Source organism: Winogradskyella damuponensis (assembly GCF_039538385.1).
Classification (GTDB): Bacteria; Bacteroidota; Bacteroidia; order Flavobacteriales; family Flavobacteriaceae; genus Winogradskyella; species Winogradskyella damuponensis.
Genome location: NZ_BAABCB010000028.1, coordinates 115343 through 173013 on the forward strand (window position 1 = coordinate 115343; position 57671 = coordinate 173013).

Genomic DNA, 57671 nt, shown 5'->3' on the forward strand with positions numbered 1-57671 from the left:
TTTTAGTTGGAAACGTTTTATGAGCTGGTGTAGAGTTTAAATAAAATTTTGCCGGATTTGTAGCATCCTCACTACTAAATCTAACATCTTTATTTTCTCTACCTATGTATAATGCTTCTTTATAATCTAAATGATAAGCTACACCATTGACAGAAACAGTGCCTTTGCCACCAACATTTATAATTCCTAATTCGCGTCGTTCTAAAAAATAATCTGCTTTTAAGGGCTCTATGGATTCTAATTTTAATTCATTTTTCACTGGAACAGCTCCTCCAGTAATAAATCTATCATAATGCGAATAAACCAAATTAATAACATCATCTTCCATAACGTTACTAATCAAAAATTCATCTCTTAATCTATTCGTATCGTAATTTTTCACGTCTTGTGGTGATGCCGCATATCGTGTTTGATAGTGAGTTGTCATTGCCAAATATATTTAAGTTAATTTTTGTAAAAGTAATAAAAATATTCAAAATACAATCGATTGTATTTTGAATATCATATATTTGTTACATAATGTTCCTTGATTATAAGTGTAAAAAACGTAATCTAATAGGTACTAAATAATATTCAAATGCAAAACAATAAGGTTACCATACACGATATTGCTAAGGCCTTAAATATCGATAGTTCTACAGTATCTAGAGCTTTAAACGATAGCCCAAGAGTGATACAAAAAACTAAGGATATTGTTTTAGCTAAGGCTGCAGAAATGGGTTACCAACGCAACCATTTAGCCTCTAGTTTAAGAAAAAGCAAAACAAATACCATTGGAGTTATAGTACCAAGAATTTCGCGTCATTTCTTTTCATCTGTAATTAGTGGTATTGAAGAGACCGCATATGAAGCTGGCTACACGGTTATTATTTGTCAATCTTTAGAGCAATTCAATCGTGAAAAAAAAATTATAAACACGCTTATGGGTCAACGTGTTGACGGTGTGCTCATGTCCATTTCAATGGAAACTAAAGACTATAAGCATTTAGAAGTCTTAAAAAAGCAAGGTATTCAACTCGTTTTTTTTGATAGACATTGTGACATTCCTAATTATTCTAATGTATTAATTGACGATTTTAATGGTGGTTTTGAGGCGACAGAACATCTCATTTTAAAAGGATGTAAACATATTGCTCATTTTTCTGGTCCGCAAAACCTAGAAATTTATAAAAACAGATTTAAAGGTTATAAGCATGCCCTTTCAAAACATGGTCTACCCTTTGAAGAAGCACTTGTATTTCCATCAAAATTAATGGAAGAAGATGGTAGGAAAAATTCCGAAAAATTATTAGCCCTACCAAATCCCGTAGATGGTATATTTTCTGCAAACGACGTGGCTGCTATTGGAGCCATTAAATATTTAACTGACAACGGTGTTAAAATCCCTGAGGATATTGCAATTGTTGGCTTTAGTAATGAACCTATTTCAACAGTTATTAATCCTGCTTTAACCACAATTAATCAGCCGGGAATTGAAATAGGTAAAGCTGCTACAGCATTACTTTTGAAGCATATAACAAAAGAAAATGGTGCATTAGACGCACAAACCATCATAATGGATTCTAATTTAATAGAACGTCAATCGTCAAAAAAGTGAAAGCTTAATTTAAAATGATTTCAATGAAAACAATTGTTCCAATATTTATTTCATTTCTATTATTAATGACCTTTACGTCTTGTGAAACGTTACAAAACGAAAAAACAATCAAATTAGCTCACGGATTAGACACAAATCATCCTGTACACAAGGCCATGATACGTATGGGTGAAGAGCTTGACAAAAATTCTAAAGGAAAACTAAAATTAGAAATATATCCTAACCAGCAATTAGGTTCTGAGCGTCAATGCTTAGAGCTGCTTCAAATAGGAAGTTTAGATATGACCAAAGTATCTGCTGCAGTTATGGAAAATTTTTCGCCAGATATGAAAGTGTTTGGTCTACCATTCATTTTCAAAGATCGTGAACATACGTTTAATGTTTTAGATGGTACTATTGGAAAAGAATTGTTGGATGGGGGACAAAAATATTGGCTAAAAGGTTTAGGATATTATGATGCCGGAAGTCGCAGTTTTTACACTAAAGAAAAAACTGTTGAAACACCAAAAGATTTAGAAGGCTTAAAAATCAGAGTCATGGAAAGCGTTACAGCCATGCACATGGTTACAAGTCTTGGAGGCTCTCCTACTCCAATATCATCAGGAGAATTATATACCGCTTTACAGCAAGGTGTTGTAGATGGTGCAGAAAACAATCCTCCTACATTTTATCTTTCAAGACATTATGAAGTTTGCAAGTATTTTTCTTTGGACGAGCACACTACGATTCCAGATGTATTAATTATTAGTACACATTTGTGGGAAACTTTGAGTGCTCAAGAAAAAGAATGGTTGCAATCAGCTGTAGATGTTTCCATAGAGTATCAACGAAAATTATGGGCAAAAGCAGAATTAGAAGCATTGAAAGCCGTTAAAAAAGCTGGAGTTACCGTTGTTAAACCAGACAAAACGATGTTTAAAAATAAGGTAGAATCTATTTATGAATCTTATAAAAATGATGCACAGATGTATAGCCTCATTAAACGAATTCAAGAAAGCCAAGAATTATGAAGTTAAGAAAAAAAGTGGATAAGGTATTGGGCACTGCACTCGCCATAATTATGGGAGTGATGGTTATAAACGTATTGTGGCAAGTATTTACAAGATTTGTCATGGGCACACCAAGTTCATTTACAGATGAATTAGCACGATACCTCATGATTTGGGTCGGTGTTTTAGGAGCTGCTTATATTTCTGGAAAGCGATTGCATGTTGCCATAGATTTGCTGCCATCACGACTGAATAAAAAAGGACAAACAAAATTAAAGATAGTTGTCAATTGGATTATTATTGTTTTTTGCCTTGCAGCACTTGTAATTGGTGGACTACGTTTAGTATATATCACCTTTACTTTAAAACAGTCTTCGCCTGCATTACAAATTCCATTAGCTGTGGTTTATGCGATAATTCCTATTAGTGGCATCTTGATTATTTATTACAAACTTTCTGATATTATAAACAAACAATTATAATGGAATATTTACCTATACTCATTTTAGTATTTAGTTTTATTGGGTTATTACTACTAAGTGTGCCTGTGGGATGGAGTATTGCCATTTCATCATTATTAACGATGATGACAAGTATAGCCATGCTTCCTGCGTTGACCACTGTGTCCCAACGCATGGCGACTGGTTTAGATAGTTTTGCCTTGTTAGCAATACCTTTTTTTGTGCTTTCAGGCCAACTTATGAATAAAGGTGGTATTGCACATCGCTTAATAGATTTTGCTAAAACACTTGTCGGTGCGCTTCCCGGTGGATTAGCGTTAATCAATGTCATTGCTGCCATGTTAATGGGAGCCATAGCTGGATCTGCAATGGCATCTGCATCAGCTATGGGAAGTATTTTAGGACCCGAAATGGAAAAGGAAGGCTATTCAAAAGAATTTGGAGCAGCCGTAAACATTACATCTTCAACTACAGGATTAATAATTCCACCAAGCAATGTGCTCATTGTGTATTCATTGGCAAGTGGAGGTGTGTCCATCGCTGCCTTGTTTTTAGCAGGCTATATTCCTGGGATTTTAACAGGATTATTTCTTATGATTGTTGCCTCTTTTTGGGCAAAAAAGAAAGGCTATAATGTAGGTAAGAAGAGTTCTTTAAAAGACGTTGGACGTACATTCTTTAGAGCTTTTCCTAGTTTAATGTTACTTGTTGTAGTGATTGGAGGTATTGTAGCCGGTATTTTTACAGCTACAGAAGCATCTGCTATCGCTGTTCTTTATACGTTAATCTTAGGCTTTTGGTATAAGGAAATCACGCTTAACGATTTACCAGAAATCTCATTAGAAGCCTGCGGCACCACCGCGATTGTAATGCTTTTGATTGGTGCATCTACGAGTATGTCTTGGGTAATGTCTTACGAGAATATTCCCAATGATATTAGTACAGCTTTATTAGGAGCAAGCAATAATCCCATAGTTATATTACTAATTATTAATTTGATATTATTGGTTGTCGGTATATTTATGGATATGACACCTGCTGTACTCATTTTTACTCCAATATTTTTACCTATCGTAGAAAAGCTTGGCATGGATCCCGTACATTTTGGGATCGTTATGATTCTAAATTTATGTATAGGCCTATGTACTCCACCTGTAGGATCGGTTTTATTTGTAGGAGTTGGTGTTGCAAATACAACCATAGAGAAAGTTGTTAAGCCACTTTTACCACTTTTTGCAGCCATGATCATTTCCTTACTATTGGTGACCTATTTTTCAGGATTAAGCTTGTGGTTGCCAAGTTTATTTGGGTATTAAAATGTTGCTTTGGCAGTATCTTTCCGGTTTTAGAAGTATAGTCAAGCTATCACTTAGTATCCTATTAAAGAAAAAAATGGATTATAACAGCATTATAAAACAGCAATCACTCTTATTATCATTTAATGAAACAAAAAAAGCCTTACATCTCTGTAAGGCTTGATTTTACTAGTGGTCCCACTTGGGCTCGAACCAAGGACCACCTGATTATGAGTCAGGTGCTCTAACCAACTGAGCTATGGGACCCATTAACATTGCTGTTAATTTGTACTCTTATTTAAAAGAGTCTGCAATATTACTACATATTTTAAAACTGTCAAAGAATTTTTAACCCTTTATATCTTGACATAGCTCAATTAAAACTCCATTCGTCGATTTTGGATGTAAAAAAGCAATCAACTTATTGTCGGCTCCTTGCTTTGGTTTTTTATGAATCATGGTAAAACCTTCTGCCGTTAAGCGTTGTATTTCCGCTTCAATATCATCAACGGCAAAGGCAATATGATGCATGCCTTCTCCCTTTTTTTCAATGAATTTGGCTATTGGACTCGCTTCATTAGTAGCCTGAAGCAATTCAATTTTATTAGGGCCGCATTTAAAAAAGGAGGTTTTTACACCTTCACTTTCTACATCTTCAATCTTATAATGGTCTTCACCAAATAAGGCTTTAAAAAGCGTATTAGATTTTTCTATATCCTTTACAGCAATGCCTATATGTTCTATTTTTTTCATCTAAAAATTTGATTCAGTTTCCGCAAAAGCAGAAATCTCATTAATAATTTACACTCAAAAATAAGATAATCCTTAAATAACCTCTACTTTTGCAGATGATTAGTTATAATAATCATCATGGAAGAATTTACACAAAGACAAAAAAAAATAGGAGGCATCCTACAGCAGGACTTAGCAGAAGTATTACAAAAAGCAGCTACTGATGGCGGTTTACGTGGTGTTATCATCTCTGTTAGTAAAGTAAATGTAACTACAGATCTGTCTATGGCTAAGGTATATCTTAGTATTTTTCCGAATAAGGAAGCAGAAGCATTATTAGAAGGGATTAAGTCTAATAAACCACTTATTAGACACGAATTATCTCAGCGTACACGTCATCAATTAAGACGTATGCCACAATTAGAATTTTTTATAGACGATTCTTTAGAATATATTGATGGCATTGAACGTTCTCTAAAAGGAGAAGATAACCCATTAGAAAATCCAGATTTACTAGGTAAGCGTAAAAAATCTTAAGTGAATTTCCCTTTATATATAGCAAAACGATATCTGTTTTCTAAAAGCAGTAATAATGCTATTAATATAATGACTTTAATTGCTTCTGGTGGAGTTATTGTTGCTTCAGCAGCACTTTTTATTGTACTCTCAGTTTTTTCAGGATTAAAAGATTTTAGTCTTAAATTCTCTTCTTTCGTAGATCCAGATTTAAAATTAATACCCTCTGAAGGTAAATCTTTTATATGGACAGAAAATGATAAAGCAACCCTTTTAAAAATTGAAGGCGTCGCCAATTATTCTGAAATTATAGAAGAACGTATTATTATTAGATCCGAAAATAAAAATCTTATTGCGACCCTAAAAGGGGTAGATAAAAACTACCTAAATGTTACCAACATTGAAGCAATGGTAACTAAAGGTAAATGGCTTACACCTGAAAGTAATGATGTGGTTTCTGGCTCGGGAATCTCTGACAATTTATCTTTTGGTGTTTTTGATTTCTTAAAACCATTGTCTTTATATGTACCAAAAGTAGGAAAGGGACAAGCTAGCTCTATAAAAGGGTATTACAATTCTGTTTTTGTAAATAATGTTGGCTTATTTACAATTAACGAAGAGTTAAGTAATAATTATATATTTTCAAATATTGAACTCGCTAAGCAATTGTTGAGTTATAACGAAGGACAATTGAGTGCTTTAGAACTTAAATTAAAACTTGATGCCGATGAAGATGCTATTAGAGATCAACTTGAAGCATCCTATGGAAATAAGTTTAACATTAAAAATAGAGCAGAACTCAATGATGCATTATTTAAAATGTTGAATACTGAAAACCTTGCGATCTACCTCATCTTCACTTTAGTAATTATCATTTCACTATTCAATGTTATTGGTGCTATTATTATGATGGTTTTAGATAAAAAGAAATCAATTAATACCTTATTTTATTTAGGAACAGAAACCAAAGCCATAAAATCCATTTTCTTTTTACAAGGCAGTTTAATGACAATTGTAAGCGGTATAATTGGTATAGTGATAGGATTAGCTGTTGTATTTATTCAGCAATCTTTTGAATTAATAATGCTTACTCCAGATTTAGCCTACCCTGTTAAGTTTAACTTTTTTAATGTGTTAATTGTCTTTGCAACGATTTTTGCTTTAGGAATTATAGCCTCTAGAATTGCGTCACAACGTATCACTCCTAGTTTAATTAAAAGTTAGGTAAAACTCGTATATAAAAGACAAAAAAACACAGAGTAATAATTACGGCTACTTTTTTAAAGTTAGCTTTTCGTTAGTAGCACTTCTACTCTACTCAAACTGATAATCTGGGAAAGCAGCTAACACTTCATCAAAGGCTGCAAATACAGCTGCAGAATCATCACTAGTTACCATTTTCATTCGGTATTCTTTAAAATGTGGAATGCCTTTAAAGTAATTGGTATAATGCCGTCTCGTTTCAAAAACACCTAGAGTTTCACCTTTCCAATCTATTGCCATTTGAAGATGTCTTCTGGCTGCATCAACACGTTCGGCCAAAGAAATTGGTGCTAAATGTTCTCCCGTTTCAAAAAAGTGTTTTACCTGTTTAAAAAACCAAGGATTTCCAATAGTTGCTCGTCCTATCATTGCTCCATCTAAACCATAAGAATCTCTCATTTCCATTGCTTTTTCAGGAGAGGTAATATCTCCATTTCCAAACACAGGAATATGCATTCTAGGGTTATTCTTAACTTCAGCAATAGGTTTCCAATCGGCTTCACCTTTATACATTTGCGCTCTAGTTCTACCGTGTATTGCAATAGCTTTACAACCTACATCTTGCAAACGCTCTGCTACCTCAACAATTTTTATAGAGTCATGATCCCAACCTAATCTGGTTTTTACAGTAACTGGTAAATTGGTGCGTTTTACCATTTCGGCGGTCAGTTGTTCCATTAAGCAGATATCCTTTAAAATACCAGCTCCTGCACCTTTTGAGACTACCTTTTTAACCGGACAACCAAAATTAATGTCAATAATATCTGGATTCGATTTTTCGACAATATCAATAGTCTGTAACATGCTTTCCATATTGGCTCCAAAAATTTGAATACCAACAGGACGTTCCTTTTCATAGATATCTAATTTCATAACGCTTTTTGCTGCATTACGAATTAATCCTTCACTAGACACAAACTCGGTATACACCACATCTGCTCCTTGTTCTTTACAAAGTGCCCTAAACGGTGGATCGCTTACATCTTCCATAGGTGCTAAAAGCAATGGAAAATCTGGTAATTCTATGTCGCCTATTTTAACCAAGAGTTCTAATTTTGGTGCAAAATTAAGGTTTTTATTCATTAGTTTCTTAAAATGTATATTTACACCAAAATCTTAATATGAAAAAGAGCCTGCTTTTACCTTTTATAGCTTTTATATTACTTTCAAGCTGTAGTGTTATAGACGAGTTAACTAAATTTGATTTAGATTATCAAACTAATTTTTCTGTTGCTTCAACAACATTAATAAACACTCCTTTTAATCTTTTTACTCCAGATATTACAACGGATTCTGAATCTTCATTTGAAATTAACAACACACATAAAGACTTAATTGAAAGTATTAAACTAAAGCGAATAAAACTTACAATTAATTCTCCAGACGATAGTAATTTTAATTTTTTGAAGGAAATTCATGTATATATTGAGGCAGAAGATATTGATGAAGTTGAAATTGCAAATATCTATGATTTAGAAAACACAAATTCAAGCACTCTAGAATTGGATATTCTAGGCGAAGAATTAAAAGCATACATTAAAAAAGATAATTTTACTCTGCGTGTTAGAACTGTTACAGATGAAACCATTAACGAAACACACGATATTACAATAGACACAACATTTAGAGTAGATGCCGAAATATTAGGTGTTTAATACTTTATGATTTTAGAACGATCTAACGTTTTATAAGACAAAAAAAGCCTTTACAAATTGTAAAGGCTTTTTTTATTATTTTATGATGTAACTTAATCGAATGTCATAGGTAATTTAAACTGTCCTTCAGTGATTTCTATAACATCAGTTGGATTTTCTGTATTATATAATTTTAAAGAGAAGTTTCCTTCTAGCAACTGACTTATTTCTATGGTTTGTGCACCAAAGGTTACGTTAGTATTTGTAGAGCTTGTAATTTCAAAATTACTTCCGCTTTGATCTCCACCTAAGGTTGAGTACCATTCTTCTACTGTAGAATCTGGAGAATAAGACACACTTACATCTCCTGTAGAACCATTTACTACATTATCGCTTATAGCATAATCATAAGAACTTACAGGAAAAGCATCGTTGAACGTTTGTGCTGCAGAATCTTCTGATCCACATAAATACATACGAATGAAATCAAAACTCATATTTGGTCTTGCTTCATTATCAAAATTAGGATAAACACCTATAGCGTAATTTAACCCACCATTATCTGGATAGTAAGCACAAGTTGTTGTAATTGAGTTTCCAGAGAACAACAATGAGTAATCTAATGTTGTTGCCGTTTCTTTTTGTCCGTATACAAATGGTTCACCATTTATCTTTCCAGAAATAAAATATAAATAATCATCATTATTTACATCTGATTCTGAACTCGAATCGTCACTGCTACAAGCAGAAAACATAATAGTAGCTAATAAAAGTGTTAAAATTGATAGTTTTTTCAAAGTAGAATTGTTTTTAGGTTGGGAGTAAAAGTACGCTATCTTTATTAAAAACCTAATTTATACTAAATTAACTAATATTATACTCTCCTTTACTTTTGTATATAATTTACAATTCTATCAATGCTGTATATATGGCATGGTTAGAGTTATTAGTAAAACAAATACTTCGTAGGCCTCCTAAAACTGTACCTTAGTATCAATTGTTTCCTCTCCACGTTTTACCGTAATAGCAGCTTCATCTCCATTATCAAAAACAGATAAAGCACGCATATAACTCATCATATCAGTAATAGTACTATCTCCTAGTTTAAGAACGACATCACCTTTTTGTAAACCAGCAGCAAATGCAGGTGTATCCTCTCGAGTACCATCTATTCGCATCCCTTTGCCGTCGTATAGGTAATCTGGTACAACTCCTAAACCTACTTTAAAACGCGGTGTTTCTTCACTTTCATTCTTTGTTTTTCGGAACGCCAATTCTCCGTTATCATCTAAATCTGCTATAATATTGTAGATATAATCAGAAATTAAATTCATGCCTTCATAATTCAATTTTTCGGCATCATCACCTGGTTTGTGATAATCTTCATGTTGTCCTGTAAAGAAATGTAATACAGGAATATCAATTAAATAGAAAGACGTATGATCACTAGGACCTACTCCACTTTCGTTTTCAACCAATTTAAATTTATCATTATTAGATTTTAATGTTTGTTTAAACATAGGAGACGTTCCTGTACCGTAAACAGCCAAAGTACTATCGGCTTTCATTCTGCCAACCATGTCCATATTTATCATGTAATTGATAGATGCTGCATCAATAGTTGGGTTTTTGGAAAAATAATTAGAGCCTAATAATCCCATTTCTTCACCCGAAAATGCTAGAAACAAGTAGTTGTTTTTATCTTTAATTTTAGACTGGTCATTTTTTACTTTTAATCTACTCGCTAAATTTAGCATCACTGCTACTCCACTCGCATTATCATCTGCTCCATTATGTACGGCTTTATCTTCACCTCGATATAAAGAGCCTTCTCCTCCAAAACCTAGGTGGTCGTAATGCGCACCAATAACCACTGTTGTTTTCGCATTGTTATCTATAAAGCCAACGACGTTGTGGCCCGTTATTGTACTGTCTGCATTTTTTGTAAATTCTACTTCGCTATGTGGATCTGTTTTAGGCTTAAAAGAAAACGATTGTAAAAAACCATCTGTTCCTTTTGGTTGCACTCCAATTTCTTTAAAACGCTTAATAAGATATTCTGATGCTAAAACTTCTCCTTCTGTGCCTGTTTGACGACCTTCTAATTTATCGTCAGCTAAAAATGTAACATCGTCTTTAATATTATTTTCAGCAACCTTAGGTTCGTTTTTACAGGATATAAATCCCGCTAATGCTAATAAAATTAGTGCTTTTTTCATTTCGAAATATCGTTTTAATTTTCTTTAAAAATGTGTTTTATCATAAAATACAGGATTTATTAATCCGCAATATTTCGTGCTTTATTTCATCTTTAAATCTTACTTTTGCACAAAATTAGGCATTAAAAGTCACTTATTATAATTCTTTATTATGAACAGAATCGTCACAATTTTAATTCTACTCCTTACTCTTTCTTCTTGTAAAAATGAGACCAATACAACAACCGAAGCGACTTCTGGTGCTACTAAAACATACGATTCTTTAATCTATCCTGAAGAAACCCATTTTAAGTCTTTAAGACAGGTGACTTATGGTGGAGATAATGCTGAAGCGTATTGGAGTTTTGACGATAAACAACTCGTGTTTCAATCTAATAATACCAAATGGGGAGTTGAATGTGACCAAATGTTTATCATGGATGCCAACCAAACATTTACAGATAGTATTGCTCCTCCTATGGTAAGTACAGGAAAAGGAAGAACTACTTGTTCTTATTTTATGCCAGATAACAAACATATTATTTATGCTTCTACGCATCTTGGAGATGAAGCATGTCCTGAAACTCCACTAAGAAAAAATGGAAAATACATTTGGCCTATTTACGATAGCTACGATATTTTTGTAGCCGACTTAGAAGGTAATATTGTAAAACAATTAACTAACGAAGTAGGTTACGATGCAGAACCAACCGTGTCTCCAAAAGGTGATAAGATTGTGTTTACGTCTACACGAAGTGGCGATTTAGAATTATATACCATGAATATTGATGGTAGCGATGTAAAACAAATTACTAACGAATTAGGTTACGATGGTGGAGCCTTCTTTTCTCCAGATGGTACAAAATTAATCTTCCGTTCTTCGCGTCCTAAAACGGAAGAAGAAATTAAAAACTATAAAGATTTATTGGCTGAAGGTTTAGTTGAACCAACCGATATGGAATTGTATATCTGTAATGCAGATGGCTCTGATTTACGCCAATTAACAGATTTAGGTAACGCCAATTGGAGTCCGTTTTTTCACCCTTCTGGTGAGAAAGTATTGTTCTCTTCTAATTTTGAATCTGAACGTGGATTTCCTTTCAATTTGTATTTAATTGATATTGATGGCAAGAATTTAAAGCGTGTTACACACAGTGAAACCTTTGATGCGTTTCCAGTATTTTCTAATGATGGGAAATACTTAGTCTTTTCTTCTAATAGAAATAATGGAGGTGGTAGAGACACCAACTTGTTTATTGCAGAATGGCAAGATTAATTTAAATCTTTAAGTCGCTTACGTTCGTCTAGTTCTTCTTGATCTGGATCTGGTTCATTGGTCTTTAATTTTGTATTTCCAAAATTATAACGGAAACCTAATTTAATATACCTATTATCATAATCTACAAAGCTAGAGTTTAATTGGTTGAGATAATCTGTTGACGTTTCTTGGTCTTGTAGATTGAAAAAATCTTCTACAGACAATGAGATAACTCCCCTTTTCTTTAAAATAGATTTTGAAACACTTAACTCAGAAACTAAACGATCTTCAACAGATTGAAATTGTTGCAAGTTTTTACCCACCCAAGTAAAGGTTAAACTCGCATTTAAACTCTGGTCTTTTAAAAAAGAGAAACTATTGTGTAAAATACTGTAGTTAGACCATTGATCTTGTTTTACAAAATCTTCTCCAAAATTTGCTTCTTCAGAAATATTATAAAAAGAGGTTACAAAATAGAGGTTCCAAGTACTGGTTGGATAATAGTCAAAAACAAAATCAAATCCATATTCTACTTTTTTATCTAGGTTTATGGGAGTAAAAGCAATTTCATTGGTTTGGTTATTTTGACGAGGTAGCTCTACAATATCACCATCGTAATTCATATAATAAGCTTCAACAGTAAAATGCTCTAAAAAATTAGTCCCTATTTTATAATGATCTCTATAGGTTGGTACTAAATTAGGATTACCCAATACAACGGTATTCTCGTTTAAGAAAAATGTAAACGGGTTTAAATCTGTATAACTTGGTCTTGTTATACTGCGTTTGTACGTTGCATATACACTAGTTTCTTCTAAAATTTGATGAGATAAACTTACGTTAGGAAACCAATCTAAATAATCTTGCGTATTGGTTTCTCCCAATGTAAGCGACTCGCCTTCAATATAACTTTGTTCTACTCTAAGACCAAGACTTAATTCCCATTTATTCCAAGATTTAATATAATTGGAATAGGCAGCAAACACTTTTTCATCATATATAAAGGCATCTGTATTATTAACATCTATGACTTCTGAATTTCCAACTATATCCAATTTTGTAATGTCGCTGTCTGTATTTACATTAGAGTATTTTACTCCAGCATCAAAACTAGAAGTCTCATTAATTGGTAAACTATAATCTATTTTTCCTGTTACAATATTGGTGTTTTGATTGGCTATTGAATTAAACTCCGAAGTACCTTCAAATATATTATTAACATCAAACTTATTAGTGAGTACATTTTGGTCGCGCTCATAATCGTAAATGGTATAATGCGCATTAAATGTTAAGTAAGCACTATTTTCAAAAGCGTGGCTAAAGATTACATCTGTACCAATGTTATACTTATTATCTCTAGATAAATTATCTGAGGTAAAGCGTTTTTTATAAACAAAGTCTTCGTCTGTAATATTAGTCTTATTTCTTATTTGATATTTAAAATACGGTGTATATAAACCTGTACTCGTAAGACTCAAGGTGTTTTTATCGTCTATGTAATAATCGAAATTAAGGTTAAGGTTATGTGTTTGAGACCATGTGTTTCTATTAATATTAGATGTCCAGATTTCTTCAATTTCATTTAAATTATCTAAAAAATTAACCGTATCATCTTGATTTCTATTGATTTTGTTTTGAGAATAACTATAGTTTAAATTAAGATTGATTTTGTTGTTTTTAAAATAATGACTCGTTCCTGCGTTATACCGTGGAAAAACACCTTGTGTATAATTTGCTAACACACTTCCTCTATAGCCTGTTGCCAAGTTTTTACTCATTATAATATTAATTACAGAACCAGAATCTGCATCGTAACTTGCTGGCGGATTTGTAATAACCTCAACTGACTTTATACTATTTGCTGGTGCACTTTCAAGCAACTGTATTAACTCTTCAGAAGTCAATTGTACTTTACGGTTGTTTATATAAACTGTTGCAGGAGAACTTTTAATATTAATACTACCTTCAGATACAATTATTCCTGGCGTACTTTTTAAAACACCAAGCGTAGAACCTTCACTTAATGCGGTGTTTTCGACATTAAAAATTAAGCGGTCTGGTTTGCGTGTAATCGTTGGTTTTTTAGCAATTATGGTAACTTCATCTAAATTTTCGGGAATTTCGATAAGTTGAATTTTCTTTAAATCTAAATGGCCTCTTAAAATGATTCGTTGTGTAAAATCTTCAAAACCAATAAAGCTAATTTTAATGACATATGTGTCTGAAACAAGGTTTTCAATCTTAAAATGTCCAATATCGTCAGTTGATGTTCCTTTTAAAAAAGTGCTGCCATCTTCAGCTAAAACAATCATATTTGCTAGGGCAATAGGATTACTATTTAAATCCATAACCTGTCCCGAAATTGAAAAATCTTGTGCATAAGCCATAAAACATAGCGTATAAAGAAATACACTTAAATAATAACGTAGGCGAACAATCATGAAATAGGTTTATCTTGCAATATATAAATTGTTTTTCACTTTTGATTGCGGTTTTTCCGCAATAGAGCAACCTTTTCTCTTATTTTACAACTGTTTTTATTCTGGTTTTTGATGTCACAAAGCGCAAGAAATCGATTATATTTCTTCAGTAAAATCTTAATTTTTTAAACTTAAAAAGTATAAAATTCAGCTTCACTTCAGTAATCACTTCGCTAGCCCATAGAATTTATTTAATTTGAAAACTTACAAAATTCAAATGAAAAAATTCATGTACTTTTGCCAATTAGTTATTGCCTTAGAAAAGAGACATGAAAAACATTCGTAATTTTTGCATTATTGCACATATTGACCACGGAAAAAGTACACTAGCAGATCGCTTACTTGATGTTACAGGTTCTGTAACCGCTCGAGAACAACAAGCCCAACTTTTAGATAGTATGGACTTGGAGCGCGAACGCGGTATTACTATCAAATCACACGCCATACAAATGGATTACGTGTATGAAGGAGAAAAATATGTACTCAATCTTATTGATACTCCTGGCCATGTAGATTTTTCTTACGAAGTTTCTAGATCTATTGCTGCATGTGAAGGTGCTTTGTTAATTGTAGATGCTGCGCAAAGCATACAAGCACAAACTATTTCTAATTTATATTTGGCTTTAGAGAATGATTTAGAAATTATTCCAGTCTTAAATAAAGTAGATTTACCAAGTGCAAATCCTGAAGAAGTTACTGATGATATTGTTGATCTTTTAGGTTGTGATCCGGAAGAAGTTATTCATGCTAGTGGAAAAACAGGTTTTGGTGTCGAAAATATTTTAAAAGCAATTATAGAACGTATTCCTGCTCCAAAAGGCAATGTAGATGAACCGCTTCAAGCCTTAATTTTTGATTCCGTTTACAACACATTTAGAGGTATTGAAACCTATTTTAGAGTGTTTAATGGTGAAATTAAAAAAGGACAAAAAATTAAATTCGTTGCCACAGATAAAGAATATTATGCAGATGAAGTTGGTACTTTAAAATTAAACCAAGTCCCAAAACAAAGTGTAAAAGCGGGCGATGTTGGCTATTTAATTACAGGAATAAAAACCGCAAAAGAAGTAAAAGTTGGTGATACTATTACGGATTTTAATAATCCAACAACCAATATTATTGAAGGTTTTGAAGACGTAAAACCAATGGTTTTTGCAGGTATATATCCTGTAGATACAGAAGATTACGAAGAGTTGAGAAACTCTATGGAAAAACTACAGCTTAATGATGCTTCCTTAGTGTTTCAACCAGAAAGTTCTGCTGCTTTAGGTTTTGGTTTCCGTTGTGGATTTTTAGGCATGTTACACATGGAAATTATACAAGAACGTTTAGAGCGTGAATTTGATATGACTGTAATTACTACAGTTCCTAACGTATCTTATCATGCCTATACAAACAAAAATCCTGATGAGGCTTTTATTGTTAACAATCCTAGTGACTTACCAGAACCAACAACTGTAAATCGTGTTGAAGAACCTTTTATTAAGGCAACAATTATTACTAAATCTGATTTTGTAGGTAACGTAATGAGCTTGTGTATTGAAAAACGTGGTATGATTATTAACCAAACGTACTTAACTACAGAACGTGTTGAGTTAATTTTTGAAATGCCATTAGCAGAGATTGTTTTCGATTTTTATGATCGTTTAAAAACTGTTTCTAAAGGTTATGCTTCTTTTGATTACCATCCAATTGGTATGAAAGTTTCTAAATTAGTAAGATTAGACGTCTTATTAAATGCACAACCTGTTGATGCCCTTTCGGCTTTGATACATGCAGATAACGCGCATAACATTGGTAAAAAGATGTGTGAAAAGTTAAAAGAATTAATACCAAGACAACAATTTGATATTCCTATACAAGCTGCTATTGGTGCAAAGATTATTGCTAGAGAAACAGTAAAAGCATTGCGTAAAGATGTTACCGCAAAATGTTATGGTGGTGATATTTCTCGTAAACGTAAGCTGTTAGAAAAGCAGAAAAAAGGTAAGAAACGTATGAGACAAGTAGGTAATGTAGAAATACCTCAACAAGCATTTATGGCTGTTTTAAAGCTGAATGATTAAAAATAAAAAGCCGTAATGACATGTCATTACGGCTTTTTATATATTATTAACTGATTAAGAATTAATCACAAGTAGTAATAAGTTCTAATCCTGCAATAAATTCATCAAAAGCTGTTTCAGTGTCTTCACCTTGAACAAAAGCGTTTCCGTTTTCGCCTTCACAAACTTCCATAGCAGGAACTGACTGTCCTAAAATTTCGTAACCATCACAAGTTACACATCCATTATCGTCATTTCCTCCATTATCATCATCACTAGAACATGATGTGAATCCGATAGCAGCAATTACAGCAAAAGATAAAATAAATTTTTTCATAATTAAGATTTGATTTTTGTTAAAAATTTTAACAAATATGCACTATTTAAAACATAAACAAAAGTAATTGACAAGTATTTTCAGACCTTCTATGATTGCAATTCCCTATATACTATAAAGTTACACCTACTAAAGCCGTGAAAAACAACTATATAAAGGCTTTATCGCGGTTTAAAAAATTCAAAAAAAATGTTAAAAAACGAATATAATTTTAATAAATACGACCTATCACAGATGAAAATACAAAATAGATTCTGCCTAAACAACCAATACAGCTGGTATACTAAAATATCTAAATCGCTTATAAAAACGCTATTAGCAGGCTATCTTAATTTATCTATAAGAGCCTTAATTAAGCTTCTTCATTAGCCACTTTTTCTACATCAAAGGGTTTTCCCAGATACACCAACTTAAAATCTTGGCCTATTTCTGGCACTTCCATATTATGAACTGAAATAATATGAAGTTCTCCTTCGTCATCTTTTAAAAACAACGGAATCATATATTTATCCTTACTCGCCATTTCCATAAGGCTTACATAATGTTCCTTATTATCTATTTCTATTTCTTGAATAGCTGGATATTTACGAGTTACCTCAGTTAAATTAATATAATCATCTGTTGGAGAAAACAAACCTTCTTTTGGACTATTCTCTGGACTATTCATTTCGTCAGATGTCACCAACCTATACGATCCATTTTCTCCAAATTCTTTACCAAATTTTTCAATCACATAGGCATTTATATCTGAATTTCCAGTCATTGCCATAATGTAACCAACGTCATTTAATTCAATATTATCCGAAAGCGTATCAGAGTATATATTAGTATTTAAAGCTTCTAGACCTAATTCGTGAGCCTTATCTATATTATTTTGATTGCTATCAATCAATACCACATGTCTTCCGTTAGATTCTAAATAATGCCCTAGTAATCGTGATAATTTTGAAGCTCCAACAATTAAAATACCATTAGATTTTGTTAAGAACACACCAACTAATCGTGCAAATAAACGCGCAGTTGTGGCATTTAATAAAACCGTTCCTAAAACAATCATAAATACTAAAGGTGTAATATATTCTGCACCCTCAACACCTTGTCTCATTAATTTACTTCCAAAAAGTGACGCAATACCTGCGGCAACTATACCACGTGGTCCTACCCAACTTATAAACAGTTTTTCATTAAGATTAAGTTTAGAACCCTGAGTACTTACAAAAACAGCTAAAGGTCTAATTATAAAGACAACAGCAGCAAAAAGAATCGCCGTTTTCCATGTATAAAGCAACAATAAATCATCAATATCAATATTTGCAGCTAAGAGGATAAATAATATAGAAATTAATAATACACTTAGTGATTCTTTAAAATAAAGTAATTCTTTTAAGTTTTCTAACTTACTATTTCCTAACACCATTCCCATAACTACAACAGCTAATAAACCAGACTCGTGTGCAAATAATTCAGATTCTACAAAAACAAGTAATACAGTTGAAAGCGATACGACATTTAACAAATAATGAGGAATCAATTTTTTATTAATTGCAAAAGCCAAGGCATGGGCAAACGTAAAACCAAATGTGGTACCAAATAAAACAATTTTACCAAACTCCATTAAAGCTGTTTTAGTAAAACCACTATCACCACCAACGCTTATAAATTCAAATACCAAAACGGCTACTAAGGCTCCAATAGGATCTATAAGAATACCTTCCCACTTTAAAACGGTAGATACATCTTTTTTAAGAGGAATATTACGTAAAATAGGTGTAATTACTGTTGGTCCTGTAACTATAATAAGGCCTGCAAATAGGAAAGATAAATCCCAACTTAGATTAAAAGTATAACGCGCTACTATACCAGCACCAAAAAACGTAATGGCAGAACCAACGGTAATTAATTTAGTAATTACAGGGCCTACATTCTTTATTTCGGCGCGTTTTAAGGTTAAACCTCCTTCAAATAAAATAATACTTATAGCAAGTGATACAAAATAATAAAGACTATCACCAGGAAATAAACCTTTGGTACCATTCCAAATGGGTTCTATCCATTTAGAACCATCTTCACTTAAAAATTCAGCAGCAATTGGTCCTACTAAAAGTCCGATTAAAATTAAGGGTAAAATTGCTGGTATTTTAAATTTCCAAGCAACCCATTGGGCTAATATTCCAAGAATTATTATTCCGGCTAGTTCTAACATTTATTCTCTTTTTGTGTGAAAATACAAATTCTATTTTTATAGAAAGCTTATCATGAAATTATGAAAGGATTCTATACGAGAATTATTGGTCGTTATCTTCTTGTTTTTCTTCCGATTTATAATACACACGTTTCAAACTCTTTTTTAATAACGTAAACCTATAAACACCTATAATAAAAAAGACCACACTAAATATTATAGCCGTGAGTGCTAAGTATTTAAAATTGGCAAATTCTTTTAATTGATAAAGTGCAATAGCACCCAATAACAAGTATAATGAAGAACGAATATAAGATAAAAGTGTACGCTCATTAGCTAAACGTGTGCGTTCAATAGCTAAATAATCTCGTAGAATAACTTTTTGGTCTGGTTCAAAATCGCGTCCAAATCGTAAAAGTTTAATATTCTTAATTTTTAAAGGTGATTTTGATGTGCGTTTCATTAAAACTTCTTTTTCTCAATCTAAATGTAATTATTTTTTAGAACAGCCAAAAGCCACATTCTTCTTATTTGTTAAATATCCTCTAATTTATTAAGACTAACAACAATTAGTTTTAAAGCTTTTAGTAATTTGCAAGACTATATAAAAATTTCGCAAATGCAATTATATCCAATTCAATCCGGAAATTTTAAACTCGATGGAGGAGCCATGTTTGGTGTTGTACCAAAATCCTTATGGCAACGTACCAATCCCGCTGATAATAACAATATGATAGATATTGCTGCACGTTGCTTGTTAATTGAAGATGGCAATCGCCTTATTTTAATAGATACAGGAATGGGCAACAAACAGAGTGATAAATTCTACGGTTATTATTTTCTTTATGGAGATGATAGTATAGATAAATCATTAGCTGCTCATGGATTTCATCGTGATGATATTACTGATGTTTTTATGACCCACCTTCATTTTGATCATTGTGGAGGCAGTATTCAATGGAATAAGGACCGAACAGGTTATGAACCCGCTTTTAAAAATGCGCACTTTTGGAGTAATGCAGACCATTGGAAATGGGCAACAGAACCTAACAGACGTGAAGTTGCTTCGTTTTTAAAAGAAAACATTTTACCAATGGAACAAAGTGGTCAATTAAAATTTACATCTGTCCCAGACAATCCTATTTTAAAAAATTCCGAATTAGGCTTTGATATTTTCTTTGCCAATGGACATACCGATAAACAAATGATTCCGATGATTAACTACAAAGGAAAAACCATTTGTTTTATGGCAGATTTATTGCCAACAGTAGGTCATTTACCATTACCTTTTGTAATGGGTTATGATACCAGACCTTTATTAACTCTTGACGAAAAAGAATTGTTTTTAAATATGGCTGCAGACAACAACTTCTACTTGTTTTTAGAACACGATGCACATAACGAAATTATAACCGTAAAACATACTGAAAAAGGAGTAAGACTAAACGAAACTTTTACAACAAACACACTATTTAACTAAAACACACATGCAATAAGCACCTCATAAACATTACCACCTAAAGGAATGTTTATGAATTGTAAATGGTATGTGACAAATCAATAACAATAAACAAGAACACATGAAATTTAATTACAGATTAATAGCCTATTTAGGATTTTCCGCAACACTTTTTTTAGGATGTGGTAGTACAGGAGAAATTCTTTCTACACCAATCGAAAACATAGACACCTCACCTTTAAAAGTTACAGCATTAACTGATGCAGAGAAAAAAAATTGGGGACACCTAGACCTTGTAAAAGATACTATTCCTGGTATGAGTGTTGACAAAGCTTACGCTGAAATCATTAAAAATAAAAAAGGAAAAAAAGTTATCGTTGCTGTTATAGATTCAGGTATTGATATTGATCACGAAGATTTAAGAAACGTACTTTGGACCAATGAAGATGAAATACCAAATAATGGAAAAGACGATGATAATAATGGCTATATAGATGATGTACACGGTTGGAATTTCTTAGGAGATGCTTACGATGAACAATTAGAATATGTACGTATTTTAGCCTCTGGAGATACTTCAAACCCAAGTTACGAAGCAGCAAAAGCTAAATATGAAGAAGATTACCAATTGTGGTTAGGACGTAAAACACAATACGATCAATTTGCACAAGCTATAAATGGTGCTGACGAAACTTTAACTAAGCACTTAGGGAAAAGTGATTACACAATTGATGAAATTAATGCTATTAAAACAGAAGATCAAGCACTGTCTCAAGCGATTCAAATTGCAAATCAAATGAACAGTAATGGATTATCATTAGCTGAAGCAAAAAAAGAAATTAATAACGGTTTAGAAAGTATTAACGAACGTTTAAACTTTAATTTAAATAAAAACTTTTCGGGTCGTACAACAGGAGATGATATCAATGATTTTTCTGAAATAGGTTACGGAAACGGAAACGTAAAACCGGTAAAAAAATCAGAATCTCATGGTACTCACGTTGCTGGTATTATTGCTGCAGAACGCAACAATGGAAAAGGAGCTAATGGAGTAGCAAATAATGTAGAAATTATGTCTCTTAGAGCTGTACCTAATGGAGATGAATACGACAAAGATGTAGCTTTAGCTATACGATATGCTGTAGATAATGGCGCAAAAGTAATTAATGGTAGTTTTGGAAAGTCGTTTTCTCCACATGCAGATAAAGTGAGAGAAGCTATAAAATACGCATCAGATAATGATGTCATATTTGTACATGCAGCTGGTAACTCTAGTGAAAATGTAGACGTAGCACCTAATTTTCCAGATGATAATGTTGATTTTGTTGAAATATCAAATACTTATATTAGAGTTGGCTCTTTAACATCTAAATACGGATCTAAAATCGTTTCTGGTTTCTCTAATTATGGAAAAAAGAATGTAGATGTTTTTGCTCCTGGTTCTGACATTTATTCTACAACTCCAGAAAATGAATATGAGCCAAATAGTGGAACATCAATGGCATCTCCTGCGGTTGCTGGCGTTGCTGCTTTAGTACGTTCTTACTATCCAAAATTATCTGCTGCACAAGTTAAACAAGTGATTTTAGAGTCTGGATTACCATTAACAACTAAAGTCGTTGTGGGTGGAGATGCTTCTAACGTTAAGTCTTTTTCAGATATATCAAAATCTGGCAGAATAGTTAATGCTTACAATGCATTAATTATGGCTTCTAAATTAAAATAAACATGAAGAATTTTTTATTAAGCTTTTTTGTTATTGCATTAGTCTTTTCTTGTGGCGCCACAGGAAAAACAGTGCAAGATTCTAATCCAATAAAAGCTTCTACAAATAGCTATTGGCAACAACATGTAGATTATACTATGGAAATTGACATGAATGTCAATAACTATCAGTATAAAGGTAAGCAAAAGCTAGTGTACACTAATAACTCGCCAGATGTATTAAATCACGTGTATTACCATTTATATTTTAATGCCTTTCAACCTGGTAGTGAAATGGATGTTCGCTCACGTACTATTAACGATCCAGATCCTAGAGTTGGTGATCGTATTAGTAAACTTCAACCTAATGAAATTGGATATATAAAAGTCAATTCATTATTACAAAACGGAAAAGCTATTTCTTACGAAACTGTTGGTACTGTTTTAGAAGTAAAGTTAAATCAGCCTATTCAACCAGGAGAAAAAGTGACGTTTGATATGGATTTTGATGCCCAAGTCCCAGTTCAAATTCGTCGTTCTGGTAGAAATAATAAAGAAGGTGTTGCCTTATCCATGTCACAATGGTATCCTAAGTTAGCAGAATATGATGATGAAGGTTGGCATGCCGATCCTTACATAGGAAGAGAATTTCATGGTGTTTGGGGAGACTTTGATGTAAAGTTAACTATTGATGCAGCTTATGTCGTTGGTGGTACAGGGTATTTACAAGGTGAACCAACTTTAAAATCTGGAAAGAAAACCCATCATTTTAAAGCGCCAAAAGTGCATGATTTTACTTGGGCTGCAGATCCAGATTATATTCACGATACGTTACAAATGCCAAATGGGCCATTGCTTCATTTTTACTATAAGAAAACATTAGATCAAAATTATTTAGACAACTGGAAAAAGTTACAATCTGATACTGCTTTATTAATGGATTTCTTTAACGAAAACATTGGAGACTATCCTTACGATCAATATTCTGTAATCCAAGGTGGAGATGGAGGTATGGAATATGCTATGTGTACATTAATTACAGGCGAACGTAAATATGGAAGCTTATTAGGTGTAACAGCACACGAGTTAGCTCACAAATGGTTTCAATTTTTATTAGCTAGCAACGAATCTAAACACGAGTGGATGGATGAAGGTTTTACAAGTTATATTTCTAATTTAGCTATGAATTCTCTTAGTGAAAATAAGAAGTCTAATCCGCTTTCTGGATCTTACAGAGGGTATTTAGCTTTAGCAAATTCTGGAGTTGAACAACCTTTAACAACACACTCTGATCGTTATGCATTAAATGGAGTTTATGGTGCGGCAGCTTATAGTAAAGGTGCTGTATTTTTAGCACAATTAGGCTATGTTATAGGAGAAGACAACTTAGATAAAACCATCAAAAAGTATTTTGAAGATTTTAAGTTTAAACACCCTAAACCATTTGATATTATAAGAACAGCCGAACGCATCACAGATTTAGAACTGGATTGGTATTTTATAGATTTTGCTCAAACTACAAATACAATAGATTATGGAGTAAAAGCTGTAGAAGGAAAAACAATCACTTTAGAGCGTATTGGTCTTATGCCAATGCCTATAGATCTTTCTGTAACTTATACAGATGGTTCAACAGAAGAATTTTATATTCCGCTACAAATGATGCGTGGAGAAAAGCCTACCTCAGCAACTATTATTAAAGATTGGGCCTGGGCAATACCAACCTATTCATTTGAAGCTAAAAAAGCCGTAAAATCGGTTGAGATTGATGCTTCTCAGATGATGGCAGATGTTAATCGTAAGAATAACACAATTACCAAGGAGTAACTTAAGTACTTTAGTGTAATAAACTAAAATATACATTATAAAAAAAGCGCAACTTTCGTTGCGCTTTTTCTTTATAAATGTAAGTTAGTGTACTTATTTTTTTATCACTTTATAAATATTAAATTGCTGGTTAGACCAAACTTTTACAAAATAAGTTCCAACGTCTAAAGGTGACATATCCAATTGATTTTTAGTGTTTTTTGAAGTGATAAACATTAATTTTTGTCCTAATATTGAGAAAACCTCAATAGACTCAATAAGTATTGCCGAATTAATGTTTAATACAGATTCTGTAGGATTAGGAAATATCTCAATTCCTTCAAGTTCATTCTCTTTCACATTTAAGTTTTCCCAAACAATGGTTTCAATATTAGAAGCTTCAGATTCTCCTTCACTAAATACAGAAGTGATATAGTAATTGTAAGTACCAAAACTTGGAAGCATATCTATATATGTTGTTTCGGTTGTTGATGCTAAAAATTCGTTATTTCTATAAATATTATACTCTAAAAAGCCAAATGCTGTTGATGTAATTGTTGATGTTATAGAAATATCCTCATTAACATTTGTATTAACCCATCCTAAACTAGATAAGTTTCCAATGACATAGCTAGTATAGTTAGAGTCTACTATTTTATCAGCATACCAACAACCATCGTTATCATTTGTTCCTTCCATATAATTTCCTGTTATAACACCTGAGTATTGAAAACCTTCATCATAAGTCCATATTACTTGATTATCAATCATTTCCCAAGTTCCATAGTTATCTTCTGATGGAATAAAAAACGTGTAATTCTCATAAAAAATAATTTCTATCTGAGAGTAACTACTATTACAATCGTGATTAAAGTTTAACAACCAACTGCCCGTAAAATTTGCAATTGCTCCCCAATTTAAAGTCACTTCACCTTGTAATTCATCTGTGAGTTCAGCAACTAAAATACCTGGACTTGTAATGTCTAGGGTTGTAAATGTTACTGGTCCAATCCAATTGCTATCTTCTTCACTTGAATTTATACCACAATTTCCACGAATATAAATATCGTAAGTAGTGTCTAGGTCTAAGTTATCTAAAGTATATGGACTTGCATTTAATATTAAACTAGTGCCATCGCCTTGGGTAAAACCTAATGGTCCATATTCTATTTCCCACGTTATTTCACTACCTCCAGCAATCCAACTTAGGTCTGCAGAACTCAAAGACACATTCTCTACTAAAAAGTCTGATACATCAGGACAAATAATAGTCTCACAAATCACCGTAGCATCCCAACCACTGCGCGTAACACTTCCATCTGAAGTAAATCTAAATGTTAAAGCTCCCGAAGGATTATTGGAAGTAAACGAATCTGGAATTGTAGAACCATTGTACTGACCAAGAAAAGGAGCATTAATGTCTAAGCCATCGTAAACTCTTAAATAGTCACAACAGTTTTCTAATTGAAATGAATTAAAACTAACTGTTACACTATTATAACCTTCAGAAGGAGCAATAACTGTTGTAATGTCTTCTCCACTTTGGTAGTTCAAATTTGCTCCTCCTGAATCATAAAAATGATCTCCACTACAAAAGTCTGACATCGTTGTAAAGGTTACTGGTCCTAACCAATTACTATCATCTTCTCCTGAGTTTGCACCACAATTGGCTCTAATATAAACATCATAACTAGTAGACGCATTTAAACCTGTTAAAGTTGTTGGATTAATACTTGTATTTATAAGAGTTCCTGTTCCTTGAGAGAAACCTGTTAAACCGTATTCAAGCTCCCAAGTTGTTTCATTACCAATAGCTGTCCAACTTAAATCGGCTGAATTGAACATCAAATTACTCACTATTAAGTCTATAGGATCTAGACATGTGATAAATTGACATGTAACCGTAGCATCCCAACCACTGCCTGTAACACTTCCATCTGAGAAAAACACAAATGTTAAAGCTCCTGAAGGATGTGACGAAGTAAAAGTTCCAGGGTTTGCAGTTCCTGTAAATTGCCCTAAAAATGATGCATTTATATCTGGGCCATCATAAATATATAAATAATCGTAACTATTTTCTAATTGAAACTCGTTAAAAGTAACGGTAACGCTATTATTTCCGGCAGAGGGTGCTATAACCGTAGTAATATATTCTCCACTTGAGTAATCACCATCTAAACCACCAGAATCATAAAAATGATCTCCATTACAAAAATTAGCTGCTGTAGTAAAACTTAAAGGACCTATCCAAGCACTATTATTATCACCTCCACATTCAGATCTTACATATATATCATAAGTTGTAAACGAGTTTAAACCACTTATGCTATATGGATTATTAGAAGTTAAAACACCAACACCTGTTGGTAAATCGCCATCCTCAACAATCTCTATTTCCCATGTGGTGGCATTACCGTTTTCTAGCCAGCTAACTTCAACAGAATCTGACATGATATCAGTTATAAGTATATTACTAGGGGCAACACAAAGCGTAATAAATTCGTTAACATTAGAATAGTCGCTTATTCCACAATCATTTACACTTTTAACTCGCCAGTAATAAACCGTACTGTAATCTAATCCTAAGACATTGTATGAATTAATTAGAGTAGTTTCGGATAAAACTATTGTATTAAAACTAGGATCTAAAGCTATATCAATGTTATAACTAGAGGCATTAATGTCTTCTTGCCACGTAAAAATGCTATTAACATCTACAGTGGTTTCATTATTCTCTGGAAATTGAAGCGAAGGTGCTAATAAATTAACATCATAGAGTTCTAATGTAATTATGGAGTTCTTTTGTGCAGAATCTGAAGTTCCGTTTATTGTTATATCATAAGAACCATTAGCAACTAACGCCGTATTACTTATAGTAATTTGTATATTAGTATTGTTACCTGATGCAGACGGTTGGCTAAAAGTAGCTGTTACACCTGCCGGAAGATTTAATGCTGAAAAAACAGTAGTTTCATTAAATCCTAGAAAGGTGTTATATGTAAAATTATAAACGGCATCGTTTGGTTTACAAACCGTCATATTTGATTCTGTAAAATTCATTACAAATTCAGATGCTTGTACTTCAAAATTAGAACTATTAATAGCATAAAAAATACTGTTTGCACCTCTAACCATAACTCTTGCCTCTGTTGTGGTTGGAACGTTTGGAATATTAATTATTTCTGACCCATCATTTGCTATCCCTGTTGCTATTGTGTAAGGATATGTAAAACCTCCATCAATAGATAAGAAAATATCAACTTCAGTAGCATTTACAGGAGCCACATTTGTATTAGCAACATCCCAAGTAACTGTTGTATTTTCTCCTACATTCCATACTTCGTTTGTCGTTTGAGACGTTACAATAAAAGGGCCTGCCGTATCGGTAACAGTAACTGTCATTTCATCTGAAGCGGTTTGTCCTACACTTGGATTATTATCTCTAACGGTAAGAACAAAATCCATTGTTCTTGCTACAGAAGGTACAACCTCCCAAGTTGGTGTTAAGTTACCATTAACGACATCTGATAATTGTGGCATATAACGGTTAGGACTTTCTACAGGAAGCTTTGAACGAAACATAGGGCCAAATTGCCTTGTTGGTTGTGGAGTATCACTACTAAAAGGGTTTTCTGGATCGTTTTCTTCCCAACAAAATGAAATTTGGTCTCCTTCAGGATCACTTCCTGTGCCTTCTAAAATAAATGCTGTTGACATAGGAATCGTAAAATCGTTACCTGCGCTAACAATAGGAGCAGTATTAGTTAATCCTGTAAGTTGTGCACAAGAACTATCATTTATAGTCCACTGCGCAACATCTCTAATATCTACATAATTAAAATAATCATCCGGATTATCTTGTACGCTAGGTGAACAGATACCAGCATATCCCATTATAGAACTCCCACTACCTGGTTCTACTTCTTGAAGTTCATTAGAACTTCTACAATTTAAGGTACTTTGCACATGCCAGCCACCATATTGATGTCCAAACTCATGACTTGCAATTAAATTAAAATGATCAGAATTAGGGTTGCTATGTACTGTATATGCACTTCCTTTAGAACCTGTTGTACATACACAAGCAATACAACCTGCGTTTCCGTATATAGAACCTTCATAGGCAAATAAATGACCTATATCATAATTAGAATCACCAATAATTGTATCTATTGTATTTTGAATTATTAAATTATCAACATTGTAAGGATCTGTAAAAGTATCTAAGAAAATTATCGCATCATTATTTGAAATTAACTGCATAGTCACTCCAAAATCTCTTTCAAAAATACCATTGATTCTCGTTAACGATTGGTTTATTGCAGCTAACACCTTTCCTTTTCGTTCTTCATCTGTTGTTTCAAAACCATCAAGATAGAATTGCGAATATTCTCCAGTTGTTGATATAGCCGCTCTGTAAAGTCTTAAATGACTATCATTTGCATTTCTATTTGTTAAACCAGATGATGTTATTTCTCTTCTTGCCGATTCTATGGTGGTACATTCAAAATCTGAACTTGACTCATCCAATTCATTTCTTGAAAAAACAGCATAAACACCATTATTATAATCTAATGGCTTTATAAGTGTTGTTGGTCTATCGAGATTAAAAATAGAAACGGATAATCCTAATGAAGGTGAATAACTAATACGCGCAGTAGCCCCATTATTTATACCTTTTCCAATATATGCTTTTATTTGAGGATATTTTGCTTCTAGTTCTGGATGAAAATTTGAAGCTTCAAATAGTTGATAGCTATTTAATTCTCCTTTTTCATTAGGTAAAGAAATCACTATTTGAGATCTTTTTTGTGTTAAGCGGTTAGGAGCCTTTTTAAAAAAATTAAGCAGAGATGCAGTATTTAAATTAAACTCTATATGCTCTAAAGGGACTTCATCTTTTGTAATATTTGAGTGTTTTGTTACGGTTTGAAACCAATAAGAATCTTGTGCGCTTATATTTATAGATAATACTATAAATACTATAAAAGCGAAGTAGTTTTTAGACATAAAAGTAGGAAAGGTTAGAATGGTGCGATTTAGTTTTCTCTCAAATATAGATGCTTTTGAAATAAAATGCTTTCAAAAAAAGTTTATTAGACGAAATGCTTTATAAACAGACCATGTGCATCTTTTATATACATTACCTTATAATTTAATAACTTACAAGGCCTAAGCACTACCTGTAGCTGTTAATTTATATCTATAATTGTCCTATGAGTTACAAATTAATCCCTAATAAGCACACCTTAGAGCTAATAAAAGCATTAATATGTGTATAAATTCGCATCAAATAGATGTGGTTTTCTATTTTTGCTAAATCGGATTTATATAAATGAGCTTTAAATATTCAAAAAAAGATAAATTAAAAAGCAAAAAGCTAATCGAACAGCTTTTTACAGATGGAAAAGCAGTAACAGCTTACCCACTAAAATTGGTATATCTTAAAACCGAATTTGAAGATGGATCTCAACTTAAAACAGGTGTTTCTGTAAGTAAGCGTTTGCACAAAACAGCGGTTTCTAGAAACCAAATAAAACGTTTGTTACGCGAAGCTTACAGACTTAATAAACCATTATATTTTAACAATAGTTCTGCGTCTTTTGCGTTTATGATTTTGTACCTTAGTAAAGATGGAACAACTTTTGATAAACTAAATGATAGTATGAAATTATTGTTTAGGAAATTTACCGACAAAACTTCTAACAAATGAAAAAACTCCTACATAAAAAAATAATACTTCCAGTGTTGGCTGTGCTTATATTTACTAGCACTACAGCATTTAAAAACGATTTTTTTGAAATTGCTAAGCAAATAGAAATATTTACAACGCTTTTTAAAGAAATTAACATGAATTATGTAGATGATACTAATCCTGGCGACTTAATGGATACAGCCATTAAAAGCATGTTAGACGATTTAGATCCTTATACACAATTTTACAACGAACAAGATGTCGAGGCCTCTAGAATTAATAATGCAGGCGATTACACAGGTATTGGAGCAAAAGTATTAACCTTAAAAGATAAATTGGTAATCGTTGAACCTTACCAAGGTTATGCTGCAGATAAAGCTGGTCTTAAAGCTGGTGATGAAATTATTAAAGTAGATAAAGTTGCCGTAGCAGATTTTAAAGAAGATGCTGCAAATTTATTGCAAGGAGCTTCAGGTACTGAAGTTTCTTTAGTTTATAAACGTCAAGGAAAAACCAATACGGTAAAAATTATTAGAGAATCTTTAGAAATTAAAGCAGTCCCACACTATGCTATGGTAGATGAAAAAACGGGTTATGTTGTGTTAAGAAAATTTAATGATAAAGCGTCTTCCGAAACAATTAGAGCCATTAAAGCATTAAAAAACCAAGGAGCTACACAGTTAATTTTAGATTTAAGAGGAAATCCTGGTGGTTTACTTCACGAGGCTGTTAACGTGACTAATATTTTTGTTCCTAAAGATCAGTTGGTGGTAACAACTAAATCTAAAGTAAAAAAATATAATAAAACTTATTATACCAAACGCGAACCTATTGATACACAAATTCCATTAGTGGTTTTAATAGACGGAAGAAGTGCTTCTGCAAGTGAAATTGTATCTGGTGCTTTACAAGATATGGATCGTGCTGTGGTAGTTGGTACAAGAAGCTTTGGAAAAGGTCTTGTACAACGTCCAAAACCACTAACGTATGGTACACAAATGAAAATTACTATTTCTAGATATTATACTCCATCTGGCCGTTGTATTCAAGCATTAGATTATTGGAATAGAGATGAAAATGGAAAAGCTACAAGAACTCAAAAAGAAAATTACAATGCCTTTAAAACTAAAAATGGACGCGATGTTTTTGACGGTGGAGGTGTACAACCTGATATTGAAGTAGAATTTGCAAAACAAACACCAATTACTAAAGCAATATCAAATGAAAATTTAGTATTCAACTTTGCAACCAATTATTATTACAACAATAAAGTTGAAAATCTAAACAGCTTTGAGTTTTCCGATTCTGACTTCAAAAAATTTAAAAACTATATAAAAACAAGTGGTTTCAATTTTGAAACTAAAACTGAAAAAGCCTTAACAAATGCCATTAACGTAGCAAAAGAAGAAGAGCTTGATGCTGTAATTACATCAGAATATGCTAACTTAACTAAAGCATTACAAGCCTATAAATCTAATGCTATTGATGAAAACAAAACGCAATTAAAATCATTACTTACAGACGAAATTATTAAACGTTATTTCTACAGTGAAGGTTTATATACCTATTACACTGCTCACAATGCTGAAATTAAAAAAGCCATAAATATTCTTAATAATCCGCTACAATACGCAAGTATTTTGAGATAGAAATTTATTTTTTTTATATTTAACATCATAAATGTTTTCTGTAAGTAAGAAAATTATAATAAAATGAGACCCCTAATTATCCTTTTATGCCTATGCTTTCAATTCTCTTTTTCTCAAAAAGAAATGAAGCACGAGGTTTATTTTGAAACTGATCAACACGATATACCAGAAACAGAACACAGTAGGTTATTACTTTTTCTATCTACAATTGAAGATATTGATATAGAAAAAGTTACAATTTATGGTTTTACAGATGATAGAGGTAGTGATAATTATAATCTCGTCTTATCTCAAAATCGTGCAGATGCCATAAAAGAAGTGTTTTCTAATAACGAATTTGATGAGTCTAAAATGACCAATGTTGATGGAAAAGGTAAAATTTTAGTCAATATTATTCGTGAAGATGACCTTAATAAAATACGAGGTTTAAATCGTAAAGTTGAAATCATTGTTACTCCTGTCTATCCTCCAAAGGAAAAAGAAGAAAAGCCTGAAAAAAATAATCCAGAAGACTTGTTAAAAGGAGATTTAAAAGAAGGAGATAAAATATTACTTGACAATTTACTATTTAGAACAGGCTATAGTTATTTAACAAAAGACTCGAAAAAAGTACTAGATAAAATTGCTGAAATATTAGCAGAACGTACTAACATTTACTTTACTATTGAAGGCCATGTATGTTGTACTCAAGGTAATAGAGATGCTGTAGATAGAAAAACAAAAAAGCGTAATCTTTCTGTTGCGCGCGCTAAGTATATTTATGATTATTTAGCAGACAAAGGAGTAAAACATTACCGAATGAAATATGTTGGTATGCGACGTAAAGCTCCTTTGGGTGGTGAGCCTGAGTTAGATAGACGTGTAGAAATCTTAGTAACTAGAATTTACGATAAATAATAGTTTGTTTTCCTTAGTAAATAATTAAGAACGCAACATAGCAATATGAGGAATACCATCTTCGAGATATTCTTCTCCTACTTCCTTAAAATCTAAATTATTATAAAAACGTTTTAAATACGTTTGTGCAGAAATTCTAATGATGGTTTCATTATAATAAGTTTTAATAGCCTCTATAGAAGCGTTCATTATTGTATATCCATATTTATATTGCCGTTCTTTTTGTTCTACTACGACTCTACCAATACTAGCTTCTTTAAAATAATCTCCAGGTTTAAAAATTCTTGTATAAGCAACTAATTTTTCATTTTTATAACCTAAAACATGAAGTGCCTTTTGATCTTTACCATCAATGTCTTGATATATACAATCTTGTTCTACTACAAAGACTTCACTTCTTAATTGAAGTAAATCATATAACTCTACTATAGAAAGTTCGTTAAAAGCGCTTATTTTAGTTGTTATCATAGTTAATCTTGTACAATGACCTCTTTAGGGTCTTCTTTATTAAACTCTGGTTGAATGGTAACATGATTAATATTAAATTCATCATGTAAAACAGTTTCGATATCTAGAAGTAAATCATTAAACTCTGTAGTAGAAATGTCTTCTTTTAAGTCTAAATGGGCTTCTAAGTGCAACTCATCGTCACTCAAATTCCAAATATGTACATGATGTAATTTGCTAACTTTTGGTAGTTTATTAACTGTTCTTACAACCGCTTTAATATTAATATTATCTGGTGTAAACAGCATTAGCATTTTAGTAGATGTCTTTAACAAATCGTAACCTACCCAAATTAAATACAATGCAATTAATAAGGTTAGTAAACTATCTACCCAAAACAGTTGATAATATTTCATTAATAAACCACCAATGAGTACAGCTACACTAGCCAACATATCTGTAAGTAAATGCAGATAAGCAGAACGCATATTAATATTATTTTTAGCATCTTTTCTTAATAATAAAACACTAAGACCATTACCTATAATGGCGACAATGGCTAACCAAATAACTAAACCAGATTCTATTTCTTGTGGATTTTTAAAACGTTTTACAGCTTCAAAAATTAAGATTATTGCTACAATAATTAACGTACTAGCATTAATAAAGGCAGCTAAAATTTCGGCACGTTTATAACCAAAAGTTCTATCAATAGATGCTTTTTGCTTCGATAATTTAGCAGCTACATAACTAACTATTAAAGAAATAACATCGCTAAAATTATGTAAAGCATCGCTGAGTAATGAAAGACTACCAGAAACAAAACCACCAATAACTTGAGCTACAGTAATAACAATATTTAGAAGTATTGAAATTAAAAGCTTTTGACCCTTTAAGTCTTTAGAATTATGCGAATGGTTGTGTGAATGACTCATTTAACATGATAATGGAATCTTATCTACACGGTTTTGATGACGACCACCTTCAAATTTAGTTTCTAAAAAGGTATCTACCATTTTTATAGCTTGCGGAATTGATGTAAAACGTGCTGGAATACAAATAATATTAGCATTGTTATGCAAACGTGTTAATTCCGTTATTTCATTTGTCCAACAAACTCCAGCTCTTACATGCTGGTATTTATTAGCTGTCATTGCTACACCATTTGCACTGCCACAAATTAGTATCCCAAAATCTACTTTTTTAGCCTCAACATCTTTTGCTACAGGATGTACAAAATCTGGATAATCTACACTATCTAAAGTGTCTGTTCCATAGTTATTAATAGTATAACCTTTAGCTTCTAAATGCTTTACTATAGCAAATTTATAATCTGGTCCTGCGTGATCGTTTCCTATTGAGATTGTCATGTTGTATTGAATTAATTTAATACAACAAAGTTACGAATAAAAATAGCCCTATTGTTTTTGCTTTAAGACTTCTTTATAAAATTATCTTTCTCATTTTTTTTGTTATATATCTTAAATATTACACAGTTCGTAAACTATTAGTTTTATTTAGTATATGTATTATATAAAAAAACCTTGAGACATGTCTCAAGGTTTTTTAAGTATATTATTAATAGAGTGGTTATACTTATTTTATTAATTTTCTTGTAAAACTACCTTTATCCGTTGTAATTCTTACCAAGTACATACCAGATACTAAATGACTTGTTGCAATATTAGTACTCGTAGATTTTAGAATTAATTTTCCTGAAATATTGTATACACTTACGTCGTTTAGAACATCAGCATTGTTAAGTTTAATTTGTAATTGATCTTTTATTGGATTTGGTCCAACAAACACTTTAGTAGCATCAAATTCTATATCACTTAATGGAGCACTACAGTTTTCTCTATAACTACAAATTGCATCTTTTTGCCAATTAACATAAATACCAGAAACTGAAGTTGCATCTGCTTCATTTGCTACAGTAATACAATCTAAATTTGGAGTATTTAAGGCATTTAAAATATTTAAATTTGTATTTAAACTTACATTTAAATCACTAATTAAAGTGTTATTAACAAATAAGTCAGTTAATGCTATATTATTACTTACGTTTACATTAGTTACCGAAGTAAAAGAAACATCTAAAACAGTTAGTTCTACAAAATCTTCAATACCTGTTAAATCAGCTACACCAGTATTATTTAAATCTACAGAATTTACATGCTTTATATTAGCTGTAGGTACATAATTATCTATTGGTGCTACATCATAACCTTGATCAATTAAATACTGCTCAAAAACATTATCTGGTACATAAGTAAAATTACAGCTTTCACTATAATTACAAGCTTCATCTTTTTCCCATTGTAAATAAATTCCTGTACCTGCATTTGCTGCTGCTTCATCTGCTACAGTAATACAATATAAGTTATCAGTGCTTGTAGTTTTTAAAGTAGTTAAAACACTATTATTACTAACATCTAAACTACTTATTAATGTATTGTAAATAGATAAATAAGTTAAAGACGTATTATTACTTAAATCTAAACTAATTATTGGAGTATCAGAAACACCTAAAACCTCTAAAGACGTATTATTACTTACATCTAAACTATTAATTTCTGTATTAGTAATAAACAAAGTAGTTAATGCTGTATTTGCACTTACATCTAAACTATTTAAAAGTGTATTATCTGCATATAAATTAATTAATGCAGAATTATTACTAACATCTAAACTACTTATTGAAGTATCATAGATATTTAAAGTAGTTAATGCTGTATTTGCACTTACATCTATATTAAGTACTAAAGTACTAGAAATATTTAAATTAGTTAACGCTGCAAAATCTTCTATACCTGTTAAGTCTGTAACATTTTTATCATATAAGTTTACTGTATCTATGTTAGCAATATTAGCTGTTAATACATAATTGTCTAATACGGTATCATAACCTTCGTCTATTAAATATTGTTCAAAAACATCATCTGGGAGATATGTTTGTTGAGAATTAGAAAAGTTTAAAAATAATACACTAAATAAAAACGATAAATAAAATAATTTTAGTTTCATAATTGTAGGTTTTATAAATTAATAAATTTGGAATTTGGTACAATGATATATCAAGTTTTTCTATTTTGTATCAAATTAGTTTTTCATCGATTTTTTAAGCAAAAAAAAACATCAAATCGATAATTTTTGTATTTTATAGCTAGTAAACTACTAGTGTATAATGTGTTATGGAGATTGAAAATTTTAAAGAATAATTAAATTTTTATTAGACTTTTACTAATTATCTTCTAGAAATTCCTTTTTTGGTAAAACTATTTAATAGTTATAAATCTTACTTTTTATAGCTTGTAGAAATAATGGTATTTGAAGTTGTTAGAACTCATTTTCACGAAACATATAAAATGATTAATTCTGTTAAATTTTAAAGAATAATTTAATTACTAGCATCTAAATTACTTGGATCTATTAATAATGCTACTCATTATATAAGTATATAAAGTTCTATTCTAAACTTAATCTATTAAATACCACTCAAAAACATTATCTAGTATTTAGGTTTGTTAATAGTTATGATAACATACCTTATAACTTGTTAATAAGTGTTCACAAGTCTTTAAAACTAAAATTAGGTTTATTCATTAATTTTTTCAAACAAAAATAGAGATGAGATAACCAAATAAGTTAGTTGTTTTTTTCGCCGAAGTTATTAAACATCATTTATAGTGAAATGAACAAGATTTTAAAATAAACATATCAGTCATTTCTATTAACATTCGTTATTAACAGTTGTTAATAGCTTTTTAATTTAGCTTAAAAATGAAGCGTTTAGATGTAAACTTAATGTTAACTAAAATGTTGTAAAATGTAAATTACGATTAATCAAAATAAAACTTCAAAAAGTTATACTAGCTATTAACAGACTATAATAACCATTATTTTATTTTTTAAATTTTAAAAGAAAAATGATAATATGTATATATATGTTGATAACATCGTTTTTTAGCAATAATGACTAATTATTAGAATTAAAAATCTAATAGATTTATACTTCTTAGATTTTCTTGTTTTGAAAAATAAATTTCCAACGTTTAAATTATCGCTATTTAAAAGTGTTTACTAAATACGTTAAAAATAAACTTCTGGTTTATATGCAGTAGAAATAGAAACTACCTAAAGAAAAAGGCGATAAAAAGTTGATTATAGACTAGTTTTAATACTATACTTTTAAAGCAAAGCTCTGTGAAATTTACAGTGCTTTTCCATTAATTTAACGTTCTATAAACATCATTAAAAAATTAAAACGTAACTTTGTAGCAAACTTAATAACCTCTCTTCGCCTTAATTAAGTTTTAAATTAGAATTCCTATCACTTATAGGAAATGAATATGATTACAAATTAAATGACAAAAAAGAAACACAGGAAACCTTCACATAACAAGATTTCCAACCTTACAAATACAATTCTTAGTATTTTAAAAAAAGAAAGAAACTCAACTTTTAACTATAAACAAATTGCAGCTAAACTAGGCGTTAATGATGCTAGTAGTCGCAACCAAATTATAAAGAAACTTCAACAACTTAAAGCAAAACAAGAGATTGAAGAAGTAGAACGTGGCAAATTTAAAGCTATAGTAAATACAGAATATCATACAGGTATTTTAGATTTAGCAGCTAAAGGAAACGGTTATATTATTTGCGATGATTTTGAAGAAGATATCTTCATCGCTTCAAACAATATTAATAAAGCTTTAAATGGAGACGAAGTAGAGTTCTATGCCTATAAACGAAAACATAGAGGCAAACAAGAAGGAGAAATTACTAACATTATAAAACGTGCAAAAACGGAATATGTTGGTACCATTCAAATTCATGAGAAAAAGAATTTTGCCTTTGTTGTAGTAGATAGCAATAAAATGTATACTGATATTTTTGTACCTATCAATAAAATTAATAAAGCCGAAGATGGTGATAAAGTATTGGTTGCTCTAGAAGATTGGCCAGAAAAATCAGATTCACCAAACGGTAAAGTTATTGAAGTACTTGGTAAACCAGGTGAACATGGTACTGAGATTAACTCTATTATGGCAGAATATGGATTACCAATGGAGTTTCCGCACGAAGTTGAAGCATATGCTAACAATATTGATTTAGAAATTAAACCTGAAGAAATAGCAAAACGTCGCGATATGCGTAAAGATTTAACCTTTACCATAGACCCTAAAGACGCTAAAGATTTTGATGATGCCTTATCCTTTAAAGTTCTAGATAATGGCTTATATGAGATTGGAATTCATATTGCAGACGTTTCTCACTATTTACAACCCGGAACTGTTTTAGATGATGAAGCTTACGAGCGTGCAACCTCTATTTATTTAGTAGATAGAGTAGTGCCTATGTTGCCAGAAGTTTTATCTAATGGAGCGTGTTCATTACGTCCACACGAAGAAAAATATACCTTTTCTGCAGTGTTTCAAATGAATGATAAATGCGAAATTAAAAACGAGTGGTTTGGTAGAACCGTAACCTACTCTGATGCGCGTTTTGCATACGAAGAAGCACAAGCTATTATTGAAAATAATGCAACAATTAATGAAGTTGATGTATTAAAACACAAAGAAAAAATTGATACAACTATTCCTGCTGAAGTATCGTTAACTGGAGAAGAATACCAAACTTCTGTAGAAGTAGCTCAAGCTACAATTAAAATGAACCAGCTGGCACGTAAAATGCGAAATGCACGTATGCGAGATGGTGCTATTTCTTTTGATAAGGTCGAAGTAAAATTCGATTTAGATGAAGAAGCAAATCCAGTAGGAGTATTTTTTAAGACCAGTAAGGATGCTAATAAAATGATTGAAGAGTTCATGTTATTAGCGAACAGAAAGGTCTCAGAATTTGTTGGAAAACAAAAGAAAACCTTTGTGTATCGTGTGCATGATGAGCCAGATGAATCAAAATTAGCTCAGCTTCAAACTATTGTAGCGCGTTTTGGACATAAATTAAATTTTAAAGATAAAGGAAGTATTGCATCATCTTTAAATAACTTACTAAAAGATGTTGTTGGTAAAAAAGAACAAAATTTAGTAGATACACTTACTATAAGAACCATGTCTAAAGCCGAATATACCACACATAATATTGGTCATTACGGTTTGGCATTCGATTATTACAGTCACTTTACATCGCCAATTCGTCGTTATCCAGATGTGATGGCACATCGTTTATTACAACAGTATTTGGATGGCGAAAAATCTGCTAACGAAGAGATTTACGAAGAACGTTGTAAACATTCTAGTAATATGGAATATTTAGCTACAAAAGCAGAACGTGATTCTATTAAGTATATGCAAATTCGTTTTATGCAAGATCATCAAGACGAAGAGTTTTTAGGTGTAATTTCTGGAGTTACTGATTGGGGCATTTATATAGAAATAATTTCTAATAAATGTGAAGGTATGGTTAGTGTAAGGGATATGAAAGATGATCATTACCAATTTGATCAAGATCAATATGCTATGATTGGTAATAAATCAAAAACCATGTATCAACTCGGAGATGAAGTAATTGTAAAAGTTAAAAATGCAGATTTAACTAAAAAGCATTTAGATTTTTATATGGTTGGCAAACCAGAAATAAGCAATGAATAATTACAATTTTATACTGTTATGAAGAGGTTTTAAAAACTTATTAAAAACAATTAGAATTGTAACTTTACAGTATAAAACGTACTATTAAGAAAAATATTCAAATTATGATCCTGACCACAACCAATTCAATAGAAAACCATAACATAATAGATTACTTAGGCATAGTAACAGGAGTTGCAATTAATAAAGAAGCTATTTCAATGGGTTTTAGTATGTCTAAGTATTATACCAAACTGCAAAATAACATAGAAACTGTAAAAGAAGAAGCATTTCAAAGTTTACAAAATAATGCTGCAAAACTAAAAGCCAATGCAGTTGTTGGAATAAAAATAGAAATTGAACTCACAGCAAGTAATTATGCTATGGTTTCTGTAACAGGAACTGCTGTAAAAGTTGCCGTTTAATTATGCAAACAAGTACAAAAGCTAGTATTTATGTTTTCCTAATATTCTTAATCACTTATTTAATTTTAAGGTTTGGAATTCAAATGCTATTCGAAGATATTAACATCTATTTATTAACAGCTATTTCGGCTATATTAACTTTAATTTTATCACCACAAAGACGTATTGTAAGAAAGCGTTCTGGTGATGAAATTCAATTGAAATGGATATTTAGTAATAAGGTAATTGTCTTGAAATAAAATATTTAAGCACCTTCCTATATTTTTCGTTTAACCATTTATACCGTTTTACAAGGTGATGGACTAAAAACGTATGTAATATCAGTTGAGTTTCTTACATTTGTGTAAACCGCAAGTTTTACATGTTAGACGATATCTTAACAGCCATTCCCTTCGGAATAATCTTAGCCTTTACCATTGGTCCTGTGTTTTTTGTTTTATTAGAAACCAGTGTTACTAAGGGGTTTAGAAGCGCTATTGTATTTGATCTTGGTGTTATTTTTGCAGATATTGTTTTTATCCTCGTTATTTTTAAAAGTACAGATACCCTTTTAGATAAAATAAAAGACGATCCAAAATTATTGGTTTTTGGAGGAACTTTATTAGTTATTTACGGACTCATTAGTTTTGTAAAAACTTCAAAATCATTCCGATCTATAGTTAGAGAACATCACAAAATTGTACTTCCAAAGAAAGATTATGGTAAGCTTTTTATTAAAGGTTTTCTGCTCAATTTTATTAATATTGGTGTACTGTTAGGTTGGTTAGGTTTTATTGTTATTGGGACATCTATTACAACTTCAGATAATGGAGTTACCATATTTATTGTAACCATGTTAGTGTCTTATTTTTTAGCAGATCTTTTTAAGATTGCAGCTGCAAAACGTTTAAAAAGTAAATTAACACCTAGACGTATTTTTAAGACTAAAAAAATTGTATCTCTAATTATTTTAATTTTTGGTATTATACTTCTAAGTCAAGGCTTATTTCCCGAGCTTTATGAGAAAAGTATGGAACAAATTGAAAAGGTTAATCCTATAGATTAAGCATTTCCACAGATTTTGTTGGTGTATAAAATAAGTACTAAAGCTATTTTATAATATTATTAGTAAATTCAACGCCATTGTATTTCTGTTTTCTACTAATTCTTGGAATAAAATTAACCTCAATAGATATAATAAAGGCATCACACAATCCATCAATTATTTTACATCAGATGCTACTATTATTAAAGCGTATGAAATCGATGAAAATAAGCTACTTCAAAATGCCAACACAAAAGCAGCATTAGTTAAGAATAGCAATCATGTACCTAAAGTATTTTCATTTTTTCGCTGTTATTTATAAACACTCAAACGAAACTCATAGAAATTAAATTATCGTTTTGGAACTATCTTAATGTTGTAAAAAATAGCTGGCATGAGCTATCATCCTTCAAAAGGATGGTTTATAGTTTTTTAATAGGAGTCCTAATACTTGGGTATTTACTCATAAAAGTACTATCTATCCTGTTTAATGCGCTAACGCTTAGTATTAATTCATTTACAACCTTAGGTTTTGGGGAAATTCCTATTAAAGGAATCGGTAGATATTTAGCCATAGTAGAAGGCTTTATTGGTTGGATCTTTCTAACCTTATTCAGTGTGACTTTAATCTCTCAAATATTAAGTTAGATTAGTAAAACACCTTATAGAAGTTGAAGGTGTTTTGAGGTCATTAAAACGTTAGAATTCGAACCTCGTATCTATTAATCTAAGTTTCCTACTAAATTATAAATAGAAACGTCTCAACATAAATAGAAGGCTTTTTGAGGTCACTAAAGGTTAGGATTCGAATCGCGTATCTATTAATCTAAATTTTTTTAAAATTTAAAAATAAAAAAAGCTTCTAAGAAAACTTAGAAGCTTTTTGAGGTGTCGAGCGGATTCGAACCGCTGTAGATGGTGTTGCAGACCACTGCCTAGCCACTCGGCCACGACACCCTTTTTTTCCTTTGAAAAAGGAATCTCATCAATTTAAATTTGATTTAACGAGAGCGCAAATATAAAAATTATATATGTTTTAGCCTAAATAGCTTTACTTTTTTCGCTTCTGGCTCATTTTTATTGTAACCATTTCAACGTCACCACCTATTGGCGGATTAATTTTACTCACAGCAACTGTAGCTTTGGTAATTAATGCTTCTTCATTAAAAACACGATTCAAAATACGCTTAGCAACCGTTTCTAAAAGCTTAGATGGTTTAGCCATTTCTTCCCTCACAATTTTATTCAGTAATACATAATCTACAGTATCATTCAATTCATCAGATGCTGCGGAGGTTTGTAAATTAGCCTTTACTTCAATATCTACTCTGTAATCACTACCAATAGCGGTTTCTTCTTTTAAACAGCCATGATTAGCAAATACTCTTATATTTTCAACTTTTATAATTCCCATAAAGCAAAAATAATATAAAAGATAATAGAGCGAAGCAGTCTTTACGCTTTTCTAATTCGTAAACAAATCAAAAATATTACTCAATGCACCAGTTTTAGCTTTATAGAATTCAGTATACGTGCACTTTTTACAAGTAACAGATGTAAATTTTTGTTTTAAATATCAAAGATCTTTGAAAACGTGTCACCAGTGCTTTTCAATTGCTCTACTGTACAAATAGTATTATGACATTTCGGACATTTGTAATTCATAATGGTATTAGATTTTTGATTTATACTATCATTATAAAAACATAAATTAATGTTACAATTTGTTTAATTTTACCACCTAGAATAATGATGTTGAGAATTGTAGCTGTATAAGGGTTTTACCTAACAGCTAATACTTAACAGCTAACACCTAAAATAATGTCAGAAGAAATAAAGTCACTCAATTTTATTGAGCATATTATAGAAGAAGATTTAGCCAACGGTTTGTCAAAAGATAAATTGCGCTTTCGTTTTCCACCAGAGCCAAATGGGTATTTACACATTGGTCATACCAAAGCTATTGGTATTAGTTTTGGGTTAGGAGAGAAGTACAACGCACCTGTAAATTTAAGGTTCGATGATACCAATCCTGCCAAAGAAGAACAAGAATATGTAGATGCTATTAAAAAGGATGTTGCTTGGTTAGGTTATCAATGGGAAAATGAATTGTATTCTTCAGATTATTTTCAACAATTATACGATTGGGCTGTACAATTAATTAAAGATGGAAAGGCCTATGTAGATAGCCAGTCGTCTGAAGCTATGGCAGAACAAAAAGGGACACCAACACAACCTGGTGTAGATGGTCCATACAGAAATCGTTCTGTTGAAGAAAATTTAGACCTTTTTGAACGTATGAAAAATGGTGAGTTTGAAGAAGGTGCACATATTCTGCGTGCAAAAATAGACATGCAACATCCTAACATGTTAATGCGTGATCCTATTATGTATCGTGTTTTAAAGAAACATCATCACCGTACAGGTAATGATTGGTGTATTTATCCTATGTACGATTGGACACATGGAGAAAGCGATTATATAGAGCAAGTATCTCACAGTTTGTGTTCTTTAGAATTTAAGCCACATAGAGAACTTTATAACTGGTTTAAAGAGCATATCTATAACTATGCTTCAGATACGCTTCCAATGTTACCTAAACAACGCGAATTTGCACGTCTTAACCTTAGTTATACTATAATGAGTAAGCGTAAATTACTTAAATTAGTAGAAGAAGGTATTGTGTCTGGTTGGGATGATCCGCGAATGCCTACGATTTCAGGTTTACGTCGCAGAGGTTATACCCCAAATTCTATTAGAAAATTTATAGAAAAAGTTGGTGTAGCTAAACGCGAAAATGTCATTGATGTCTCGCTTTTAGAATTCTGTATTCGCGAAGATTTAAACAAAACAGCCAATCGTGTAATGGCGGTTTTAGATCCTATAAAAGTAGTGATCACTAATTATCCTGAAGATAAAGAGGAATGGTTAGAAGCTGAAAATAATCAAGAAGATGATTCAGCAGGCTATAGAAAAGTACCATTTTCTAGAGAAGTTTATATAGAACGAGACGATTTTAAAGAAGAAGCCGGAAACAAGTATTTTAGGTTAAAACTTGGAGGAGAAGTCCGATTAAAAAATGCTTATATCATTAAAGCGAATGATGTGGTAAAAGATCAAAATGGAGCTATTCTTGAAGTGCATTGTACCTATGATGAAGATACATCTAAAAAGGTTAAAGGAACTTTACATTGGGTGTCTATAAAGCATGCTATTATAGCCGAAATTAGAGAGTATGATCGTTTGTTTAGTCATGAATCTCCTGATAGTGATAAAGACAAAGATTTTATGGAATTTATAAATCCGAAATCTTTAACCATTAAAACAGGTTATTTAGAACCAAGTTTAGCAACAGTTGAAGTAGGAGAGCAGTTTCAGTTTCAACGTTTAGGTTATTTTAATGTTGATGATGATTCTACAGCTGAAAAATTGGTATTTAATAAAACTGTAGGATTAAGAGATAGTTGGGCAAAGCAAAAACCAAAACCTCAGAATAATCAAAATCAGAATAAAGCAAAACCGCAACAACAAAAACGTTCGGCAATTAGTGTAATTCAACAGTTTGGAAAAAAATATACCAATTTATCTGAAGAAAAGCAGTTAAAAGTTAAATCTGAAATACAAGAGCTAGCTAAAGATGTTTCTTACGATGATTTAGAGCCTTTATTTGGCACTGCAGTAAAAAAAGCAGGTACTCGTATCGCAGTTTTAATTGCGTTAAAAGAGTTGCTTAAAAATGGCTTAGAGCGAAATGATGCAATTAACGAGTTTATTGAGAAGGCTAAAGCGGATAAAAATGAGGTGTTAGTTGCTGAAGCTTCTGAAATTTAACATTTTTTTGAGAGATATTTTGTCTTAATATTCATAAATTTAGGGATATACCATACAATTATGAATATATCACAAAAATTACTTACTGAACTTTCAACAGTTACAAGAGACATTGAAGACAATTATCCTGAACTTCAAAAACATTTAGATGAAACTAGAAGTACATTGCCTCAAGGGGCTAATGGTACAGCAAGTATCAATGAAGAAGATTTGAAAAATTATTTAAATGAATTAAAAGAAATTCGAGATAAATATAAAGAAGAAGGACATTAGCACTTTATATTATTTTAACTTTATTAGAAACCTCATAAATCAAACTTATGAGGTTTTTTTGTACATTTAAATTCTAACTAACACATTAAAATTCATGGAATTACCAATTAACCCAATCGCTATTCCAATTGCAGCAGTAGCTGCTTTATTTGTAGGTGCTTTATGGTATAACCCAAAATTTGGATTCGGAATCGCTTGGATGCGAGAATCTGGAATGACAGAAGAGCGTATAAAAAGTGGAAATATTGCAACTATTTTTGGCTTAACACTAGTGTTTGCTACTATGTTGAGTTTTTTATTAATGCAATTTACTAATCATCAATGGGGAGCTTTAAGTATGGTAGGAGCAGAGCCAGAATTAGCAAAACCATCTTTTGAAGCGTTTATGGCCGATTATGGAGACACATTTAGAACGTTTAAGCATGGTGCCTTACATGGAGCTATGTTTGGAATACTAGGTGCACTTCCAATTATAGGAACTATCGCTTTATTTGAGCGTAAAAGCGCAAAATATATTTTTATAAATTCTGGTTACTGGATTGTAACGTTAGCAGTTATGGGAAGTATTATTTGCGGTATGTAATATGTGAATATAAAAAAACCTCTAAATATAATTTTAGAGGTTTTTTTATGTTATAATATTCTATTTAGAGTTTTTCAACTTTTACATCATCTTCTGGGATGTCTAGTGCAGTTTCAAAATTTGGTAATATATTATCTGCTAAAGCCTTATTTTTAAGTTGCTTTGCTTCAATAAACCACCAATGTTTACCAGTTTCATTATAGATACCTAAAAGATAGCTTTTAGAAGAAATACGTTGTTCAGACATTTTCATCTGATTATAACCTTCAACGACACAACGAAATTGATCTTGTTCTTTTACAATTTCAGAAACACTAATGATATCAGCTTTTTCAAATACAAAACCTTGTGCTTTCATACCATCAAAAGTTGTTTTTAAAACTTGCATAGCAGCATCTTTTCCTCCCATCATATCCAATACAGAAGGAAGTGTATAATTGAGAAGTGTTTCAAAATCCATATCTAATGTGGCTTTTGAAGTTGTTTTAGCATCCTTTAGAGCATCTGCTTTTGTTTGTGAAAACACATTTACACTTGTAGCTATTAAAACCAATAGCATTAATTTTTTTAATTTATTCATCGTTCTTTTTTTTGTTTTTAGCGGCTTTCATGGCTTCACCAATTTGGTTACTTGCAGTAAAACTAGCAACCATATCGTTTAGCATTTGACTTCCTGCTTGTGGTGAATTAGGTAATAATATTAAGTTACTATTGGTTTCTTGTCCAATAGCTTGTAATGTATCGTAATGTTGGGTAACAACAATTAGTGCAGAAGCTTCTTGTGAGTTAATACCAACTCTATTTAAAACATCTACAGATTCTTCTAATCCTCGAGCAATTTCACGACGCTGGTCTGCAATACCTTGACCTTGTAAGCGCTTACTTTCTGCTTCTGCTTTTGCTTTTTCTACAATTAAAATACGTTGCGCATCACCTTCATATTGTGCAGCAGTTTTTTCTCTATCGGCAGCATTAATACGATTCATTGCTATTTTTACTTGTGGATCAGGATCAATATCGGTAACTAAAGTTCTAATAATGTCAAACCCATAGTCCATCATTGCATCATTTAATTCTGCTTTTACCGCTAAGGCAATATCGTCTTTTTTAACAAAGACATCATCTAATTTCATTTTTGGTACTTCAGCACGTACCACATCAAAGACATAACTCGTAATCTGTTCATGTGGATAATCGAGTTTATAAAAAGCATCATAAACACTTTCCGTTACAACTTTGTATTGCACAGAAACTTTTAGTTTTACAAATACATCATCCAAAGTTTTAGTCTCAATAATAACATCTAATTGTTGAATCTTTAAACTTAATTTTCCAGCAATTTTATCTACTAACGGAATTTTAAGTTTTAATCCAGAATGTCTAATACTGTGAAATTTACCAAAACGCTCTATAATGGCTGCTGTTTGTTGTTTCACCACAAAAAATGATGAAACTAAAATGATAAGTCCAAAGAATATAATTGGAACGAAAATAAATTGACCCATAGCACGTTTTTTTAAGGTTAAACAATACGAGACTCTAAAAGTAAATTATTTTACTTAGGTTTGCCTCTATCAGCTTTAAAAATAGCATGAAAAACATACAATCTCTCTTATTAGTACTTATTTGTTTAACATTTGTTACAAATAGTTTTGCTCAGCGCAAAAATTATAAAATTCAAAATGGCATTGGTTTACAAGGTGGAATTACCCAATTTGATATTCAAACAGATAATTTTGAAACTAAAAAAAATTCAGGTTATATAGGTGGAATGTCAGCATCTGTAGATATTCCGCATCGATGGTATAATGTGAGCTATAACATTCAATTATCTGAAAATTATGTAGATATTAAAGCGTTAGCATTAGGAAACTTAACTGAAGAATTTGTTGAGTACAAACTATTTGTTGCTAACATTTCGTTTTTATTTCATATAAAACTTATAAGTAATAATTTAACCTTAGATGTTGGTCCTATGTTACAATACAATAGTGAGTTAGAGCTTAAAGATGAAGCTAAAGAAGGATATTTTATTAAAGGTTACAACAATTTATTAACTGAAGATATAAGCGATATTTCAAACTTTAATGTTAATGGAGCTGTTGGTTTATCCTTAGGAGTAAGACGTTTATTGCTTAGAGCGCAGTATATGTATGGTTTTACCAATATGTTAGGTAATTTAAACAAGCAAGACCTTGATATTGGAACTAACAAAAAATTTAAAGGTAACCAGTCGCTATTAGCTTTAACAGCTATGATTACCTTTTAAACTTTTTAAAATGTGTTATTAACAAAACGACGTATCGAAGTTGTTTTTAGATGTTTTTTACTAAAGCTTCAATACGATTAACCGTTTCTGTTTTCCCAATCATATACATAATATCAAAAACATCTGGTCCTTGTAAGGCACCAACTAAAGCGAGTCTTAAAGGCATCATTACTTTTCCAAAACCAATCTCGTTATCTGTAATCCAACCTTTAATATTGGTCTGAAGGTTTTCAACTGTAAAGTCATCAGTGGCATTAACAAGCTCAATAACTTTAGTCATAATGTCTGCGGTTCCTTCTTTAAGTGCTTTTTTAGAGGCCTTTTCATCGTAAGCTGTTGGAGCTGTAAAAAAGAAATGACTTAAGTCCCAAAAATCATTAACAAACGTTGCACGCTCTTTTATTAAACCAATACTTAAAGCAATATAATTAACATCAATGTCTGCTAATTCGGGTCTAATGGCTTTAAACTGCTCAGCTAAATCTAAATCTAATTGCTGTTGCATATACTGATGATTAAACCATTTGGTTTTATCTGGATCAAAACGTGCACCAGCTTTATTTACTCTCGCTAAATCAAAATCAGCAACTAATTGCTCTAAACTAAATAACTCTTGTTCGGTTCCAGGATTCCACCCTAAAAAAGCTAAGAAATTAACCACAGCTTCAGGGAAATAGCCATCTTCTTTATAACCTCTAGAAATGGTTCCATCAGGTGCTGTATATTCTAAAGGAAATACAGGAAAGCCCATCTTATCACCATCACGCTTGCTTAGTTTTCCTTTTCCTGTTGGTTTTAAAATCAATGGTAAATGTGCAAATTCTGGTGCTTCCCAACCAAAGGCATTATATAATAATTGGTGTAATGCTAAAGATGGTAACCATTCTTCACCACGAATGACGTGTGTAATTTCCATTAAATGGTCATCTACAATATTGGCTAGGTGATAGGTTGGCATACCATCACTCTTAAACAATATTTTATCGTCTAAAACATTGGTGTCAATTTTTATATTACCACGAATAATATCTGTAAGATGTAAGGTTTCATCTTGTGGAGATTTAAAACGAATCACATAATCGTCACCAGCTTCAATTTTAGCTTGTGTTTCTGCTTCAGTTAACACCAAAGAGTTTACTAAACGGCCTTTTTCACGGTTATGCCAGTTATAGATAAAAGTTTTACCATCGGCTTCATGACCTTTGCGTTCTGCATCTAATTGTTCAGCCGTATCAAAAGCATAATAAGCTTTACCATTGGCAATTAATTCATCAGCATATTGCTTGTATAAATTTTTACGTTCGCTTTGTCTGTAAGGACCAAATTTTTCGTTTTTATTTGGGCCTTCATCAAAAGAAATGCCACACCAAACTAATGATTTAACAATGTAATCTTCAGCACCTTCAACATAACGGTTTTGGTCTGTATCTTCAATTCTAAGAACAAAATCACCACCATGTTTTTTGGCAAATAAATAGTTGAATAAAGCGGTTCTTACACCACCAATATGTAATGGTCCTGTTGGACTTGGTGCAAAACGCACACGTACTTTTTTAGACATAATTGTATATTAAAGCGCAAAGATAGTTTGATAGAATTTTAGAACAAAGAAAATAAGCACTTGTTAAGTTTTACCGTATTTAACAGTAAATTCTTCTATATTAACAGAATCTTATTAGTTTTCAACTATTTTCGATTAAAATAAATTTGTAGTTTAGTCAGTTAAAGGTAATATAGAGTGTAGTTTAGCATTTTTAGAGGCCAATAAAGGTAACTGATAGATTGTTAGTGCCTTTAGTTCCGACAGCGTTGGACGCAACGATTTTCAGAAATAATGAGCAATAATCATTATTGAACTATAAAATCAAGGATTGAAAAAATAAGGTTTAAAGTGAAATAGAATTATCAATGTATCAGCGAATGGTGCTTGCAATTTCCTAATAAATCGTTTTGATTTTTTGGTTCGTTTTGTATCAAGACTACTGCGAAGCACATCATGAGTTCATCTATATATAATAGAAATAGACGAATAAAATGAACAGAAAAAATAGAATACATATTAAATGAGCAATTTCGAAACCATAAAACAAAAGCTAGAGCAATTCATTAAAAGGTATTACACCAATGAACTACTAAAAGGTGCTATCTTATTTTTCGCTATTGGTTTACTATATCTTATAATTACATTATTCGTAGAATATGTGTTATGGCTTAATCCAACAGCTAGAACGATATTATTTTGGACGTTTATCGCAGTAGAATTAGCACTCTTCGTAAAGTTTATAGCCATTCCGTTGTCACATTTATTCAAATTAAGACAAGGCATCAATTTTGAAACGGCTTCAAAACTTATAGGAAATCATTTTCCAGAAGTGAACGATAAATTATTAAATGTACTTCAACTTAATCAAAGCCCTCAACAATCGGATTTACTATTAGCAAGTATAGAGCAGAAGTCTCAAGAGTTACAACCCATTCCTTTTAAATCTGCGATTAACTTTAAATCAAATACCAAATATTTAAAATATGCAGCTATTCCTATTGCTATTTTATTGTTGTCGTTTGTTACCGGAAAAATAAATTGGTTTAGTGATAGTTACGAACGTGTTGTTAATTACAAAACGGCATACGAGCCACCAGCACCTTTTCAGTTTTTTGTATTGAATGAATCGCTTCAAGCTATTGAAAATAAAGATTTTAAGTTACAAGTTTCAACAGCAGGAAATGTGATTCCTGAGAATGCACAAATTAAATTTAATGGGCAATCGTATTTTTTACAACAAATAGCTGCTGGTGAATTTCAATACACATTCAATTTACCTAAAGAAGCTGTTGAGTTTACCTTATCAGCAAATGAAGTAACATCAAAGCCTTATAAGTTAAATGTAGTTAAAACACCAAATCTGGTTAATTTTGATATGGTTTTAGATTATCCTGCACATACTAAAAAGCAAGATGAGGTTTTAAAAAGTACAGGTTCTGCTGTGATTCCAGAAGGTACAAATGTGACCTGGAGAGCAAAAACAAAATCAACCACAGGAGTTCAAATTTATGCAGAAGATACTCTGAGTTTTAAACCAAGCCAAAATGGTAATTTTGAAGCCTCAAAACGCCTTTATAAAAACTATAATTACAGCATCACAACAAGCAACGATGATTTAAAAGATTACGAGAATTTAGCCTACAATATTAATGTGGTTAAAGATATTTATCCAGAAATAAATATCAAGGTTCAAAAAGACTCAATAGATCAACAAAGCTTGTATTTCTATGGTCAAGTGAGTGATGATTATGGTTTAACCAAATTACAATTGGTGTATTATCCAACCGAAGATGAGTCTAATAAAATGGTTGAATCCATCACTATTTCTAAATCTAATTTTAGTGAGTTTGTAAGTGCGTTTCCTAATCAATTCAACTTAGAAGATGGTGTAAGTTACCATTTGTATTTCGAGGTTTTTGATAACGATGCATTACATAATTACAAGCGCACCAAAAGTTCAACATTCAGTTACCGTAAACTAACAAAGGACGAAGAAGAGCAAAAACAGCTCAATGAGCAGAACGAAACGATAAAGGATATTAGTAAAACGTTCGATAAACTTAAAGAACAAGATAAAAAGCTCGAAGAATTATCTAAAACGCAAAAGGAAAAAGAAAGCCTCAATTTTAATGACAAAAAGAAATTTGAAGAGTTTCTAAAACGTCAGAAAAATCAGGAACAGTTGATGAAAAATTTCAACAAAAAACTACAAGATAATTTAGAAGAATTTCAAAAGGACGAAAAGAAAGACGATCAATTTAAAGAAGATTTAAAGGAACGTTTAAAAGAGAATGAAGAACAATTAAAGAAAGACGAAGAATTACTTAAAGAGCTTGAAAAATTAAAGGATAAAATTAATAAAGAAGAATTTACACAAAAGCTTGAAGAATTAGCCAAGCAAAACAAGAATAAGAAGCGTAGCATGAAACAGCTATTGGAATTAACCAAGCGTTTTTATGTGATGAAGAAAGCTGAAAAGGTTTCTAGTGCGTTAGAAAAACTATCTGAAAAGCAAGAAAAATTATCTGAAAAGGATAAAGAAAATACAAAAGAAGCTCAAGAAAAATTGAATGAGGAGTTTGATAAACTTCAAAAAGATTTAGAAGATTTAAAGCGTGAAGATAGACAACTTCAAAAACCAATGAAGATTGCTAGAGATGAGTTTTTAGAAGATGAAATTAAATTTGACCAAAAAGAAGCCAAAGAAGCATTAGATAAAAAAGAAGAAAGCGAATCTAAAGCGCAAGAAAAAGAAGCTCAAGAGCAGCAAAAAAAGGCTAAAGAAAAGCAAAAGAAAGCTGCTAAGAAGATGAAAGAAATGAGCGAAATGCTAAAAATGGCAGCTGCTGGAGGTGGAGGAGGTGGTGACCAAGCATCTGAAGATGCAGATGCATTACGTCAAATATTAGAGAATCTTTTACTTTATTCGTTTGACCAAGAAGCTCTTATGGAAACTTTTGAGAGTATTGGTATTAATAATAACAATTACGGAAAGTACATCATTGAGCAAAGTAATTTAAGAGAGCATTTTGAACATATAGACGATAGTTTATTTGCTTTATCATTAAGACAACCTAAAATATCTGAAAAAGTGAATTCACAAATTACTGAGGTTTATTTTAATATTGATAAAGCCTTAGATCAACTTTCAGAAAATAGATTATACTCAGGTGTTGGTGCACAGCAATACGCAGTAACTTCTACCAATGAATTAGCGAGTTTTTTGAGTGATGTTTTAGATGATATGGAAATGGAAATGAATCCGTCAGCTGGACAGGGTGAAGGAGATTCACAATTACCAGATATCATTAAATCTCAGGAAGAGATTAATAAAGAAATGGAAGAAGGCGTAAAGAAAGGTGAAGAAGGTAAAGAGGGAGAGGAAGGAAAAGAAGGTGAAAAACCTGGTAAAGATGGTAAGGAAGGAAAAGAGGGAGAAGGAGAAAAGCCAGGTGAACAAGGTAAAGCTGGAAAAGATGGACAAGATGGAAAGAGTGGAGAGAATGGACAAAGCGGCCAAGAGCAAGGAAAAGGTGGTAAAGGTGGTAAAGCCGGAGAAAATGGTCAGCAAAAAGGGGAAGGTAACCAAAGTGGACAAAAAGAAGGTGGCAAGAATGGTAAAGGTGGAAAAAACGGTAAAAATGGAGGTGATGGTACAGATGGTGATGGAGAAGGAGAGAAAAACGATGGTTATGGTGAAGGAGGAAGTGAAGAACAAAATGGAGAACTATTTAAAATTTATCAGAAACAACAGTTATTACGACAGGCATTAGAAGATAAATTAGCCAAGGAAGGAAAAATTGAATCTGCAGGACAATTAATTAAGCAAATGGAAGATATTGAACTCGATTTATTGAATACAGGGTTTACAAGACAGACGCTTCAAAAAATGATGGATGTACAACACCAATTATTAAAAATGGAGAATGCAACGTTTATGCAAGGTCAAGATACCAAACGTAAATCTGAAACAAATAAAGAAGAATTCAATCAAAATAATCCGAGTCAAATTCCTACGGCAAAACAATATTTTAATACTACTGAAATGTTAAATCGTCAAGCATTACCTTTGCAAAATCATTTTAAGAAAAAAATCAGAGAGTATTTTAAGAAGGATACTGAATAATATGATTTAATGCTTTCCTGTAATTTTCAGTACAAAGTAATAATTCTAACATCGTTTAGACATGAAAATATTAATGGCGTTTTTTATTTCGGTTTGTTCTTTTGCTAATCATCCCAGCTATGATCCTGTAAATAAAATTGAAATTGATGAAAAGTATAAAGTAGAAAGTACGTTTTCAGGTAATACAGTTGGTAATGATAGTTTTCATTTAATTATAGCTAAAAATGGAGATACCAAAGACTATGATGTTATTCCTTATCTGTTTAAAGACAATCACATTGTTAAACTAAAAACCTTTTCATTTGATAAACAGCCTGTAATCCTATCTTTTCACAATGCCAAAGATAAATTGTCATTACTCACGCAATCTAAAGTTGGTAGTTCTGAATTTATAAATATTATTGATGTTGATTTAATTTCAGGTAATTATGTTAAATCAGATAATATAGCAACGGAAGATTTTAAAGCATTAATTAGAAAAAAGGATAAAAACTTAATTGTATTTTCAGATAAGAAAAGTGTAAGAATTATAGAGGCTAAAGATGCAAATACAGTACAGACCATTACGGTGAGTTCTGACGCTTCTTCGGCTGAATTCTTAGCGTCGCTTTCAGAAAATAGTGTTGAGGCTATAAACAACGATGAATTTGTTTCTAACGGCTCTATAAGTACTTTTAGAGCTTATAGCGATGGTGATAAAGTTATTATTACTGAAGAAAATACTAAAGAAGCAACAACTAATGCTCTTCAGATCCCCCTTAATCAAGACAATGAAGTTAGTGCTCAATTTAAAACCTTTGGTGGTAAAACCAAGGATAGTAAAATAAAGAAAAGTACATCTTATATAAATAACGATAAATTATACCAACTTAAAATCGGTAAAGAAGAAGGGCAATTAAATGTTTTTGGTCTTAATGATGCGTATAATTCATCTGTAAATATTTTAGAGGTTAAACCGACAAAGCATGCAGAAGGATTTAAAAGTATTAAAGACTTTGTTAAAAACGCTTCTAAGAAGTTTAATGAACCTACAGTTACTATAAATAGTACTAAGAATGGTAAATTAAAGGTAAGGTTCGATTTTGTAAATAAAAACCTATACAATTACCACTATAATTGGTGGTGGCATCATCAATGGCACATGCAACAGATGCAGCATTTTCAAATGATTAATCAACAACAAATGCGGAACTCTATTCCTAGTTTTGGACCTTCTGAACCAGTAGATTATTTTTTTGTAGCACAAGAGCATTCTTTTTTTGAAATTACTTTAGATCTTGCAGGTAAGATTGTAGAAGATGAAAATGATGAAAGTGTATACCCTTATTTAAACAAAAAGACCTACATCAAGCCTTTAAATGATAACAAAAAGTTGAAGCATACGTCTACTGTATTTACACAAGATAATTTTCGATATATCGCTTATGATAAGCGTAACAAATCGTTTAATATAATTAATAAAGCATTATAAATGATTAGTTTTAATTACGAAACCGAGTTTATCATAAACGATGAAGCCAATTATTCTAAATGGATTTCAGAGACCATTTTAGAAGAAGATTGTAGAGAAGGAGAAATTAATTACATTTTTTGTTCTGATGATTATTTGCATAAATTGAATGTAGATTTTCTAAATCACGACACTTTAACTGACGTTATTAGTTTCGATTATTCCGTGGGAAAAGAACTACATGGCGAAATTTATATATCAGTAGACAGAGTCAAGGAAAATGCTTTAGATTTTAAAGTTTCTTTTGAAGAAGAAATGGCGCGTGTTATGATTCATGGTGTTTTACATTATTGTGGTTATAAGGATAAATCTGAAGCTGATGAAAAGCTTATGCGTTCAAAAGAAGATTACTACTTAGTCAAACGAAAGTAGACTTGTGTTTTCATTGTATATTTGCAGCCGCAAAAATTTTAATAGTATAATGTTCCACGTGGAACAAAAATAGATTTCAATATGTTTAATGAAGAGTATGATGTTATAGTTGTTGGTGCAGGTCACGCAGGAAGTGAAGCTGCAGCAGCTGCTGCAAATATGGGAAGCAAAACATTATTGATTACCATGAACCTTCAAAATATTGCACAGATGTCTTGCAATCCTGCAATGGGAGGTATTGCAAAAGGACAAATTGTAAGAGAAATTGATGCACTTGGAGGTTATAGCGGAATTGTATCAGATACATCTGCAATTCAATTTAAGATGCTTAATAAATCTAAAGGACCCGCAATGTGGAGTCCAAGAGTGCAATCCGATAGAATGCGTTTTGCTGAAGATTGGAGAATGCTCTTAGAAGGAACTGAAAATCTCGATTTTTATCAAGAAATGGTTTCTGGGTTATTAGTGGAAAACCATAAAGTTGTAGGTGTAAAAACATCGCTTGGTGTCGAAGTAAAAGCGAAATCTGTAGTGCTTACTAATGGGACATTTTTAAATGGACTAATTCATATTGGAGATAAAAACTTTGGTGGAGGTAGAGCAGGTGAAAGAGCAGCAACCGGAATTACAGAACAACTCGTTAATTTAGGTTTTGAATCTGGCCGAATGAAAACAGGAACACCTCCAAGAGTCGATGGTCGTTCTTTAGATTTTTCTAAAATGATAGAACAACCCGGAGATGAAGATCCGCAAAAGTTTTCCTATTTAGATGTTACAAAACCACTAACTCATCAGCGTTCTTGTCATATGTCTTATACCAGTGAATTGGTTCATGATTTATTACGCGAAGGGTTTGATCGCTCACCAATGTTTAATGGACGAATTAAAAGTGTTGGACCAAGATATTGTCCATCTATTGAAGATAAGATTAATCGATTTGCAGATAAAGATAGACACCAATTATTTGTAGAACCTGAAGGTTGGAATACTTGTGAATATTATATTAATGGTTTCTCAACTTCCTTGCCAGAAGATGTACAATTTAAAGCATTGCGTTCTGTAGTTGGTTTTGAAAATGTAAAGTTCTTTAGACCAGGTTATGCTATAGAATACGATTATTTTCCACCAACACAATTAAAACATACTTTAGAAACTAAGTTAGTAGAGGGTTTGTATTTTGCTGGACAAATTAATGGTACTACAGGTTATGAAGAAGCAGCATCTCAAGGTTTAATGGCTGGTATTAATGCAAGCTTAAAAGTACAAGAAAAAGAAGCGTTTACATTGCAACGTGACGAAGCTTATATAGGTGTTTTAATTGATGATTTAATTACTAAGGGTACAGAAGAGCCTTATAGAATGTTTACGTCACGTGCAGAGTATAGAACATTATTAAGGCAAGATAATGCAGATTTTAGATTAACACCTAAAGGTTATGCTTTAGGTTTAGCTTCTGAAAAACGATTAAAACGTATGGAAGAAAAGCAGTCTAAATCTGAAGCCTTTGTTCAGTTTTTTAGAGAGACTAGTGTTACTCCAGAAGAGGCAAATCCTGTTTTAGAATCTAAAAATTCAGCAGCTGTTAAACAACAAGATAAGATGTTTAAGTTGTATGCTAGACCAAATATTACTATAGATGATGTTCGTAAATTTGAGTCTGTAGAAAACTATATTCAGAATAATGATTTAGATACAGAGATTATTGAGCAGACTGAAATACAAGTTAAATATGCGGGTTATATTGAAAAGGAAAAGAACAACGCCGATAAATTAAATAGACTAGAAAACTTAAAAATCCCTGTTGGTTTTGATTATTCAAAACTAAAATCAATGAGTATAGAAGCACGACAAAAATTAGAGAAAATACAACCTGTAACTATTTCTCAAGCGTCTCGAATTAGTGGAGTAAATCCAAATGATATTTCTGTTTTGTTGGTTTATTTAGGACGTTAATTCTTAAGAAAGTTGAAATCTCACAATGAATATTGTAATGTTCCACGTGAAACAATTGTATAAAACGCCCACTTGGTGCTTCGCTCGTTAGTTGCGAAACATGAATTATTTTGTTTCGAAACTAATTTTTAAGGGGTAATTTAAATATTCAAAATTGAACTAACTGAATATAAAAAATGGATTTATGGCAAATTGTTTGTTATTAGAAATCCGAAAAGTAGTGATAAAACCATTGTTCTCTTGAGGGGGTTTTAAGGGTGTAAAATTAGATAAGGTTAATGGCAGATCTTAATACTGAAAACATTGTTGATATAGAACCCTATAGTTTTACTAATTATTTGGTGAATTCCTTTCTTAGTATTTTTGGTTGGATGTTTGTTGCTTTTGTTCTTTCAATTTTTATTTCAGGTAATGCATCAAATCAAGTAACTATATTGTTGTTTTATATTGGTGTCGTTTTTGTATTACTAGCTTTAAATTTAATAGCTGGTTTTAGGCGTCCTTATATTTACATATATAGTATGG

The 57671-nt window shown here is 31.6% G+C and carries 48 protein-coding genes, 2 tRNA genes and 1 pseudogene (2 of these 51 running past the window's edge); 29 read left to right on the forward strand and 22 right to left on the reverse strand.

All coding sequences use genetic code 11. The features are described 5' to 3' along the window. A protein-coding gene (gene kduI / locus ABD730_RS14000) for a 5-dehydro-4-deoxy-D-glucuronate isomerase (protein ID WP_344715509.1) crosses the window boundary here: on the reverse strand, nt 1-427 show its 5' portion. It extends 416 nt beyond the left edge of the window; the window shows 427 of its 843 coding nt (coding positions 1-427); its start codon is at nt 425-427; the stop codon falls past the left edge of the window. Nucleotides 428-577: 150 nt separating this feature from the next. Between kduI and ABD730_RS14005 the strand changes: the two genes are divergently transcribed. The 4 genes from ABD730_RS14005 to ABD730_RS14020 are packed head-to-tail and all read left to right on the forward strand — an operon-like array spanning nt 578 to nt 4363. Next, a complete protein-coding gene (locus ABD730_RS14005; protein WP_344715511.1) occupies nt 578-1597 on the forward strand; it encodes a LacI family DNA-binding transcriptional regulator in 1020 nt (339 codons plus the stop codon). Between the two features lie 23 nt (nt 1598-1620). Next, nucleotides 1621-2607 (forward strand): TRAP transporter substrate-binding protein, encoded by a 987-nt coding sequence (locus ABD730_RS14010; RefSeq protein ID WP_344715514.1) that lies wholly within the window; start codon nt 1621-1623, stop codon nt 2605-2607. Next, on the forward strand, nt 2604-3068 hold the full coding sequence (locus ABD730_RS14015; protein WP_282030180.1) for a TRAP transporter small permease: 465 nt from the start codon (nt 2604-2606) through the stop codon (nt 3066-3068). The genes ABD730_RS14010 and ABD730_RS14015 overlap by 4 nt, the downstream gene beginning before the upstream one ends. Continuing rightward, a complete protein-coding gene (locus tag ABD730_RS14020; RefSeq protein ID WP_344715517.1) occupies nt 3068-4363 on the forward strand; it encodes a TRAP transporter large permease in 1296 nt (431 codons plus the stop codon). Before ABD730_RS14015 ends, ABD730_RS14020 begins: the two co-directional genes overlap by 1 nt. Nucleotides 4364-4535: 172 nt before the next feature. On the opposite strand, the gene ABD730_RS14025 is transcribed toward ABD730_RS14020, so the two are convergent. Together ABD730_RS14025 and mce are read right to left on the reverse strand one after the other, a co-directional pair. Next, nucleotides 4536-4609: transfer RNA gene (locus ABD730_RS14025), tRNA-Ile, on the reverse strand. An 81-nt stretch (nt 4610-4690) separates the two neighbouring features. After that, nucleotides 4691-5095 carry a methylmalonyl-CoA epimerase gene (gene mce / locus ABD730_RS14030; RefSeq protein ID WP_334468552.1) on the reverse strand — a complete coding sequence of 135 codons (405 nt, stop codon included), beginning with the start codon at nt 5093-5095 and terminating at the stop codon, nt 4691-4693. Nucleotides 5096-5212: 117 nt separating this feature from the next. Between mce and rbfA the strand changes: the two genes are divergently transcribed. Then, the gene (rbfA, locus tag ABD730_RS14035; protein ID WP_215926308.1) at nt 5213-5611 is read left to right on the forward strand and encodes a 30S ribosome-binding factor RbfA; all 399 of its coding nucleotides are present in this window, start codon (nt 5213-5215) and stop codon (nt 5609-5611) included. Then, nucleotides 5612-6814 (forward strand): ABC transporter permease, encoded by a 1203-nt coding sequence (locus ABD730_RS14040; protein WP_344715520.1) that lies wholly within the window; start codon nt 5612-5614, stop codon nt 6812-6814. Between the two features lie 90 nt (nt 6815-6904). Here the strand turns inward: ABD730_RS14040 and dusB are convergent, their stop codons facing one another. Then, a complete protein-coding gene (gene dusB, locus ABD730_RS14045; protein WP_215927399.1) occupies nt 6905-7897 on the reverse strand; it encodes a tRNA dihydrouridine synthase DusB in 993 nt (330 codons plus the stop codon). 77 nt (nt 7898-7974) lie between these two features. Here dusB and ABD730_RS14050 point away from each other — a divergent pair, with 77 nt between their 5' ends. Beyond that, complete coding sequence (locus ABD730_RS14050) at nt 7975-8508, forward strand: hypothetical protein (protein ID WP_344715523.1); 534 nt, start codon at nt 7975-7977, stop codon at nt 8506-8508. A 92-nt stretch (nt 8509-8600) separates the two neighbouring features. On the opposite strand, the gene ABD730_RS14055 is transcribed toward ABD730_RS14050, so the two are convergent. Together ABD730_RS14055 and ABD730_RS14060 are read right to left on the reverse strand one after the other, a co-directional pair. Beyond that, nucleotides 8601-9284, reverse strand: coding sequence for a hypothetical protein (locus ABD730_RS14055; RefSeq protein WP_344715525.1), 684 nt, complete (start codon nt 9282-9284; stop codon nt 8601-8603). 177 nt (nt 9285-9461) lie between these two features. Continuing rightward, a complete protein-coding gene (locus ABD730_RS14060) occupies nt 9462-10706 on the reverse strand; it encodes a M28 family peptidase (protein ID WP_344715527.1) in 1245 nt (414 codons plus the stop codon). A 151-nt stretch (nt 10707-10857) separates the two neighbouring features. On the opposite strand from ABD730_RS14060, the gene ABD730_RS14065 reads away from it, so the two are divergent. Continuing rightward, nucleotides 10858-11961 (forward strand): TolB family protein, encoded by a 1104-nt coding sequence (locus ABD730_RS14065; protein ID WP_215926318.1) that lies wholly within the window; start codon nt 10858-10860, stop codon nt 11959-11961. On the opposite strand, the gene ABD730_RS14070 is transcribed toward ABD730_RS14065, so the two are convergent. Beyond that, the gene (locus ABD730_RS14070; RefSeq protein ID WP_344715530.1) at nt 11958-14384 is read right to left on the reverse strand and encodes a TonB-dependent receptor domain-containing protein; all 2427 of its coding nucleotides are present in this window, start codon (nt 14382-14384) and stop codon (nt 11958-11960) included. The two genes, ABD730_RS14065 and ABD730_RS14070, sit on opposite strands and share 4 nt — an antisense overlap. 308 nt (nt 14385-14692) lie before the next feature. Between ABD730_RS14070 and lepA the strand changes: the two genes are divergently transcribed. Further along, on the forward strand, nt 14693-16489 hold the full coding sequence (gene lepA / locus ABD730_RS14075; protein WP_215926322.1) for a translation elongation factor 4: 1797 nt from the start codon (nt 14693-14695) through the stop codon (nt 16487-16489). A gap of 61 nt (nt 16490-16550) precedes the next feature. Here the strand turns inward: lepA and ABD730_RS14080 are convergent, their stop codons facing one another. From ABD730_RS14080 to ABD730_RS14090, 3 genes are all read right to left on the reverse strand, one after another. Beyond that, nucleotides 16551-16805, reverse strand: a complete 255-nt coding sequence (locus ABD730_RS14080; RefSeq protein ID WP_334468566.1) for a hypothetical protein — start codon at nt 16803-16805, stop codon at nt 16551-16553. A 352-nt stretch (nt 16806-17157) separates the two neighbouring features. Further along, a complete protein-coding gene (locus ABD730_RS14085; RefSeq protein WP_334468568.1) occupies nt 17158-19008 on the reverse strand; it encodes a cation:proton antiporter in 1851 nt (616 codons plus the stop codon). 82 nt (nt 19009-19090) lie between these two features. Then, the gene (locus ABD730_RS14090) at nt 19091-19411 is read right to left on the reverse strand and encodes a DUF202 domain-containing protein (RefSeq protein ID WP_215927401.1); all 321 of its coding nucleotides are present in this window, start codon (nt 19409-19411) and stop codon (nt 19091-19093) included. A 195-nt stretch (nt 19412-19606) separates the two neighbouring features. Between ABD730_RS14090 and ABD730_RS14095 the strand changes: the two genes are divergently transcribed. From ABD730_RS14095 to ABD730_RS14105, 3 genes are all read left to right on the forward strand, one after another. Then, entirely contained in the window at nt 19607-20467 is an 861-nt protein-coding gene (locus tag ABD730_RS14095) for an MBL fold metallo-hydrolase (protein WP_344715534.1), read from the forward strand. A gap of 100 nt (nt 20468-20567) precedes the next feature. Continuing rightward, complete coding sequence (locus ABD730_RS14100) at nt 20568-22172, forward strand: S8 family peptidase (RefSeq protein ID WP_334468574.1); 1605 nt, start codon at nt 20568-20570, stop codon at nt 22170-22172. A 2-nt stretch (nt 22173-22174) separates the two neighbouring features. Continuing rightward, complete coding sequence (locus ABD730_RS14105) at nt 22175-23977, forward strand: M1 family metallopeptidase (RefSeq protein WP_344715536.1); 1803 nt, start codon at nt 22175-22177, stop codon at nt 23975-23977. A 93-nt stretch (nt 23978-24070) separates the two neighbouring features. Here ABD730_RS14105 and ABD730_RS14110 read toward each other — a convergent pair whose 3' ends face one another. Then, nucleotides 24071-28966, reverse strand: a complete 4896-nt coding sequence (locus ABD730_RS14110; RefSeq protein WP_344715538.1) for a reprolysin-like metallopeptidase — start codon at nt 28964-28966, stop codon at nt 24071-24073. 325 nt (nt 28967-29291) lie between these two features. Here ABD730_RS14110 and rnpA point away from each other — a divergent pair, with 325 nt between their 5' ends. The 3 genes from rnpA (at nt 29292) to ABD730_RS14125 (ending at nt 32197) form a co-directional block, all read left to right on the forward strand. Further along, complete coding sequence (gene rnpA, locus ABD730_RS14115; protein WP_344715540.1) at nt 29292-29669, forward strand: ribonuclease P protein component; 378 nt, start codon at nt 29292-29294, stop codon at nt 29667-29669. Beyond that, nucleotides 29666-31300, forward strand: a complete 1635-nt coding sequence (locus ABD730_RS14120; RefSeq protein ID WP_334468582.1) for a S41 family peptidase — start codon at nt 29666-29668, stop codon at nt 31298-31300. The genes rnpA and ABD730_RS14120 overlap by 4 nt, the downstream gene beginning before the upstream one ends. A 123-nt stretch (nt 31301-31423) precedes the next feature. Beyond that, a complete protein-coding gene (locus ABD730_RS14125) occupies nt 31424-32197 on the forward strand; it encodes an OmpA family protein (RefSeq protein ID WP_252723659.1) in 774 nt (257 codons plus the stop codon). 24 nt (nt 32198-32221) lie between these two features. Here the strand turns inward: ABD730_RS14125 and ABD730_RS14130 are convergent, their stop codons facing one another. From ABD730_RS14130 to ABD730_RS14145, 4 genes are all read right to left on the reverse strand, one after another. Then, nucleotides 32222-32665: a GNAT family N-acetyltransferase gene (locus ABD730_RS14130; RefSeq protein WP_344715542.1), complete on the reverse strand. Its 444-nt coding sequence runs from the start codon at nt 32663-32665 to the stop codon at nt 32222-32224. A gap of 2 nt (nt 32666-32667) precedes the next feature. Beyond that, entirely contained in the window at nt 32668-33579 is a 912-nt protein-coding gene (locus tag ABD730_RS14135) for a cation diffusion facilitator family transporter (RefSeq protein ID WP_334468587.1), read from the reverse strand. Continuing rightward, the gene (rpiB, locus tag ABD730_RS14140; protein ID WP_115815480.1) at nt 33580-34014 is read right to left on the reverse strand and encodes a ribose 5-phosphate isomerase B; all 435 of its coding nucleotides are present in this window, start codon (nt 34012-34014) and stop codon (nt 33580-33582) included. A gap of 226 nt (nt 34015-34240) precedes the next feature. After that, entirely contained in the window at nt 34241-35671 is a 1431-nt protein-coding gene (locus tag ABD730_RS14145; RefSeq protein WP_334468590.1) for a T9SS type A sorting domain-containing protein, read from the reverse strand. A gap of 1340 nt (nt 35672-37011) precedes the next feature. Between ABD730_RS14145 and rnr the strand changes: the two genes are divergently transcribed. The 5 genes from rnr to ABD730_RS14170 all read left to right on the forward strand — a co-directional run bounded on the left by rnr (nt 37012) and on the right by ABD730_RS14170 (nt 41334). Further along, entirely contained in the window at nt 37012-39258 is a 2247-nt protein-coding gene (rnr, locus tag ABD730_RS14150) for a ribonuclease R (RefSeq protein WP_344715547.1), read from the forward strand. Between the two features lie 104 nt (nt 39259-39362). Next, nucleotides 39363-39662 carry a YbjQ family protein gene (locus tag ABD730_RS14155; RefSeq protein WP_334468594.1) on the forward strand — a complete coding sequence of 100 codons (300 nt, stop codon included), beginning with the start codon at nt 39363-39365 and terminating at the stop codon, nt 39660-39662. A gap of 2 nt (nt 39663-39664) precedes the next feature. Continuing rightward, nucleotides 39665-39901, forward strand: a complete 237-nt coding sequence (locus ABD730_RS14160) for a hypothetical protein (protein ID WP_334468596.1) — start codon at nt 39665-39667, stop codon at nt 39899-39901. Nucleotides 39902-40023: 122 nt separating this feature from the next. Beyond that, complete coding sequence (locus ABD730_RS14165; RefSeq protein ID WP_215926363.1) at nt 40024-40707, forward strand: LysE family translocator; 684 nt, start codon at nt 40024-40026, stop codon at nt 40705-40707. 396 nt (nt 40708-41103) lie between these two features. Further along, the gene (locus ABD730_RS14170; RefSeq protein WP_334468599.1) at nt 41104-41334 is read left to right on the forward strand and encodes an ion channel; all 231 of its coding nucleotides are present in this window, start codon (nt 41104-41106) and stop codon (nt 41332-41334) included. 238 nt (nt 41335-41572) lie between these two features. On the opposite strand, the gene ABD730_RS14175 is transcribed toward ABD730_RS14170, so the two are convergent. The 4 genes and pseudogenes from ABD730_RS14175 to ABD730_RS14190 all read right to left on the reverse strand — a co-directional run bounded on the left by ABD730_RS14175 (nt 41573) and on the right by ABD730_RS14190 (nt 42351). Further along, nucleotides 41573-41643: transfer RNA gene (locus ABD730_RS14175), tRNA-Cys, on the reverse strand. 94 nt (nt 41644-41737) lie between these two features. Then, nucleotides 41738-42100 (reverse strand): dihydroneopterin aldolase, encoded by a 363-nt coding sequence (folB, locus tag ABD730_RS14180; RefSeq protein WP_334468601.1) that lies wholly within the window; start codon nt 42098-42100, stop codon nt 41738-41740. A 51-nt stretch (nt 42101-42151) separates the two neighbouring features. Beyond that, nucleotides 42152-42208: pseudogene (locus tag ABD730_RS14185) on the reverse strand (zinc ribbon domain-containing protein); the annotation flags it as partial. A gap of 47 nt (nt 42209-42255) precedes the next feature. Then, the gene (locus ABD730_RS14190; RefSeq protein WP_334468603.1) at nt 42256-42351 is read right to left on the reverse strand and encodes a zinc ribbon domain-containing protein; all 96 of its coding nucleotides are present in this window, start codon (nt 42349-42351) and stop codon (nt 42256-42258) included. A 156-nt stretch (nt 42352-42507) separates the two neighbouring features. Here ABD730_RS14190 and ABD730_RS14195 point away from each other — a divergent pair, with 156 nt between their 5' ends. The 3 genes from ABD730_RS14195 (at nt 42508) to ABD730_RS14205 (ending at nt 45373) form a co-directional block, all read left to right on the forward strand. Continuing rightward, complete coding sequence (locus tag ABD730_RS14195; protein ID WP_344715550.1) at nt 42508-44517, forward strand: glutamine--tRNA ligase/YqeY domain fusion protein; 2010 nt, start codon at nt 42508-42510, stop codon at nt 44515-44517. A 60-nt stretch (nt 44518-44577) separates the two neighbouring features. Beyond that, the gene (locus tag ABD730_RS14200; protein ID WP_252723660.1) at nt 44578-44790 is read left to right on the forward strand and encodes a hypothetical protein; all 213 of its coding nucleotides are present in this window, start codon (nt 44578-44580) and stop codon (nt 44788-44790) included. Nucleotides 44791-44884: 94 nt separating this feature from the next. After that, on the forward strand, nt 44885-45373 hold the full coding sequence (locus ABD730_RS14205; protein WP_344715552.1) for a DUF1761 domain-containing protein: 489 nt from the start codon (nt 44885-44887) through the stop codon (nt 45371-45373). Between the two features lie 64 nt (nt 45374-45437). On the opposite strand, the gene ABD730_RS14210 is transcribed toward ABD730_RS14205, so the two are convergent. Beyond that, entirely contained in the window at nt 45438-45953 is a 516-nt protein-coding gene (locus tag ABD730_RS14210) for a hypothetical protein (RefSeq protein ID WP_344715555.1), read from the reverse strand. Beyond that, nucleotides 45946-46878, reverse strand: coding sequence for an SPFH domain-containing protein (locus tag ABD730_RS14215; RefSeq protein ID WP_334468608.1), 933 nt, complete (start codon nt 46876-46878; stop codon nt 45946-45948). The genes ABD730_RS14210 and ABD730_RS14215 overlap by 8 nt, the downstream gene beginning before the upstream one ends. 86 nt (nt 46879-46964) lie before the next feature. Between ABD730_RS14215 and ABD730_RS14220 the strand changes: the two genes are divergently transcribed. Beyond that, nucleotides 46965-47642 carry a hypothetical protein gene (locus ABD730_RS14220; RefSeq protein ID WP_344715556.1) on the forward strand — a complete coding sequence of 226 codons (678 nt, stop codon included), beginning with the start codon at nt 46965-46967 and terminating at the stop codon, nt 47640-47642. Nucleotides 47643-47688: 46 nt separating this feature from the next. Here ABD730_RS14220 and gltX read toward each other — a convergent pair whose 3' ends face one another. Then, complete coding sequence (gene gltX, locus ABD730_RS14225; protein ID WP_344715558.1) at nt 47689-49203, reverse strand: glutamate--tRNA ligase; 1515 nt, start codon at nt 49201-49203, stop codon at nt 47689-47691. A gap of 502 nt (nt 49204-49705) precedes the next feature. Here gltX and ABD730_RS14230 point away from each other — a divergent pair. The 5 genes from ABD730_RS14230 to ABD730_RS14250 form a co-directional block, all read left to right on the forward strand. Beyond that, nucleotides 49706-53311, forward strand: a complete 3606-nt coding sequence (locus ABD730_RS14230) for a DUF4175 family protein (protein ID WP_344715560.1) — start codon at nt 49706-49708, stop codon at nt 53309-53311. 61 nt (nt 53312-53372) lie between these two features. Next, nucleotides 53373-54782: a hypothetical protein gene (locus ABD730_RS14235; RefSeq protein ID WP_344715561.1), complete on the forward strand. Its 1410-nt coding sequence runs from the start codon at nt 53373-53375 to the stop codon at nt 54780-54782. Further along, on the forward strand, nt 54783-55193 hold the full coding sequence (ybeY, locus tag ABD730_RS14240; RefSeq protein WP_344715563.1) for an rRNA maturation RNase YbeY: 411 nt from the start codon (nt 54783-54785) through the stop codon (nt 55191-55193). A gap of 81 nt (nt 55194-55274) precedes the next feature. After that, on the forward strand, nt 55275-57146 hold the full coding sequence (gene mnmG, locus ABD730_RS14245) for a tRNA uridine-5-carboxymethylaminomethyl(34) synthesis enzyme MnmG (RefSeq protein WP_344715565.1): 1872 nt from the start codon (nt 55275-55277) through the stop codon (nt 57144-57146). Between the two features lie 278 nt (nt 57147-57424). Continuing rightward, a protein-coding gene (locus ABD730_RS14250; RefSeq protein ID WP_215926390.1) for a hypothetical protein crosses the window boundary here: on the forward strand, nt 57425-57671 show its start. It continues 254 nt past the right edge of the window; only the first 247 of its 501 coding nucleotides appear in the window; the start codon lies at nt 57425-57427; its stop codon lies beyond the right edge, outside the window.

Excerpts from the sequence above, each read along its gene's own strand:
- ABD730_RS14005 (WP_344715511.1), top strand. The coding sequence starts at position 578 with ATGCAAAACAATAAGGTTACCATACACGATATTGCTAAGGCCTTAAAT.
- ABD730_RS14010 (WP_344715514.1), top strand. The coding sequence starts at position 1,621 with ATGAAAACAATTGTTCCAATATTTATTTCATTTCTATTATTAATGACC.
- ABD730_RS14015 (WP_282030180.1), top strand. The coding sequence starts at position 2,604 with ATGAAGTTAAGAAAAAAAGTGGATAAGGTATTGGGCACTGCACTCGCC.
- ABD730_RS14020 (WP_344715517.1), top strand. The coding sequence starts at position 3,068 with ATGGAATATTTACCTATACTCATTTTAGTATTTAGTTTTATTGGGTTA.
- mce (WP_334468552.1), bottom strand. The coding sequence starts at position 5,095 with ATGAAAAAAATAGAACATATAGGCATTGCTGTAAAGGATATAGAAAAA.
- rbfA (WP_215926308.1), top strand. The coding sequence starts at position 5,213 with ATGGAAGAATTTACACAAAGACAAAAAAAAATAGGAGGCATCCTACAG.
- ABD730_RS14050 (WP_344715523.1), top strand. The coding sequence starts at position 7,975 with ATGAAAAAGAGCCTGCTTTTACCTTTTATAGCTTTTATATTACTTTCA.
- ABD730_RS14060 (WP_344715527.1), bottom strand. The coding sequence starts at position 10,706 with ATGAAAAAAGCACTAATTTTATTAGCATTAGCGGGATTTATATCCTGT.
- ABD730_RS14065 (WP_215926318.1), top strand. The coding sequence starts at position 10,858 with ATGAACAGAATCGTCACAATTTTAATTCTACTCCTTACTCTTTCTTCT.
- ABD730_RS14070 (WP_344715530.1), bottom strand. The coding sequence starts at position 14,384 with ATGATTGTTCGCCTACGTTATTATTTAAGTGTATTTCTTTATACGCTA.
- lepA (WP_215926322.1), top strand. The coding sequence starts at position 14,693 with ATGAAAAACATTCGTAATTTTTGCATTATTGCACATATTGACCACGGA.
- ABD730_RS14080 (WP_334468566.1), bottom strand. The coding sequence starts at position 16,805 with ATGAAAAAATTTATTTTATCTTTTGCTGTAATTGCTGCTATCGGATTC.
- ABD730_RS14085 (WP_334468568.1), bottom strand. The coding sequence starts at position 19,008 with ATGTTAGAACTAGCCGGAATAATAATTCTTGGAATATTAGCCCAATGG.
- ABD730_RS14095 (WP_344715534.1), top strand. The coding sequence starts at position 19,607 with ATGCAATTATATCCAATTCAATCCGGAAATTTTAAACTCGATGGAGGA.
- ABD730_RS14100 (WP_334468574.1), top strand. The coding sequence starts at position 20,568 with ATGAAATTTAATTACAGATTAATAGCCTATTTAGGATTTTCCGCAACA.
- ABD730_RS14105 (WP_344715536.1), top strand. The coding sequence starts at position 22,175 with ATGAAGAATTTTTTATTAAGCTTTTTTGTTATTGCATTAGTCTTTTCT.
- ABD730_RS14110 (WP_344715538.1), bottom strand. The coding sequence starts at position 28,966 with ATGTCTAAAAACTACTTCGCTTTTATAGTATTTATAGTATTATCTATA.
- rnpA (WP_344715540.1), top strand. The coding sequence starts at position 29,292 with ATGAGCTTTAAATATTCAAAAAAAGATAAATTAAAAAGCAAAAAGCTA.
- ABD730_RS14120 (WP_334468582.1), top strand. The coding sequence starts at position 29,666 with ATGAAAAAACTCCTACATAAAAAAATAATACTTCCAGTGTTGGCTGTG.
- ABD730_RS14125 (WP_252723659.1), top strand. The coding sequence starts at position 31,424 with ATGAAGCACGAGGTTTATTTTGAAACTGATCAACACGATATACCAGAA.
- ABD730_RS14130 (WP_344715542.1), bottom strand. The coding sequence starts at position 32,665 with ATGATAACAACTAAAATAAGCGCTTTTAACGAACTTTCTATAGTAGAG.
- ABD730_RS14135 (WP_334468587.1), bottom strand. The coding sequence starts at position 33,579 with ATGAGTCATTCACACAACCATTCGCATAATTCTAAAGACTTAAAGGGT.
- rpiB (WP_115815480.1), bottom strand. The coding sequence starts at position 34,014 with ATGACAATCTCAATAGGAAACGATCACGCAGGACCAGATTATAAATTT.
- ABD730_RS14145 (WP_334468590.1), bottom strand. The coding sequence starts at position 35,671 with ATGAAACTAAAATTATTTTATTTATCGTTTTTATTTAGTGTATTATTT.
- rnr (WP_344715547.1), top strand. The coding sequence starts at position 37,012 with ATGACAAAAAAGAAACACAGGAAACCTTCACATAACAAGATTTCCAAC.
- ABD730_RS14155 (WP_334468594.1), top strand. The coding sequence starts at position 39,363 with ATGATCCTGACCACAACCAATTCAATAGAAAACCATAACATAATAGAT.
- ABD730_RS14160 (WP_334468596.1), top strand. The coding sequence starts at position 39,665 with ATGCAAACAAGTACAAAAGCTAGTATTTATGTTTTCCTAATATTCTTA.
- ABD730_RS14165 (WP_215926363.1), top strand. The coding sequence starts at position 40,024 with ATGTTAGACGATATCTTAACAGCCATTCCCTTCGGAATAATCTTAGCC.
- ABD730_RS14170 (WP_334468599.1), top strand. The coding sequence starts at position 41,104 with ATGGTTTATAGTTTTTTAATAGGAGTCCTAATACTTGGGTATTTACTC.
- folB (WP_334468601.1), bottom strand. The coding sequence starts at position 42,100 with ATGGGAATTATAAAAGTTGAAAATATAAGAGTATTTGCTAATCATGGC.
- ABD730_RS14190 (WP_334468603.1), bottom strand. The coding sequence starts at position 42,351 with ATGAATTACAAATGTCCGAAATGTCATAATACTATTTGTACAGTAGAG.
- ABD730_RS14195 (WP_344715550.1), top strand. The coding sequence starts at position 42,508 with ATGTCAGAAGAAATAAAGTCACTCAATTTTATTGAGCATATTATAGAA.
- ABD730_RS14200 (WP_252723660.1), top strand. The coding sequence starts at position 44,578 with ATGAATATATCACAAAAATTACTTACTGAACTTTCAACAGTTACAAGA.
- ABD730_RS14205 (WP_344715552.1), top strand. The coding sequence starts at position 44,885 with ATGGAATTACCAATTAACCCAATCGCTATTCCAATTGCAGCAGTAGCT.
- ABD730_RS14210 (WP_344715555.1), bottom strand. The coding sequence starts at position 45,953 with ATGAATAAATTAAAAAAATTAATGCTATTGGTTTTAATAGCTACAAGT.
- ABD730_RS14215 (WP_334468608.1), bottom strand. The coding sequence starts at position 46,878 with ATGGGTCAATTTATTTTCGTTCCAATTATATTCTTTGGACTTATCATT.
- ABD730_RS14220 (WP_344715556.1), top strand. The coding sequence starts at position 46,965 with ATGAAAAACATACAATCTCTCTTATTAGTACTTATTTGTTTAACATTT.
- gltX (WP_344715558.1), bottom strand. The coding sequence starts at position 49,203 with ATGTCTAAAAAAGTACGTGTGCGTTTTGCACCAAGTCCAACAGGACCA.
- ABD730_RS14230 (WP_344715560.1), top strand. The coding sequence starts at position 49,706 with ATGAGCAATTTCGAAACCATAAAACAAAAGCTAGAGCAATTCATTAAA.
- ABD730_RS14235 (WP_344715561.1), top strand. The coding sequence starts at position 53,373 with ATGAAAATATTAATGGCGTTTTTTATTTCGGTTTGTTCTTTTGCTAAT.
- ybeY (WP_344715563.1), top strand. The coding sequence starts at position 54,783 with ATGATTAGTTTTAATTACGAAACCGAGTTTATCATAAACGATGAAGCC.
- mnmG (WP_344715565.1), top strand. The coding sequence starts at position 55,275 with ATGTTTAATGAAGAGTATGATGTTATAGTTGTTGGTGCAGGTCACGCA.